At 60.0% G+C, this 57671-nt stretch carries 47 protein-coding genes (2 of these 47 cut by a window edge); 34 read left to right on the forward strand and 13 right to left on the reverse strand.

Annotation, left to right across the window (positions count from 1 at the left end; translation table 11 throughout):
• The 5 genes in view from HUU46_17150 to HUU46_17170 are tightly spaced (at most 56 nt apart) and all read left to right on the forward strand, a layout consistent with a single transcriptional unit that may run on beyond the window.
• Positions 1–623 carry the 3' portion of a hypothetical protein gene (locus tag HUU46_17150; protein ID NUM55377.1) on the forward strand. 388 nt of this gene lie to the left of the window's left edge, so the window shows 623 of its 1011 coding nt (coding positions 389–1011); its start codon lies off the left edge, out of view; it ends in the stop codon at positions 621–623.
• Between the two features lie 5 nt (positions 624–628).
• A complete protein-coding gene (locus HUU46_17155) occupies positions 629–1882 on the forward strand; it encodes a DUF1573 domain-containing protein (GenBank protein ID NUM55378.1) in 1254 nt (417 codons plus the stop codon).
• A gap of 11 nt (positions 1883–1893) precedes the next feature.
• Entirely contained in the window at positions 1894–2256 is a 363-nt protein-coding gene (locus HUU46_17160) for a hypothetical protein (protein NUM55379.1), read from the forward strand.
• A 6-nt stretch (positions 2257–2262) separates the two neighbouring features.
• A complete protein-coding gene (locus HUU46_17165; GenBank protein ID NUM55380.1) occupies positions 2263–3690 on the forward strand; it encodes a UDPGP type 1 family protein in 1428 nt (475 codons plus the stop codon).
• Positions 3691–3746: 56 nt separating this feature from the next.
• Positions 3747–4310, forward strand: a complete 564-nt coding sequence (locus HUU46_17170; GenBank protein NUM55381.1) for a GNAT family N-acetyltransferase — start codon at positions 3747–3749, stop codon at positions 4308–4310.
• 1 nt (position 4311) lies between these two features.
• On the opposite strand, the gene HUU46_17175 is transcribed toward HUU46_17170, so the two are convergent.
• Both HUU46_17175 and HUU46_17180 read right to left on the reverse strand, forming a co-directional pair.
• Entirely contained in the window at positions 4312–5052 is a 741-nt protein-coding gene (locus tag HUU46_17175; protein NUM55382.1) for a hypothetical protein, read from the reverse strand.
• Entirely contained in the window at positions 5049–6125 is a 1077-nt protein-coding gene (locus tag HUU46_17180) for a hypothetical protein (GenBank protein NUM55383.1), read from the reverse strand. The genes HUU46_17175 and HUU46_17180 overlap by 4 nt, the downstream gene beginning before the upstream one ends.
• Before the next feature lie 115 nt (positions 6126–6240).
• Between HUU46_17180 and HUU46_17185 the strand changes: the two genes are divergently transcribed.
• The 9 genes from HUU46_17185 to HUU46_17225 all read left to right on the forward strand — a co-directional run bounded on the left by HUU46_17185 (position 6241) and on the right by HUU46_17225 (position 21336).
• Positions 6241–8814, forward strand: coding sequence for a DEAD/DEAH box helicase (locus tag HUU46_17185; protein NUM55384.1), 2574 nt, complete (start codon positions 6241–6243; stop codon positions 8812–8814).
• Between the two features lie 23 nt (positions 8815–8837).
• Positions 8838–10205: a glucose-6-phosphate isomerase gene (locus HUU46_17190; protein ID NUM55385.1), complete on the forward strand. Its 1368-nt coding sequence runs from the start codon at positions 8838–8840 to the stop codon at positions 10203–10205.
• The gene (locus HUU46_17195; protein ID NUM55386.1) at positions 10202–11794 is read left to right on the forward strand and encodes a hypothetical protein; all 1593 of its coding nucleotides are present in this window, start codon (positions 10202–10204) and stop codon (positions 11792–11794) included. The genes HUU46_17190 and HUU46_17195 overlap by 4 nt, the downstream gene beginning before the upstream one ends.
• 6 nt (positions 11795–11800) lie before the next feature.
• Positions 11801–12394, forward strand: coding sequence for an RNA polymerase sigma factor (locus HUU46_17200; GenBank protein NUM55387.1), 594 nt, complete (start codon positions 11801–11803; stop codon positions 12392–12394).
• Entirely contained in the window at positions 12391–13197 is an 807-nt protein-coding gene (locus tag HUU46_17205) for a hypothetical protein (protein ID NUM55388.1), read from the forward strand. The genes HUU46_17200 and HUU46_17205 overlap by 4 nt, the downstream gene beginning before the upstream one ends.
• A 168-nt stretch (positions 13198–13365) precedes the next feature.
• Positions 13366–13950, forward strand: coding sequence for a response regulator (locus HUU46_17210; GenBank protein NUM55389.1), 585 nt, complete (start codon positions 13366–13368; stop codon positions 13948–13950).
• A 23-nt stretch (positions 13951–13973) separates the two neighbouring features.
• A complete protein-coding gene (locus HUU46_17215; protein NUM55390.1) occupies positions 13974–17615 on the forward strand; it encodes a response regulator in 3642 nt (1213 codons plus the stop codon).
• 5 nt (positions 17616–17620) lie between these two features.
• A complete protein-coding gene (locus tag HUU46_17220) occupies positions 17621–19447 on the forward strand; it encodes an ABC transporter ATP-binding protein (GenBank protein ID NUM55391.1) in 1827 nt (608 codons plus the stop codon).
• Positions 19444–21336 (forward strand): ABC transporter ATP-binding protein, encoded by a 1893-nt coding sequence (locus tag HUU46_17225; protein ID NUM55392.1) that lies wholly within the window; start codon positions 19444–19446, stop codon positions 21334–21336. Before HUU46_17220 ends, HUU46_17225 begins: the two co-directional genes overlap by 4 nt.
• A gap of 1 nt (position 21337) precedes the next feature.
• Here HUU46_17225 and HUU46_17230 read toward each other — a convergent pair whose 3' ends face one another.
• From HUU46_17230 to HUU46_17240, 3 genes are all read right to left on the reverse strand, one after another.
• Positions 21338–22087, reverse strand: coding sequence for a glycosyltransferase family 2 protein (locus tag HUU46_17230; GenBank protein ID NUM55393.1), 750 nt, complete (start codon positions 22085–22087; stop codon positions 21338–21340).
• Positions 22088–22096: 9 nt separating this feature from the next.
• On the reverse strand, positions 22097–23713 hold the full coding sequence (locus HUU46_17235) for a glycosyltransferase family 39 protein (GenBank protein ID NUM55394.1): 1617 nt from the start codon (positions 23711–23713) through the stop codon (positions 22097–22099).
• A gap of 184 nt (positions 23714–23897) precedes the next feature.
• Entirely contained in the window at positions 23898–27470 is a 3573-nt protein-coding gene (locus HUU46_17240; protein ID NUM55395.1) for a carboxypeptidase regulatory-like domain-containing protein, read from the reverse strand.
• Positions 27471–27923: 453 nt separating this feature from the next.
• Between HUU46_17240 and HUU46_17245 the strand changes: the two genes are divergently transcribed.
• The 4 genes from HUU46_17245 (at position 27924) to HUU46_17260 (ending at position 32899) form a co-directional block, all read left to right on the forward strand.
• Positions 27924–28832, forward strand: a complete 909-nt coding sequence (locus HUU46_17245) for a TonB C-terminal domain-containing protein (GenBank protein ID NUM55396.1) — start codon at positions 27924–27926, stop codon at positions 28830–28832.
• Between the two features lie 42 nt (positions 28833–28874).
• Entirely contained in the window at positions 28875–30185 is a 1311-nt protein-coding gene (tolB, locus tag HUU46_17250; GenBank protein ID NUM55397.1) for a Tol-Pal system beta propeller repeat protein TolB, read from the forward strand.
• A 196-nt stretch (positions 30186–30381) separates the two neighbouring features.
• Positions 30382–30843 carry an SsrA-binding protein SmpB gene (gene smpB, locus HUU46_17255; protein ID NUM55398.1) on the forward strand — a complete coding sequence of 154 codons (462 nt, stop codon included), beginning with the start codon at positions 30382–30384 and terminating at the stop codon, positions 30841–30843.
• Positions 30844–31144: 301 nt separating this feature from the next.
• Positions 31145–32899, forward strand: coding sequence for a glycoside hydrolase family 31 protein (locus tag HUU46_17260; protein ID NUM55399.1), 1755 nt, complete (start codon positions 31145–31147; stop codon positions 32897–32899).
• On the opposite strand, the gene hflC is transcribed toward HUU46_17260, so the two are convergent.
• Genes hflC through HUU46_17275 form a run of 3 tightly spaced genes read right to left on the reverse strand, consistent with a single transcriptional unit; the run spans position 32896 to position 35465 of the window.
• Positions 32896–33969, reverse strand: coding sequence for a protease modulator HflC (hflC, locus tag HUU46_17265; protein NUM55400.1), 1074 nt, complete (start codon positions 33967–33969; stop codon positions 32896–32898). The genes HUU46_17260 and hflC overlap by 4 nt on opposite strands.
• Positions 33966–35063, reverse strand: a complete 1098-nt coding sequence (hflK, locus tag HUU46_17270; protein NUM55401.1) for an FtsH protease activity modulator HflK — start codon at positions 35061–35063, stop codon at positions 33966–33968. The genes hflC and hflK overlap by 4 nt, the downstream gene beginning before the upstream one ends.
• 21 nt (positions 35064–35084) lie before the next feature.
• Positions 35085–35465 carry a CoA-binding protein gene (locus tag HUU46_17275; protein NUM55402.1) on the reverse strand — a complete coding sequence of 127 codons (381 nt, stop codon included), beginning with the start codon at positions 35463–35465 and terminating at the stop codon, positions 35085–35087.
• A 134-nt stretch (positions 35466–35599) separates the two neighbouring features.
• On the opposite strand from HUU46_17275, the gene HUU46_17280 reads away from it, so the two are divergent.
• Positions 35600–37609: a hypothetical protein gene (locus HUU46_17280; protein NUM55403.1), complete on the forward strand. Its 2010-nt coding sequence runs from the start codon at positions 35600–35602 to the stop codon at positions 37607–37609.
• A 116-nt stretch (positions 37610–37725) separates the two neighbouring features.
• On the opposite strand, the gene HUU46_17285 is transcribed toward HUU46_17280, so the two are convergent.
• A complete protein-coding gene (locus tag HUU46_17285) occupies positions 37726–38154 on the reverse strand; it encodes a heme-binding protein (protein NUM55404.1) in 429 nt (142 codons plus the stop codon).
• 167 nt (positions 38155–38321) lie between these two features.
• Between HUU46_17285 and HUU46_17290 the strand changes: the two genes are divergently transcribed.
• The 3 genes from HUU46_17290 to HUU46_17300 are packed head-to-tail and all read left to right on the forward strand — an operon-like array spanning position 38322 to position 41941.
• Positions 38322–39188 (forward strand): SDR family oxidoreductase, encoded by an 867-nt coding sequence (locus tag HUU46_17290; GenBank protein NUM55405.1) that lies wholly within the window; start codon positions 38322–38324, stop codon positions 39186–39188.
• A 39-nt stretch (positions 39189–39227) separates the two neighbouring features.
• Entirely contained in the window at positions 39228–40631 is a 1404-nt protein-coding gene (locus HUU46_17295; protein ID NUM55406.1) for a sulfatase, read from the forward strand.
• Positions 40632–40633: 2 nt separating this feature from the next.
• Positions 40634–41941: a SpoIIE family protein phosphatase gene (locus tag HUU46_17300; protein ID NUM55407.1), complete on the forward strand. Its 1308-nt coding sequence runs from the start codon at positions 40634–40636 to the stop codon at positions 41939–41941.
• A 77-nt stretch (positions 41942–42018) separates the two neighbouring features.
• Here HUU46_17300 and HUU46_17305 read toward each other — a convergent pair whose 3' ends face one another.
• The 4 genes from HUU46_17305 to HUU46_17320 form a co-directional block, all read right to left on the reverse strand.
• Positions 42019–43344 carry an alpha-L-fucosidase gene (locus tag HUU46_17305; GenBank protein ID NUM55408.1) on the reverse strand — a complete coding sequence of 442 codons (1326 nt, stop codon included), beginning with the start codon at positions 43342–43344 and terminating at the stop codon, positions 42019–42021.
• 220 nt (positions 43345–43564) lie between these two features.
• Positions 43565–44137, reverse strand: a complete 573-nt coding sequence (locus HUU46_17310) for a hypothetical protein (GenBank protein ID NUM55409.1) — start codon at positions 44135–44137, stop codon at positions 43565–43567.
• The gene (locus tag HUU46_17315; GenBank protein NUM55410.1) at positions 44134–46521 is read right to left on the reverse strand and encodes an ATP-dependent Clp protease ATP-binding subunit; all 2388 of its coding nucleotides are present in this window, start codon (positions 46519–46521) and stop codon (positions 44134–44136) included. Before HUU46_17315 ends, HUU46_17310 begins: the two co-directional genes overlap by 4 nt.
• Positions 46522–46701: 180 nt before the next feature.
• Positions 46702–46980 carry a hypothetical protein gene (locus tag HUU46_17320; GenBank protein ID NUM55411.1) on the reverse strand — a complete coding sequence of 93 codons (279 nt, stop codon included), beginning with the start codon at positions 46978–46980 and terminating at the stop codon, positions 46702–46704.
• A 463-nt stretch (positions 46981–47443) separates the two neighbouring features.
• Here HUU46_17320 and HUU46_17325 point away from each other — a divergent pair, with 463 nt between their 5' ends.
• From HUU46_17325 to HUU46_17380, 12 genes are all read left to right on the forward strand, one after another.
• Positions 47444–47809, forward strand: coding sequence for a hypothetical protein (locus HUU46_17325; protein ID NUM55412.1), 366 nt, complete (start codon positions 47444–47446; stop codon positions 47807–47809).
• A gap of 106 nt (positions 47810–47915) precedes the next feature.
• Positions 47916–48482 (forward strand): GNAT family N-acetyltransferase, encoded by a 567-nt coding sequence (locus HUU46_17330; GenBank protein ID NUM55413.1) that lies wholly within the window; start codon positions 47916–47918, stop codon positions 48480–48482.
• A 210-nt stretch (positions 48483–48692) separates the two neighbouring features.
• Positions 48693–49664, forward strand: coding sequence for a DNRLRE domain-containing protein (locus HUU46_17335; protein NUM55414.1), 972 nt, complete (start codon positions 48693–48695; stop codon positions 49662–49664).
• A gap of 13 nt (positions 49665–49677) precedes the next feature.
• Entirely contained in the window at positions 49678–51372 is a 1695-nt protein-coding gene (locus HUU46_17340) for a DUF1800 family protein (protein NUM55415.1), read from the forward strand.
• A gap of 25 nt (positions 51373–51397) precedes the next feature.
• Positions 51398–52861 (forward strand): DUF1501 domain-containing protein, encoded by a 1464-nt coding sequence (locus HUU46_17345; GenBank protein ID NUM55416.1) that lies wholly within the window; start codon positions 51398–51400, stop codon positions 52859–52861.
• A 620-nt stretch (positions 52862–53481) separates the two neighbouring features.
• On the forward strand, positions 53482–54039 hold the full coding sequence (locus tag HUU46_17350; GenBank protein NUM55417.1) for a BMC domain-containing protein: 558 nt from the start codon (positions 53482–53484) through the stop codon (positions 54037–54039).
• 31 nt (positions 54040–54070) lie between these two features.
• Entirely contained in the window at positions 54071–54334 is a 264-nt protein-coding gene (locus HUU46_17355; GenBank protein NUM55418.1) for a EutN/CcmL family microcompartment protein, read from the forward strand.
• Between the two features lie 35 nt (positions 54335–54369).
• Positions 54370–54651, forward strand: a complete 282-nt coding sequence (locus HUU46_17360; protein NUM55419.1) for a EutN/CcmL family microcompartment protein — start codon at positions 54370–54372, stop codon at positions 54649–54651.
• Positions 54648–55403, forward strand: coding sequence for a class II aldolase/adducin family protein (locus HUU46_17365; protein ID NUM55420.1), 756 nt, complete (start codon positions 54648–54650; stop codon positions 55401–55403). The genes HUU46_17360 and HUU46_17365 overlap by 4 nt, the downstream gene beginning before the upstream one ends.
• A gap of 294 nt (positions 55404–55697) precedes the next feature.
• The gene (locus HUU46_17370) at positions 55698–56687 is read left to right on the forward strand and encodes a hypothetical protein (GenBank protein NUM55421.1); all 990 of its coding nucleotides are present in this window, start codon (positions 55698–55700) and stop codon (positions 56685–56687) included.
• Positions 56688–56822: 135 nt separating this feature from the next.
• Positions 56823–57449 (forward strand): hypothetical protein, encoded by a 627-nt coding sequence (locus HUU46_17375; GenBank protein ID NUM55422.1) that lies wholly within the window; start codon positions 56823–56825, stop codon positions 57447–57449.
• 19 nt (positions 57450–57468) lie between these two features.
• On the forward strand, positions 57469–57671 hold the 5' end (the start) of the coding sequence (locus tag HUU46_17380) for a hypothetical protein (protein ID NUM55423.1). Its footprint extends 1117 nt past the window's final position; 203 of the gene's 1320 nt are visible here — the first part of the coding sequence; the start codon lies at positions 57469–57471; the stop codon falls past the right edge of the window.

A 57671-nucleotide genomic window follows, 5' to 3' on the forward strand; every position in this document is an offset into this window, starting at 1 on the left:
CTGGGAAGAACCGCGCGGGCGACCATGCGCGGGCAGGAGGTCTCGGAGAGGAATTTGGGGACGAATGCACCGGCTCCCAAATCGGCCGTGACGGGTTGCAGCGCGTGTGGCAAGCGCGTGACGGCATCATCCCGCCGACGTTGTTGACGCAAGAATTCATCGACCGCGCGGGCGCGAAGGGCGTCGAGGACCTGTTTCTAAGACTGTACCGCCGGCAGATTGCGTACGCGGACCTTCAGCCCATGGCCAAACTGGTGTTCGATGCCGCGTCGAAAGGCGATGACGCCGCGTCGAAAATCTTGCGCAAGGGCGGGCGCTACCTCGCCGCCATGGTGATTGCCGTCGCGCGGAGGTTGGACATGACCGGCGATGCGTTCGACGTGGTCATGGCGGGCAGCGTGTTCAAGGGAAGCAGCCCTATACTGAAGGAAACGATGCGCGCCGAAATTGAAACCGTTTGCCCAAAGGCGCGAACGGTGATGCCGGCGTTTGAGCCCGTCGTCGGAGCGTTGCTAATGGGAATGGAACTGCGCCTTGAAATTACGCCGGAAATCTACGAAAATCTGTCAAACCAGCTTCTGAAGGCTGAAGCGCGGTACCACACCCGGTTCAAGGCTGAGTAGTACGTATGAAGGTTCGTTCATCCCACCTTGTCGTCGCGATTATAGCTGTGGTTGGCGTAATCGTTGTCCTGGCGCTCGTGAAACCGTCCGGAGAGGGGCCTGGCAAAAAGACGCTCAGTACGACCGACGAGTTCCTCAGTCAGGTCAACGAAATCAGAGAGTCGGGACGTGGCTCGACAATCACGGACGGGCTTGTCCCGAGTACCGAAGTCGATCTGTCGCAGCACAAACCGCTCGAATTCAGCGAGCAGCCGGTCTCGATGGGTACCATTGCGCGCGACCGCAAGGCAGAGAAGCGTATTACGGTCAAAAACCCCGGCGGCCTCCCGATCGACGTCATGGATATAACGACGAGCTGCAATTGTACGTTGGGCCACTTCGAGCGGGCGGCGGTCCGTTCGGATGGAAGGCGTATTACGACAATCGAGGCCGGTCAGCAGGAGACGCTTGTTGTAACCGTCGATCCAAAACTCATTCACGGGTTTCATTCGAGCAAAGTGCTCACGATTATGACGAACGATCCTGTCCAGGCCAACTACACGCTCGTCGTTTCCGCGGACGTCGATCCCGAGTTCAGCCAGGATCCGGAGTTCATCGATTTTGGCACGGTGCAGCGCGGAAAGGGCGCAGAGGCGCGCATGCGCATCGTCCAATTGACAGACGATCCTTTCGATATCACGGCCGCGCAATTGGAGCCATCATCGAGCGGGAGCGGTCCCGATGCCCCGGCGAAGGAATCTCCCATCGAGTTGGAACTCGTGAAGTTGCCCGAAGCGGAATGGAAGTCGCCGCAACGCGCCGAGTGGGAACTCGTCGTCAGGCTGCTTCCGACGGCGGCGCCCGGCGCTATTGACGTTAGCGCGTGGCTGGTAACGACCGCGGCGCGCGTGCGAGATTTCGGAATCGCCATTGTCGGCTCCGTATCGACGTTTTATGAGGTCGTGCCTGCCTCGCTTGGCGCTCGCGACGTGGTGACGCCGGGTCAAAAGCAGGTCGCCAAGGCGACCGTGACCGGCATTGTGCCAATTACCTTAGCCGATGCGACGGTTACCGGCGAAGGCTTGACGCTTGAGGTGGCGCCGCGACCCGATGATCCGAAGAGTGTCGATTTATACATAAACGTGGCGCCCGATGCGGCCCCGGGTCTGAAGAACGAAACGGTAATGTTTACGGTTACGGGTGACAATCAGTCCGTGCCGCATGCAATGCGCGCCTTCGTGTCCGTTCAGGGCCAGGCGCCCGCGCCGCCCGCGCAATAAGGGAGCGTTGATTGCTTTTCTTTGGCAAGAAGAATAAGCCCGAGAACAAGTCGATGCCCTTGGTGGCGCGTACTGCGTTCTGCACCGTGTGCAACTGCGATCAGATGTTTTCGAAATGTTGGCGGCGCGCGTCGATGGTGCGCGACTGTACGGCATGCGGGACGCCGTTTCCGAGCGCGGGCGAACTGTACCGCGGATTTCAACCGAAGTGCCCGGAGTGCGGCGAGTTCCTCGAGCACCCGGGGTTCGATTACGGAATCTGCGATACCTGCGGATCGAAATTCGAACTGCCCGATGGCGCCAAGCCCACGCTGCTTCCGAACAAGGAGCAACGGCACCGCATGGGCTACTTCGCACCACCCAAAGGCAAATAGCTCCGAATGACCTATCACGAAGCCTCCCGCGCGCTTGCGCAGTACGGGCAGGACCACGTCCTGCGGTTCTGGGATTCAATCACCGGCCCACAGCGCGATGCTTTACTTGCGCAAATAGAGACGATCGATTTCGATCTGATGCGACGCCTTGCAGCGGAGTGGATTTTTAACGAACCTCCTCCGGAACACTTCGCCACGATCGAGCCGGTACCGACTATTCCGTGCGCCGACGCAACGCGCGCCGACGCACGTGAGGCATGGGACGCGGGGGAGGAAGCGTTGCGCGCAGGCCGTGTCGGCTTGTTGCTGGTCGCGGGCGGCCAGGGAACGCGTCTCGGGTTCGATGGCCCGAAGGGGTCCTACCCAATCGGGCCCATTTCGAAGCGTTCGCTGTTCGCGTTTCACGCTGAGAAGATTGTCAACATTCAGAATCGCTATGGTTGCGTCCTGCCGTGGTACATCATGGTCAGCGACGCGAACGAAGCGGCGACGCGCCAGTTCTTTCACGCGCACAACTACTTCGGATTGCGCGAGCGCGACGTTACGTTCTTCACGCAGCGCATGGTGCCGTGCATGGACGCCGATGGAAAGTTCATGTTGGAGGAGCGCCACGCGCTGGCGATGAACCCCAACGGGCACGGCGGGACCATCCCCGCGATTGTCGAGAAGGGCATTGCGCGCGACGCACACGGGCGTGGCGTTGACACCCTGAGCTACTTTCAGGTCGACAACTGGGCGCTCAAGGTGGCCGACCCGTATTTCATCGGATATCACGTGCTCCGCGGCGGGGAGATGTCCTCGAAGATTCACCGTAAGACCGAGCCGCGCGAGTCGGTCGGCGTGCATTGTATCTGTGACGGACAGTACCGAACGATCGAATACAGCGAGCTGGACATCTATCCGCAGTTACTTAATGTCGACGCAGACGGAAAGCCGGTGTATTACGCGGGCAACCCCGCGATTCATATTCTGTCGGTCGGCTTTGTCGAACGGGTTTATGCCAATTTCCGCGAGTTCCCCTGGCACCGCGCGCACAAAAGGATTCCGTTCGTCGATGCGTCGGGAGTGCTGGTAAAGCCGGATATACCGAACGGCTACAAATTCGAGACCTTTGTGTTCGACGCCCTGCGCTTCACCAGGCACGCTCCAATCGCGCTCGAAATCGAGCGGGCCGGTGAATACACACCCATAAAGCAGTTCAGCGGCGACAACAGCGTGGAAGAAGCATGGCGTGCGATGCGTGACTATTGGGCCGGCTGGATCGAGGCAGCGGGCCATCGCATCACGCGCGACGCAAAAGGTCATGTCGCCGTCGCTATCGAGATCAGCCCGCAATTCGCGTTGTCGAAAGAGGAATTTGTCGAAAAGGCGCGTGGCGCGACGCTGCCGGCAGGCTCGGACATCTGCATTTTGCCAGACGGGTCCCTGCAATAACTGCTATCCCGAATGATTCGATCCGTCCCGGCCGGGCGTGTATCGTCACTGCCCCAATGCATTCTATCGAGACACCGCGGCTCCGGCTTCAGCTTGTCACGCTCGAGTTGTTCGACCTCTGCATCGAGGGGAATCAACGCGATGCAGAGCGCTGCGCAGGCGTGTTCATGTGCGACGATTGGATGCGCGATGTCGCGTACCTGAAGCGGCGCCGTGACCAGTTGGCAGCCGATCCGTCCTACATGCCGTGGTGTGTGCGCATGATCGTGCTCAAGGAAACGAATTCGGTCATTGGACAAATAGGCTTTCACACGCCTCCCGCCCCGCCGGAACTGCGTGCGATCGCCCCCGGCGGCATCGAGTTTGGGTATCGCATATACGTTCCCCATCGTCGGAACGGATACGCAAGGGAAGCCGCGGTGGGTATGATGCGGTGGGCTTCGATGGAACGGGGAATCGACTCGTTTGTTGTGTCCATCTCTCCAGACAATGCCGCATCGCAAGCGCTGGCACGATCCCTCGCGTTTGTGAAGGTAGGTCAACAATTGGATGACGTGGACGGCATCGAAGATGTACTGGTACTCAATGGCCCGGCGCTGCGCAGGGCCATCGCTTCCTGAACTACCTGGTTTCTGTCGCCCGCGGATCGCCAGCCGCTGAAACGACGGATTCGGACAATGGGAATGGCCCTGGGAATGTCGCTCGCTCGAACTTCCAACTCAAATACATGACCCATGCGAACCCGTCGTGAGGGCGTTCCATAAGCACGGGGATGCGCGACAGCGCCGCCGGGTCTACGCTCGGGATTACGCCGTCCGCCACCAACGTCTCGCCCAGTTTATTGTGCAGGCGGTAGAGCTTTGACGATCCCAGCGTGCCTTTCCCCTTGTCGACCGGAATGTTTCCCTCGAGCGAAACCCCGCGCCGCACTGCATCCACCAAAGTCTGAAACTCAACTTCGTTCGTGACGGCATACCCGAAGTAGATGTACGTCGAAGCTATTGGGTCTACAGGCGCGAGCGTGTAGGCGGCATTGTTATTAATGTTACTCAGCACCATCGCGGCTATCGGTTCGGTTGTATCGGACCTGTACGGCGGGGCGATCGTATATCCACGCGGTATTTCGCCGAGCGGCAGCGCGAACGCGCGGGTCTGCGCGTCCAACTGCGGCCAGACGCCGTCGTGGGTTTGGGCGTAGGCACGCGGCAGGAGAGAGATTCGATGGAACCGGCTGCCGGCGTCTTGAAGCGGTTTGGTCGCGAGGCGCTGCCGGTGCGCAAAATGGAACGCAACCGCAAACGCGGCAAGCAATGCAACACACAGGGCGACTCGGGCGGTGGGGCGTTGCGGCGTGTCGCTCATGCGCGCACCATCACGCCACGCTTTTCGAGGAACTTCGCGAAAACCCCCAACGCAGCAATCGGTAGAATGCCTACCAGGAACAAAGCGATCAGCGGTTCCGCAATCAAGAGTTCTTTGGGTAGGAAGTTCCAGTAAATGCTGACGCCAAAGCCCCCCACCGCGAACATAAGAAGCAAGTTCTTGCCGAAACTGCTCAGAAGCGGGAAGCGGAACCCCGCGCGTCCAAACGTATAAAAGATCTCCAGCATAAATCCGCCCATATAGATCGCCTGCAATTGCAGCGACGCGGTCACGTCGTGGTGCTCGGCGGGTTGAAGCCAGTCCATGCAGTACGCGGCGATGACGGCGGCCGTGCTTACGGGCACCATACGTTGCTTAAATCCCGCCAGCGGTTCATCAGGGTCTATCACATACCATTGGCCAAAGGACGACCCGAAAATCGCAACGATGGCAAGCCCCGCCGCGCCGAAGGGGAACTTCGGCAGACCCAGGACGTCGTCGTACCACGTGTAGCGATCGAATATTGGGAACTCGAAAAGGAGCGCGTGCAGCAGGACGAGTGCGGCCGCGAACGCGGCCCGGCGGTCCGCGTTTGGAATGATCACAATAGACACGAACGCGACCAACGAGCCGAGTGCGATGGCGGAGAATGTGCCGCCGTAGAAGAAGACGGCCCACTCGGGGCTTCCGCGCTCGAGCGTGCTCAATAGAATGGAGTCCAGCCCAGCAAGCGCATACAAGACAAGTACCCGGCGGGCGGCGTAGAGAAAGGCGGACCGAGGGCCGCGCTTCGTTAATCGGCTGGTGAACGCCGCGTATCCAACGAATCCCATCACAAACACGAACAGCGCCTGCCCAACGTCGACGAACGTGATGATCGCGGGCGCGCCGTGGTAATAGTCGTATCCATGATTGAGCATCGGCGGACCGATCACCGGCTCACCGAGCACCATGTCGCCTGCAAACTCAGCCGTGCCCATCGACACAATAAGCATGATCACGACCAGGCCGCGCGCCTGATCCAGCCAGTCGTGACGCGGGTGCAATTCGCTCGACGTTGATTCTTCCACCATGGTGCACGGCCCCGTAACCCTGGCGGCATGGTATCACGCCGGGACCGAAACGCATACGCACAGACCAATCACGCATTTTTGTTCCGCGGCTTCGGAGCGGTACGATACTTCGCTTATGCCTAATCCGTCACAGAAGTATGAAAACCTCGGGCAACTGGCCGCGTCGCGCATCACGGTGGAAGCGTCGCGCGCGATGGCCGCTGCCATCCAGGAGACCGGCGGGCGCGAAGTGTTCTTCGCGGGGGTCCTCAACGCGGACCACCGCGTCGCGCAGGTCCGTGTGCTGGCCCGTGGACACGAAAGCGCGGTGCCCGCGGTATTCGACGGACTCAAGACCGGAGAGGTCGTGATACACAACCACCCGTCGGGGAATATCGCACCATCCGAAGCGGACCTGCAGCTATCGAGTATCTACGGATTTCATGGGCACGGCGTGTATATCGTCGATAACAATGCGTCGCGGGTCTACGTCGTTGTCGAGCCGTTCATTGAAGACGCGCGGCAGAAAGTGGACGTCTCCGATCTTGCGCGCGACCTCGCTCCGGGAGGGCCGCTATCCCGAGAAGTGCCGCTGTTCGAGGTGCGCCCACAGCAGGAGCGGATGATGGAAGCCGTGGCCGAGGCGTTCAACACCGACGGGATTGCCGTCGTCGAAGCGCCCACGGGAGTCGGGAAGACGTTTGCCTATTTGTTGCCCGCGATCCAATGGGCCGTGCGCAACAAGGAACGCGTTGTCGTATCGACGAAGACTATCAACCTGCAGGAACAAATCATCCACAAAGACATCCCCGTGTTGCGGCGGGCGCTTGGAGCGGAATTTAGCGCCGTGCTGGTCAAAGGGCGGAACAACTATCTTTGCTGGCGAAGATTGCAGCGTGCGCTATCCGAAGCGACTCTGTTTAGCGATGCCGATGAACAAAATGCGTTGCGCGCGATTGCGGACTGGGCGGAGAGGACGACCGACGGAAGCCTGTCCGATCTGCCATTCGTGCCTCCAAAGGACGTCTGGGGCAATGTATGCTCCGAGGCGGATTCGTGCCGGTTGTCAAATTGTCCCAATCCGAAGAAATGTTTTCTGGGCAGGGCGCGGCGCGAAGTCGCCAAGGCGGACATTCTCGTCGTCAACCACCACATGTTGTTCTCCGATCTGGCGATCAAACGCGAGGTCGGAAACTTCTCCGCGTTGGCCGTGCTGCCGTCCTACCGCCGCGCCATCATTGACGAAGCGCACAGCGTCGAAGATTCCGCGACAGAGTATTTCGGCGCGGAAGCGACGCGGGCAGGGTCGCTTGCGCTGATCGCGCGGTTCATTCGCACGGACCGCGGCCGCGAGCGAGGGCTGTTGCCGTTCCTCGCTCTCAAGCTGGTCAAGGACAAGAGCAACCTCACCATGCCTGAAATCGAGAAGATTCTCGATGTCATCGAAAACCAGTTGCAGCCCGCGCTGGCCGCGTCGCGCGACGCGTTGATTGCGGCGTTCGACGCCATCCGGCACCTGACCGCGGAACGCTGTGGGCAGATGGGCCGCGAAATCAAGTGGCGTCTGACGCAGGACGTGCTGCACGACGAGGACCTGCGCGAAATTCACGCCGTATACGTGTTGCCCGCCGTCGAGGAGGTAGCGCGATGCGCGGAGTGCGCGACGGGGCTTGCAGACTTGTTGAAGCACGCGAAGGCAGAGGACCACGTCAGCGAGCCGCCTTTCGTAACGGAACTGTATCAACTCGAAGCCTACCGGGACCGGTTGCTCAAGCTGGCCAATACGCTGGCGGAAGGTACGAGCGAAACCCTTGCGCCGAATTCGGTACGTTGGATTGAGATCGAGACAGGAAACACCAATGTCGTTCGGATCGTTCGATGCCCACTCGAGATTGCAGAGCCGCTGGCCGATTGGGTGTACGGCAATCTGCATTCGCTCGTGATGACCTCCGCGACCCTAAGTGTGCGCAGGCGGTTCGATTACTTTAACGCGCGTGTCGGGCTGGACCGCGTGCCCGAACGGACTCCGGTGGGCGTAGCCATCGATTCGCCGTTCGACTTTCAGACGCAGGCGCTGCTCTGTGTGCCCACGGATCTCGCTGCGCCGGACGAACGCGCGTTCCACGATGACACCGTCGAAAGCGTGCGCCAAATTCTAAAGATTACGAAAGGCCACGCGTTCATTCTGTTCACCTCGTTTTATGCGTTGGACTACGCCCACGGGCGCCTGGAGAAGGAGCTCAAAGCCGCGGGCATCACCGCGCTGAAACAAGGCGCCGCTGCGCGCACGCGGCTGCTCGACCGGTTTCGCAGCGACACGTCGAGCGTCCTCTTTGCGACCGACAGCTTCTGGGAAGGCGTAGACGTGCCAGGCGACGCCCTGCAGTGCGTCGTACTGACCAAGCTGCCGTTTCGGGTGCCGACCGAGCCGATTCTTCAGGCGCGGTCCGAGGCAATCGAGGAGGCCGGCGGCAATGCGTTCATGGATTTCACGGTCCCGCAAGCGGTCATAAAATTTCGTCAAGGCTTCGGCCGCCTCATTCGCCGCAAGACCGATCGCGGCGCAATCGTCGTTCTTGATCGCCGGGTGACGACAAAGCACTATGGAAAGGTATTTCTGGAGTCGCTTCCAGGAATCCGCGTCGTTTCAGGGCCAAGCGAAGGAGTGTACTTGGCCTTACGGAAATTCTTCGACGCGAAGAGCGTGTGACGACCACGGAAGGGGATTTCTGAATGAATCTCGATATCAAGATCGATATTTCCCGCGCGATGGCCGATGCCGTCGGCGAAGAACATGGCGTAACCAAAGCGGAATTGAAGGAGATCGAGCCTCGTATTGCAGAGGCGCATGCGATCCTGCGCAAGGAGCGCAACGACGGCGTTTACGGTTTCTGGGGTCTGCACGAAGACACGCCGACGCTGGCCGATGTGAAATCCACTGCGGCGGATTTCTTGAAGCGCGGGTACGAGAATTTCGTAGTGCTCGGCATCGGTGGGTCCGCGCTGGGGACAACCGCGCTTGTGACCGCGCTGCGCTCGAAGTTCTACAACCTGCTTTCAAAGCGGGCGCGCGGCAATCATCCCCGCATTTTCGTAATGGACAACATCGATCCCGACACGTTCAAGAGATTAATGAAGTTGTGCCCGCCACAAAAAACGCTCTACAACGTCATCTCGAAATCCGGCAACACCGCGGAAACCATGAGCCAACTCATGATCGCCGTCGAGGCGATCGAGAAGAAGCTCGGCAAGGGCGCGGTTAAAGACCATGTCGTGGTTACATCCAATCCACGAGGGCAGGGCGCGTCGAAAAGCCTGCTGCACCCGGTTGCGGACGAATACGATCTGAAATGCTTTGCGATGCCGCTGAACGTCGGAGGCCGTTTTTCCGTATTCTCAACAGTGGGACTGTTCCCCGCGGCGATGCTGGGCATGGACCTCGACGGCCTGTTCGAGGGCTGCGCCGCGATGGACGTCCGCTGCGCAAGGGCCGAGTTGCGCGAAAACCCGGCCTACCTCCGCGCGGCCATCCAGTACTTGTCCGATACAAAGAAGGGCAAGGTCATGTCGGTAATGATGCCGTATTCCGACGCGTTGCGCGACGTTGCGGATTGGTATTGCCAGTTGTGGGCCGAAAGCCTCGGAAAGAAGAACAGTCTCGACGGCCGCGAGGTCTACATAGGGCAGACGCCCATTAAGGCACTCGGCGCGACCGATCAGCACAGCCAGATTCAGCTTTATCGTGAAGGGCCCAACAACAAGTTGATCAACGTAATCGAAGTGGCGAAGTTCGATTCGTCCTTGAAAATCCCGAACACGCTCGCCAGCCTGGCCGAGTTGGAGTACCTGCGCGGCAAAACCATGAACAAGCTCATGGCCGCGGAACTGCACGGGACAATCGACGCGTTGACACTGAGCAAGCGGCCTGTCTCGCGCATCACGCTCCCGCGTGTCAACGAGCATACGGTCGCGCAACTTCTGTATATGCTCGAGGCCGAGACGGCGATGGCAGGCCGTTTGTACAACGTAAACACATTTGACCAGCCGGGTGTTGAAGAGGGCAAACAGATCGCGCGAAAACTAATGGGAGGGAAGGGGTGAACGACGCTCCCCTGCATCTTCCCGAATACGGCGACAGCGGAGACCTCATTGGCGCGCGCCGCATGCGCCGCGCGTTCCGCTGGGGCGTCGCGCTCGCGGTGTTCTTCACGGTGCTCATGTGGGTCACCGAAAGCTTTTGGCGCTATTCGCCTGCCGAACAGAAGTATCGCAGCGCGCTCACGCTTCTGCCGAACCAGGGCAGAAACTTGTTGCGGCAATCCGTGAAGTACGACGCCGAAGCCGTGACGCAGTCGTCGAAGTATTACGAAGCCCTCGCGGAGCGAGAGGAAGACGACCTCGTCATCTCCGCGTACGAGAACGCGAGCAAACTCGATCCGCAAAACGCCGACTTGGCGATTAAGTTCGGGTGCCAGTTGTACAAGTCACAACTGTTTGCGCGTGCGCGCGAACAATTTCGCTTGGCCGCGGAAGGCGGTACGCACAACGCCCTTGCGGTGTATCTCGAAGCGGCCGTGCTTCCCACGCTGACCCCGGACGATTTCGACGCGGAAGTAGCGCTGTCGCTTGTGAAGCAGGCGAACAGCACGGGGGACCCAGTCGCATTTCCCCGTCCGATGTGGTTTCCAGATCTTCCTCGACAGGGCCATTGGTTTGCGTTGCTTCGCCGCCAAATGACGCAGTTCTGTTCGGCGCCGTTAGAAAAATTTGCGGAGTTTGTGCTTGAGGCCTCGGAAAAAGAGTTGGCCGCGGGTCGGACCGCCAATTCTATTGCGAACCTCCAAGTCATGGAGACAATGGGCCGACGCATCGCCATGGGCGCGATCGATCAAACCACAACGGAGACCGAACTCGCCGGTGGATCGTTGCAGCTCTACCTTGGGATCCGCGTGATGTCCCTCGCGGTCGAGCAGCAAAAGCGCGTGATGACCGTGACGAGCGGCGCGCCGGACGAGAGCGCCGTTTCGCTCGCGGCGAAGCTCGAGCCGGCATTGCGAACTATCGACGAGTTCGAACGTAGCCGCCAATCGGTCATCGACGCCGAACGTAACAAATACCGGTTTCCGTGGACGCTCCTCGAATTGGCGATGGCGGTCACGTTTGCGTGTTTTGCGATCGCGTACGGAATCGGCAAAGTGCTCCGTGTCCAGGGGCCGGCGCATAGCGTGTCACATTCCACGTTCGCTCGGACAACGTGGATCGTCTGCTTCCTCGTCGAAGTGGGAATGCTGCTGCTTGTCTCTGCGCTTCAGCGCAGCTCCCACGGCGACCTGCCCGCGCAAGGCATGATTACCGTCGTATGGTACCTTGTACTTCTGGCCGGTATTCTTGTCGGCGTCGTCACGCCCGCCGTTCATGTTCCAAGCCCGGAGTCCATGCTTAAACGCATTCCCCCCGAGCAACGGCATGACTTAACCGCTGTCCGCAAACGTTACCGCGCCGTATACGCATCGCTTGTAAAGCGCTATCTCGGCGTCCAGTTCGGACTCACGCTGTGCGCGGCATGCATCTGGATCATCGCGTATCGCGTATTCGTTGGGACTTACCCGTGGATGATGCCCTTGCTGGTGACCGGCACGGAATCGGAAGAGATCGCGATGATCCGCGCCGTCCTTGCGACGCTCGGATGAGCTGAGATGTCCGCTCCGACTCCGGCCGACCTATTGGCACGGTGCGTGTCCGGTGATGATTCGGCGCGCGCGCAATTCTACGGCGACTACGTGGATGTCATTCGCAAAGCCGTCGCGCGAACGCTTCACCGTTATGGCGTGCTGGCCGATTCCGGCGATGAAATGGAAGACCTCGCAAACGAGGTGTTCGCAAAGCTCCTCGCAGACAACTGCGCGCTACTTGATCGCGTTCGTTCAGGCCGGTCGATCCAGGCGTGGCTCATTGTAATCGCGAGAAACCACGTCATCGACCATCTACGCCGCGCATCGCTACGCAATCGCGCAGCGACCACACTGATTCGCGACGTCGAGCCGGCGTATGTGCCGTCCCACGCGGTTACGGCCATTGCGGGCGAACGTATCGAAGCGGTGCGCGCCGGCGTTGCCGGCCTCGAGACCCGGGACCGACTTGCGCTCGAACTGTATTTCCTGCAGGGGCTTACTTACGCGCAGATGGCTGATATACTGCGCGAGAATGTAAATACCGTGAGCGCGCGCGTCCGGCGCGCAAAAGGCAAGTTGCGCCAAATTCTCGAACGCCAGGGAATTATCGAGCCATGATCGGTCCAATCGACGACAATACCGAACACCTGTTGGAAGCGTACGCCCGCAATCGGCTCCAAGGCGATGCGACTGCGCGAGTCGAGGCTATGATACGCGCGCAGCCGGCGCTGCTCGCCCGCGTGAACGAATTACGCGATGAAGCCAGGCAACTGTCGGGCGCGCTGCTGCATTGTGCGCGCGAAAATGCGGAGCCAATCGAGGATACGACCCTGGCGCTTCTTATCGACGACGCCCTCGACGAAATGGATCGCGCGAGTTTGGAGGCTTCGCTCGCAGGCGATCTTGCCGCGCAGGCGCGACTAGCGGCACTGTATCGCGAGGTCGCCGCAATCCGGAACGACGAGCCGCTTCCCGACGTCCAGGACATCAGCAAGCCAACCGATACCGTGCACCCATTTGAGCCGAAGCCGCAAGTGGTGACGAGGCACATCGAAGTAAACGGTCTCCTGATATCCGTTGGTCTCGTGGTGCTTTCGCTGATCGCGCCGGCTTCCATCGGTGTGCCTGTGCTCTTTGTCGCCTTGGGCATTTTCGCATGGTGGACGATGCAATCGGCCGGCACTCGCGCTTCGACGCCCGTCGCCCGCCGGAGGTCGTACGCGGGGCTGTTGCCCGCCCTGCTCGTCTTTGCCGCAGGTTTGCTTGCCGGCCCCTTGTCGTTGTGGTGTTATGTATGCAGCGCTGCGTGGTATTGGTATTGGCTCGTCCAGCGGTGGGCCCCACGAGTGTCGGATTCGTTGGCGCTTGACGTGGCTCCTGACGAGATTGACCAACAGCGAATCGGTGGCGGCAAAGGTTAACTCTTTACAACACTTCGCGCGTAACCTCTTGCCTAGACTGTGTTTGCCGCTCAAATTTGACAAAATGCGAAAACGAGCGGTATACTTATCGCAAGAAGGTGCTCATTCTGCGTAATTTGGGGTGGCTTGGGTTACGGCTTGTCTGGCAACTGGCCGGAGGTAATGCACGTGAGTGATCGCGAGCAAAAAGCGTTTACGACATTCGAAGCGGCGAAGATTTGTCACGTCACACATCACAGCATCAAGAACTGGATCAAGCAGGGCCTGATCAAAGCGTCGCGTACACCGGGCGGTCATTACCGGATTCTCGAACATGACCTCGACGCGTTTCGCGAACAGTACGACATGTTCCCGCGCGACAAAGGTGCGAACCGCAGGCGCGTGATGATCGTCGATGACGATCCCGATGCGTTGGCGCTCATGGAAAAGATTCTCACCGATGAGGGCTTCGAGCTGATCAAAGTGAGCAACGCGACCGAAGTGGGGTTAAAGGCCGCGCAGTTGTCGCCCGACTTAATTCTGCTAGACTTCCTGATGCCGGAGATTAACGGTTTCGAGGTGTGCAAGGCGCTGCGCGAGAACGAACTCACGCGCGGCACGCCAATCATGGCGGTCACCTGCCTCTCGAAGGAACAGGACATCGAACGCATCTTTTCCTGCGGTGCGGACGAGTACCTGGCGAAGCCGTTTAAGGTCGACCAGATGTTGGAGAAAGTGCGCGAGCTTCTCGGGCGCGGCCGCATCGTAGAATAGCGTACCGGCACGAAGGAGGCATCATGCCTGCCGGCACACCCCGCGGTGGCATCGAGTGGAGAATCCTGAAGTCGATTCTCCTGATCGGCGCGCTGCCGCTCATCGTCGCCATCGTCGGCCTGCTTATCGCCGCCCGAGGGCAGACGTCGGCTGTCAAAGAGAATCTGTCCATCGCGGCCGACACGACATCGTACGGCCTTCGCAACGCGGCGAGCATCCGCCTGGAAGCGCTGGACCGTCTTGCCCGGAACCCGCGAATCGTCGGCGCTTTGATTCCAAGCGGTCCGGATGGCAAACCCTCCATACTGAGTTCGAGCCAGGCGAAGTTCGACGTCCGCGATTTCCTGGGCCGGCGAACGGACATTGATTACCCCGAGAGTTCGATGTCGGTATATGCCCTGTACGACGCAAAGGGGGACTTTGTTGATGGCACGGACGTAATAAACGATGGCGATCGCCCGTCGCACCCGGCATGGGTGTGGAGCGTACAGACGCCGCGATTCATGGACCTGGAATTCGTGCCCGACCAAGACCGCTATCTGGCGCAGGCGGTTGCGCCCGTGTTCTCCCCGACCAAATCGGAACGCATCGGTTTCGTAGCGGAAACGTTCGACATCACGCCGCTGCTCATGTACGGGCTGGGCTACGATCCGCGGCGTGACTCGACTCCGCCGGTGGGAGATCACTACCGGCTCGTCTCGCCGAACGAAACCGGCGAAGTCGTCGCCTGGCGGCTCGAACCGACGGCCAATGCCGAATCGCCGAAATTCGTTCGCGAATCCCTCGAGGCGGACTTCGGGACATACATGCTCGATCCGGCGCGCGGGGCCAGTGGCACCGCCGTCGTGTCCCGAATGCTCGCCGACGCCCCGGCGCTCGCAACGTTCATCGCGTACAACCGAATTTTCGACGACTACCCGCTCTTCGTGCTCGTCAGCCGGCCCGCTTCCATGGTCTACGCGCCGATTTGGTTCTGGTCGATCTTGGCCATCGCGGCATGCGCGCTGTCGATTGGCTTCTTTTACCTCAATGCGTACCGCAATGTGCACAACAACATAGTGCGCCCCGTGCTCCTGCTTAACGAGGGCGCGCAGATCATCGAGCGCGGCGACCTCGAACTCAAGCTCAAAATCGGCACCGGTGACGAAATCGAAGAGCTCGCAATGTCGTTCAACAAAATGGCGCTCGCGCTCAAGCGAAATATTCGGCAATTGGAGGAATCCGAGGAAAAGTATCGCGGCCTCGTCGATTCAATGCGCGACGGAATCTTCCAGGCCGATCTCGATGGTGTCATCGGTTTCGTGAACCCGGCGGCGGCGGAAATCCTCGGCTTCGAGTCGCAGGACGACGCAATCGGCACGAACATTCGCACGTTGTTCCGGGAAGTGGACGAGGTCGCCAGCTTCTTCTCCGAGCTCAAGGAGAAGGGATTCGTCGAGCGGTCGCGCATTTGGATGCAACGTTCCGACGAACGCGCCACCTGCGTCGAACTTTCCGGTAACCTGCTCCACGACGAAGACCGGAAGCCCAACGGCATCGAGGGCATCTTCCGTGACGTCACGAAGAACATTCGTCTCGAACGCGATGCGCGCGACCGCGCCGAGCGCCTCAGCGTCATCAGTCAGATTGCGAACGTGATTAATTCGAGCCTGGAAGCGGGACGCCTCTACGAGAGCCTAGTCGTCGAAGTGAAGAAGTTGATCGACTTCGATTACGCGGAATTGGCGCTGCTGGACGACGAAGGCGACCGCTTTGAGGCGCAGGCGCTTTGGCCCGAACATTCCGCGCCCGCGCGCGAATACACCGTGAGCCACGATGACAGTGTTTCCGCGCGCGTCTTGAAGACCGGCGAATGCCTCATCATGGCCGATCTGAACGCCTCGGGCTCCCCGGTAAACGGCCATTTTGCGCCGGGCCTGCGCAGTTGCGTGAGCGTTCCGCTCTTCGCAACGGGCCGGATTATCGGTACCCTGAACCTCGGCGCGCAACGGATTGACGCGTTCACGCAGCACGACGTTGACGTGCTCCAGCAAATGGCCCCTCACATCGCCGTCGCCATCCGCAATGCCCAGTTGCTCGAAAACCTCCAGCAATCGCTCGAAGAAGTGACGCTGGCGCGGGAGAAGTTGCACGAAGCCAACGAAGAACTTAAGACCTTGGATGAGATGAAAACCAACCTGCTCTCCAACGTGTCGCATGAACTGCGGACGCCGCTCGTTTCCGTCATGGGCTATACGGACATGATCATCAACGGCAAGGCGGGCCCTGTGAACGCGGAACAGAAGGAGTATCTCGGAATAAGCCTGCGCAATATCGAAAAACTGGTCACCTTGATCGAGAACCTGCTCGACTTTTCGCGGCTGCATCGAGGAACGGAGACCATTGTCTTCGACGAATTCGACCTGCGCGATTGCGCGAAGGCGAGCATGCAGGTCATTCAGCCCGTGGCCGACAGCCGCGGGATTAAGCTCGAACTGAAAGCGCCGGCCGAACCCGTCCTGGTGGAAGGCGACAAGAGCAAGCTCGGCCAGGTGTTTACGAACCTGTTGTCCAATGCCGTGAAATTCAACAAGGCGGACGGGAGCATCGTCGTCGAATTCACAATAAAAGACGACTGTGTCCATGCGGCGGTCCACGATACAGGAATCGGAATTCCGCAGGAAGCGCTGGACAAGGTATTCACGCGTTTCTACCAATATGACAGCTCTTCCACGCGCAAGTACGGCGGCACGGGCATTGGTCTCTCCATTTCGCAGGACATAGCGCGACTCCACGGAACCCGCATTACCGTCTCGAGCGAGGTAGGGAAGGGGAGTACGTTCCGGTTCGTGCTGCCGCTCGCGGGAGTCCGTCGCGCGGATATGCGGGACACCGGCGGCGAAGGCGAAGCGCCGGGTACGCGTCTGCTCGTCGAGCTCGTGACGCTGGACCGCGCGTTGAGCGCGCAAGTGCGCACGTTGTTGCAGTCCGAAGGCATGGATGTAATCCACGCCCTTGATGCGCAACATGGCATCAACCTCGCCCAGCGTCACAGCCCCGACTGCTTGCTCGTCGACTGCGCGACGGAGGACGATGCGGCCTCGTCTCCGCTCTTGGACGCGCTGCTGGCCGACAAGTCGGCGGGCGATATTCCGATTATCATGATGACCGGCGACGAAGAACTCTACGCGCGGTATCGGTCGCTTGTCGCGTCCCGCGTCAAGCGCAGTTTCAGAAAAAGTTCGCTTCTCAGCGGAATTCAATACGCCATCGGCCAAAGCCTGTCGACCGGTGAACCGCTCGGGCATAAGGTGTTGTGCGTCGACGACGATCCCGAAGTCCTTCGGTTCATCGAGCGTTGCCTCGAGGCCGAGGGCTTCGACGTTGTCACCTGCGTCTCGGGTGAACAGGCCCTACGGCTCGCACTCACCCGCGAATTCGGCGTAGTACTCATGGACATCGCCATGCCCGGCATGGATGGGTGGGAGGCATGCAGGCGGCTTAAACGCGATCATACGTTGACGGGCATCAAAGTGTTCATGGTGACTGCAAAACCCGTGGACAGCACTTCGTCGCGATACCGTGACTACGGGGCGGACGGGTATTTGCTCAAGCCGTTCCACGCCGAAGACCTGCTCGAACTTGTCCAGTCGGTTGCCACGCCGCGGATGGTGCGCGAGGTCTGATCGAAGTGATGTCCCATGTTCCCCCCGGCAAGATCGGCCGGCCGTTCCCGACCCTGCTGCGCTACAACCGCAAGTACTGGCGCGCATACGTCGCGGGTCTCGTTCTGGCGATGTTCTTCTCGCTGGTGGGCCTTGCCATGCCGATGGTGCTGGGCCATATGGTCGATCGGTTCACCGTACAGGCGCTTACGCGGCCGATGCTGGTGGTGTATTGCGGTGCCCTGATCGGATTGGGGATCGTCACCGGTGTCGCCCGCTACTTCGAGCGAACGCTCATAATTGGCGCGTCGCGCCGGTTCGAATTCGATCTGCGCAACGACTATTTCCTCGCCGTTCAATCGCAGGCGCGCGAGTTTTTCACTAGAACTCCAACGGGCGAGATTCTGGCCCGCGCGTCGAACGACATCGCCTACGTACGCGAACTGATTGGCCCGGGCGTAATGGGCACCGTAGACATGCTGCGCCTTCCGTTCACGCTCGCCGTGATGGTGTATTACAGCGCAACCTTGACCTTGGTCGCGTGTATACCGCTCCCGGTCGTTTCGCTGCTGGTCTATCTGTTTATCACCTACATGCACAAGCAGTCGCAAATCGTACAGGACCAGTTCGGCGTGGTGACGACGAAGGTGCAGGAGAACCTCGCGGGGGCGCGCGTCGTCCAGGCGTACGGCACCGGGGATATCGAAATCGCCGCGTTTGGAAAGGAATCCGGCAAATACATGCGGGAGAGCATCAAGCTCTCGGTCGTAATGTCGTTCGCCTGGCCCGTGATCGGGATGATGGTGGGCGCGGTCATGCTGCTCGTTATTTGGTGGGGCGGAGGCATGGTGCTTGACGGCGCAATCGTGTCGCGGCCCGCGTGTACTGACGCGGGAATTGCGCTCGATCGTGTGCCGTTCACGCTCGGCGATTTCACGGCGTTCATGGCCTGCCTGCTGCTGCTGGCGTGGCCCCTGGCGGAGTTTGGGTGGGTGATGACCCTGTACCAGCGCGGGGCCGTAAGCATGAAGCGAATTTCGGAGTACATGGCAAGAACTCCCGCCATCCGCGATACGGCAATGACGGACCACTCTATTACTTCGATTCGCGGGGCAATCGAGTTCGACGGTGTGCGGCTCGATTACGATGGGCGCACGGCGCTGCGAGACGTTTCGTTCGCCGTGCAACCGGGTCAAACGGTGGCATTTGTCGGCCCGACGGGATCCGGCAAAACGTCCATCGTCTCGCTGCTGACGCGAGAGTACGAACCGGCTGGCGGTATCGTGCGCGTGGATGGAGTGGATATTCGAACCCTCCCGCTGCAGACGCTGCGATCGGGAATTGCATATGTGCCGCAAGACACCTTTCTCTTCTCCGACACGATCCGCGCGAACCTTACCTTCGGGCGGCCGGATGCGGAGCAGGACGAGGTCGACTACGCTGCCGACGTCGCACAACTCACCGAGACCGTCAATTCGTTTCCGAACCGGTACGAAACGCTGCTTGGCGAACGCGGGGTCAATCTCTCGGGCGGTCAGAAGCAGCGCCTCGCCATTGCACGGGCAGTTGTTATGGATGCCCCCATCTTGATTCTCGACGATGCGCTGTCGAGCGTGGACACGCACACGGAAGAACAAATTCTGCAGCGCCTCATGGATGTCCTCACTCAACGCACCAGCATCATCATCTCGCATCGTGTTTCGACCGTGCAGCACGCGGACCTCATTCTCGTGCTGCGCGACGGACGCATCGCCGAGCGCGGCACGCACGAACAACTCCTCGCGCTGGGAGGTCAATACGCGGAGATGCACGAGCGGCAACTGTTGGAAGAAGAACTGGAGACGACCGCGTGAGCGCAGGATTCCACACAGAAGACGAGGCTCACGAACGCGCTTACGACGCGCGCCTGATGCGGCGTCTGTTGGGATACGTCAGGCCATTTGCCGGCTGGTTTGCCGTGGCCGTCGTGTTGCTTTTCGTTGCATCGGTGCTCGGCAACTTTACGCCGCTCATCATGATGAACGCGATTGACACCTACGTGAACAATCCCGAACGTATGCAGGCACAGCAAGCGCTTGCCGTTTCGGCAACGCCGGATGCCGCGGCGGTTGCGCAACTCGAACAACTGAAACTGGAAGACCGCCGCGGATTGTCCCGGCTTATGCTGCTCATTGGCGGGCTGTTCCTGGCCGAGTCGGCGTTTCGATACGCCCAAATGGTCATCGTCGCGTGGATTGGCCAGAAAACGATGTTCGAGATGCGTATGCGCATCTTCGCGCACCTCCAGAACATGTCCTTGCGGTTCTTGGATAAGAACCCGCTCGGCCGCCTGATGACGCGCGTGACCAACGACGTGGAAAAGGTGCAAGCGACAATCGTCGCCGGAGTCGAACAAACCATCAGCGACATGTTCACCATTGTCGTCGTTGTCGTCTTTATGGTGTGGACCAACTGGCAGATCGCAGCGATCGTCCTTTCGACGATTCCGTTCGTCTTCGTTACGGGCATGGTTTTTCGCAGGTATGCGCGGCGGTCTTATCTTGAAGTGCGGCGTAAGGTGGCGAAGCTGAACGCGTACATGCAGGAAATCGTCAGCGGCATGCGGGTGGTCCAGGTGTTCCGTCAGGAGGCGCGCTGTTACGAGCAGTTCCGCGTCATCAACGCCGAGCACCGCGACGAATGGTTCCGGCAGATTCGAAACTTCGCAATCTACTATCCCGTGATCGATTTTCTGGGCACATTGGCGCTTGCGCTGATCATCCTGTATCACGGATGGGAAGTGCTCGGACTTCAGGCGACGGGGCAAGACGTTGTGCAGGTGGGACTTTTCTTCGCGTACCTGCAATGGGCGGAACGCCTGTACGGCCCAATCCGGGCGCTGACCGATCGGTACAATGTACTGCTTGAGGCGATGGCGTCGTCCGAGCGCATCTTCACGCTGCTCGATACACCGGAGGACATCCCAAACAAACCCAATGCGATCAGGCCCTCGATGTTTCAGGGCCGCGTCGAGTTCCGCGACGTATGGTTCGGATACGACCCCGAGCTTCCCGTATTGAAAGGGATCAATCTGACGATCGAGCCGGGCCAGCGCGTCGCCATCGTCGGTCATACTGGCGCGGGGAAGACGACATTTATCAATCTGCTGAGCCGGTTCTACGATATTCAACGCGGAAGCATATTGATTGACGGCAAGGATGTGCGCGACTACGACAAGACCGAACTACGCAAACGAATCGGCATCGTGTTGCAGGATGTGTTCCTTTTTTCGGGGACCATCCGGGACAACATCACCTTGGGCAGTCCGGGAATCAGCGATGACGCAGTCCGCGGGTGCGCGGCACACGTAAACGCGGCGTCGTTCATCGAATCGCTGCCGGGCCAGTACGACTTCGCAGTCGGCGAGCGCGGCTGCAATCTGTCCACGGGCCAGCGCCAACTGCTGGCTTTCGCGCGCGCACTCGCGCACGACCCGCAGATTCTCGTGCTGGACGAGGCGACCTCGAGCGTGGATACGGCGACCGAGGCCTTGATTCAGGACGCGATTGTGAAACTGATGGACGAGCGCACCTCAATCGTCATTGCGCACCGCCTTTCGACGGTGCAACACGCGGACCGGATCGTGGTAATGCACCACGGCGAAATCCGTGAGGTGGGCACCCATCAGGAACTGCTGGCGCATCGCGGCCTCTACTATACGCTCTATCGGTTGCAGTATAAGGATCAGCCGGAAGCGGCCTAAGCTACGGCGAGTATGGATTTGCTCCGCGCGCGGGGCGCCACCCGAACCACGAGAGGAACCGGTAACGCAGAATCATTCCGATCATCGACATGCCGAGGAAGAAAGCCTTCACCTTACTGCCGGTAACGGAGGACTCGCCGACGCGCCGCTTGTAGTTGACCGGTATCTCGATAAAATGGATTCCGTTCAGGATGACGATGAGCAGCATCTGCGGGCCGAACGCAGACCCGCCGATGGAGAAGTAGGGCGCGATCTTTTCGTACGCGTCACGGCGAAAGAGCCGCATCGAACAACCGACGTCGGTGAGCAACGTCGTGTTGAACAGAAACTCGACCAACTTGCCAACGGCCCAATTGCCCCATTTAAGGAAGATGCCCATGTTCGCGCCTTCCCACACGAATTCGCGTTGCGTGCGCGTGCCAAAAACGACGGGCACGTCGTCGGAGTACGCGAGCATCTTGATGACGTCGTGCCCGGAGAAGGTGCCGTCCGGCTCGGCGATAATCAGTATCTCGCCGGTGGCTTCGGCAAGGCCTTTCCAGATCGCGTGGCCATAGCCCTGCCGCTTTTCGTACACGAGGCGGGCCCTCGTCTGTTTCACCTCGTCGTCCGTGCCCTCCGCCGCGTTGTTGTTCACGACGACGACCTCGTCGACATGGCCGGTCGCGAAGAAATCCTCGATCGCGGTGCGGATCGAGTCCCTTTCGTTATACGTGGGGAAAATGACGGAGACGGACTTGTAATGCCACATGCGCGAATTCTACCAGAACGTGTAAAGATAGGATTCCATCAGCCATGTTTGAAACAAAAGGAACGCAAAGGTCATGGCCAATGGTTGGAGCGAGCGAGCCTTGACGCCGAGTTCGTCCAACAGGTGCGCTGCGGGAATCACGATAAATGGGAAAACATACATTGCAGAGCGTTCGCCTTCGCCGCGCGCGAGATAAAGCGGCGATAGGACGAAGAGCGTAAGCAAGAACACGATGAATAACGGCTTGCTGGCGGACGATGGCTTCCAAACACGCCACAGGAACAAAAGCGACGTCGGTATGCCGGCGTAGAAGATCCAACACAGCGGGTTGAAAAACTTGAACGCCCAGGAGGGGTACCGCGGCTGTGTCTTGTCTACGTTGACCTGGTCTTCGAGAAACTGCGCGTGACTCAGGCGGAAGCATTCAATGACGTCGAAGCCGGTGAGCAGGCGTACGGCGCCGTGAAAAAGTAGGAACGAGGCGAGCATCACAACTGCGGTCTTGATTACGCTTGCCCGCGTGGTCGAGGCCGATAACCGCCAGAGACCGACAAACGCGAAGAAAGAGCCGAGCGTCAACAGCGAGAAGGACGATAACGAGAGCAACGCGTACATAATCCCCGCGCCGATAGCGTAGCGCGGGGAGTTTCGGTGGACCGCGCGCCAGAAGTAGAGAAGCGTCAGGAATACCATCGGCATGAACAAGATGTCCGCGCTGGTCGCGGTGAACATGACAATGGACGGCACGAGTGCGTAGAACGCGCAACAAGTCAATGCAACACGCTGATTTGTCATGTCCCGCACCCACGCGAATAGGGGAAGCACCGCGAGACTGCCCACGGCCATTGTGCCAATGGATAACACGAGCGCGTCGCGCGTAAGCAAAAACGAGGACATAACCCACAGGATGACGACCGGCCCCGGTGGATGCACCTTGGCGTGCATCGATAGCATCGGATGAATTTCGTTGTACGTTCGCAGGAGTCCAAGGATCGAAACGCCTTTGCCGATATCGTCCACATACTCATAACTGCCGCGACTGTAGGCCTCGGCTATGCCGTCGAACCCGCCACGAATCATCGCCACGCTGCCGGCGAGCGCGAACGCAAAAATCGACAGTGCGATGGCCACGCGCCACGCGGTCTTGTTCGACAGTTCGTCTTCCCACCAGTTCACGCGGCGGAGCCAGCGAACGGCGGCGGTCGCCGCCGCTGTCACGACAATCAGCATCGGCAGGTGCCAGCGGAAATCGGCCCAGAATTCACCGAGTGTGGTCTCGGTGCGGGCCAGTACGGCAACCAACTGGAGCGCCAGCAGCATCGTCACCGCGACCACGAGCATGCCGAAGCGGATGTGTCGCGAAATGGGTGCGCCGCCCGCGCGTCGAAGCACGGCGAATAGAATCAGGCCAAGCAGAAACGCCGCAGTCGTCACACCTCCGATGCGCGACGCGGGGAAGAGATTGGCATAAAACGGGGTCAACTGCATGTACAGCGGCTCGACTCCGAGCGTTTGCAGCAGTATGATCGCGAACACGTACCACGCAAAACATATTGTGTAGAGCGAGAACAATCGGCTCGCGGAGCGCGGCCCATATTCGTCTACAAACTGATCCGGCGATCGCATGTGGATACCCGTCTTTCCGTCAACGCAGTGGGGGATTGTATCGGCGGGATTGCTCGATTTCCAAACGCTCCGTCGCGGCGCGCGGACCGTTGGCCGCGACTACTTCTGACGACCGGCACGGCAGACGCGGTCCACAAGTCCGGGCTGTAACGTACGCGCGATGGTCGGCGCAGTATGGTTTCGCCTATCGCGGCAGTGTTAATGATACGGTCGCGGTTTCGCCTTCGGAGACGCTTACCGATGCGGTGGCGCAGCGAACCGCACCGGATTCGTCGGCGGCTGTAGCGCAGACCGTATACTGCCCAGGTTCAATGCCATTCATGGTGAACGCGCCAGTGGCGCGATCGACGGCCGCACCGCTCACGATGACATCATCCCTGTGGAGTTGGCTGAACTCTTCCTGCGTGGTGCGCGCGGGCAGCGTGATGTTGCCGCGCGCGAGCGCGACGCCTACGTAGCCTTCCGCGGGGAAGCCGGACACGATGCCGCTGACGGTACCGCCGCCGCCGAGTTCGAAGGTAACCTCCGTCGCGCGCCCGTCAACGAGTTCCACAGTTTGTTGCCGGCTCACCGGGTTCGTCTCGCCGATCATTCCGTTCACGCGCAGGCGGGCTTGTCCCGCAGGCAGATTTTCGATCCGAAACTGGCCGTTCGCATCGGTTTCGGCGTGACGGCCCTCTTCGCCAGAACTCTCGCCTCCCGTAAGCGTCACCTGGACCCAGCCACGCGTCGGCGGTTGGCCGTTAAACGCCATGACGCCGACTACGGACGCGGTGCCCGATGCAAAATCGAGGGTAACTTCAGTGACGCCTCCGTCCGTAACAACGATCTCCTTCCCCTGGTTACGGCTGGGAGTTCCAGGGCCGCTGGGATCGCGCAGGCCAGCGTAGGCGCGGTAATTGCCGGCAGGCACCGAGGTAAACTCGGCCACACCGTTCGCATCGGGTTCTTTGGCAGTCGAGTCGGATGCGACTTTGTCTTGCAGTCCCGCGTAGGCCCCTGCTGCCGGTTGTCCATTCTCCGTCACGCGAATGCGAACCGTACCGCCCGTGCCCAGCACGATGTCCGCCTGCGTCGTCCTGCCCGGCGCGACCTCGACCTGGACGTTTGCGCCGGCGTACGCGGGATGGTACGCAGAAATAGTGACAGTGCCGTCGGGCAGGCCGTCGAGCTGGAACGCGCCGTCAGCCCCCGAGGTGGTGCGCGCGGCACGATCACGCCGGTACTCGTCCATGGGCGCGGCGGTATCGAAGACCTTTGCGCCGGGCACCGGATTGCCTCCTGTGTCGAGCACGCGGCCCACGACAACGCCACCCGTCTCCAATTCGATTACGACACCGGACCTCGTTTCACCCGGAACAATATCCATCACTTGCTGTATTTTCGGAGCGTATCCCTGGGCTTTCACCAATAGCGCGGCTTGGCCCGCTTCCGCACTCTCGATGTGGAATTCGCCATTCTCGCTGCGCGTGCGCGCACCGGGGCCCATATGCTGAAAATTCCGCATGCTAGCCCCGGCGTTCGCTCCGTATACAATCTCGAAATCGGCGACAGGCTTGCCGGTCGCGGCGTCAACGACTTTGCCGTCGATCTTGCCGGTCCCTTTCAGCACGATATCGACATCCTCACTGCCGGCAGGAATGTCATTGAGGTTGCCTCGCGAGTAACCTGAGGCTTGGACACTGACGTAGAAGTTGCCCTCTTTGAGCCCGGCAATCTTGTAGCGCCCGTCCTCCCCGGTCCTCCCACTGGAATGGCTGCCCGGACCGGATGCCCAGATGTTTGCATTGCGGACCGGCTTTCCGTCCTCGTCCGTGACGCGCCCCGCGATGGATAGACCGCCCGCTTCCTTGACCACAACCCGCACGCCAGTCTTCTCCTCGCCGGAAGCCACACGGATTATTTCTTCATTCGGGTTGCGCATCCAGCTTCCGTCGCCAATGACGGCCTGGAGTTGGTACTCGCCCTCGGCCAGTCGCCCGAGCTTGAACTCGCCTTTCTCGTTCGAGCGCTCGACAGGCGAACCGAATCCTTGATTCTCCTTTTCCACCCGATACGGAATGACTTGTGCTTTGGGGATAGGCTTTCCGCTTTCGTCAACTACGACGCCGGAAATGGTCGCTTCCTTTACCACGGTGATGGTGACATCGCCGACGGGGCCGGAGGACGTATCGAACGGGCCGACCGGCTTCGAGACGAGTCCCTTCTTCTCCGCGCGGACAAAGAGCTCTGACGCGACCGTCACTCCCATGACCGTGAACAGTCCGTTTACGTCGCTTTCGGCGTTTGCGTAACGCCCTCCGCGCTTCGCAGCCACACTCACGCGTGCTTGCGGGACCGGCTCGCCCGCCTCGTCGACCACGCGCCCGGCAATGGACGTTCCGGATTCAAGCGTGAAATCGACGTCCTCGATGGATTGTCCCGCGGTGACACTGATGATCTGGCGCTTGTTGTAGTCGTCGGCGACGTAACCCTCCGCCTCGGTCACATAGATCGTGTAGCTGCCGGACGGAAGGCCGGTGATCGTGTAAAGTCCGTCTTCTTCGGTCGTCGCGTCCTTGGAGGTGCGAATAGTCCCGCCGCCGCGCGATTCGGTGTACAGTTGGATGCGCGCGTTTCGGACACCCTTGCTGGTTGCTGCGTCGCGTACAAATCCACTGACGACGCCGCCTTTGTCGATTTCGATTTCAATTCCGTCCAGACTCTGCGTGGGCGCGAGCGTAATCTTCTCCGGCTCCTTTGTCAGCGTCAGCGTTTCGCTTTCTATCGCGAGTCGGTACTCCGCGTCGCGCAGGTTGGAAAATACGAACGATCCGTCCGTGGCGGATTCCTGACGTTGCCCTTCACGTGATAAGTTTGTGTTCGCGATAACGTTCACCTTGCCTGCGGGTTCGCGTGTACCCGCGTACACCACGCGTCCTGCAATCGTTCCGCCATTGCGCAAGCTGAATTTCGCATCGTCCGTTCCCGACACGACCCAGTCGGTGAGCAACGGCGCGTAGGCGTCGGACTTGACGAGAAACTGGAAACTGCCGGTGGGCACGTGTGGGAAGCGGAATGCGCCGGACTCGTCCGTCACTTGGCGCGTGATTTCTGTTTCGATCCGTGGGAGGTTTTCTTCCCCGGCTTGTTCTTTCCATCGCGCCGCGTAAAGCGCCGCCCCGGCAACGGGTTCGCCCTCGGGACTAACGACGGTGCCGGCGATGTGGGCCGATTGCTCCAGCGTAAGTTCGATCTCGGCAGTCTTCGTGCGTTCCCCGACGTAGGTGCTGTCTACTGCGTAGAGCGGGCCGAGCTCCGCCTCGATCCCAATCGATGTCTTGAGCGGTACCTTCGAGAACGAGAATTTGCCGTCGTTGTCCGTCTGGGTTTCGAACGTAGAGGCGTCACTGGGTCGGGCCTCGTAATTCTTCCAGCCAACGGGAAGAATGCGAACTGTTGCGCCCGCGACCATATCGCCGGCGGCGTCTTTGGCAACGCCGGTAATCGTGCCGTCGCCAGCGACTGAGGATGCGGACGCCGTGCGGTTCGCCGCGAGTTCGCCGACCGGTTCGGAACGATCCTGCTTCCGCACCGCCGGTTTCTCGTCCACCTCCGCTGATGGTTCTGGCTGTTCAGACTTCTTCGCCGTGATTTGAACTGGTTTCGAGGCGTCGTCATCCGCTGCTTTGTTCCCACCGAAAAGGATGAACCAGAAGCCAACGACTGCGACGAGCACGACGATTACGATGACGTAAAAGCGGGTGTTCGATTGCATGAAAGCCACCCCCTGGTATTAGCGCACAGTGGACAGTTAATGTCCAACGTGGACACTTTCGATCATTGTGAGCGTAGCACACGAGTCGGCGACACCGGAATACTGAACTAGCAGGAAGGTTTTGGATCGGCCGGCGCCCGAATAGCGACCCGCTGTCCCGCGCGTAGACGGCGTTTGCCGCCGATGTCAGGAACCATCGACCGGTTTTGAGGATTGATCCGACGTTGGCCCAATTTCTACTACAGCTAGTAGTCAAGATACGGCTGCGCCGCAGATATAGTAGGCATGTGGGCCATTCTGCGCAGTTTTCTTTGACTTCAATCGGTCGGATATGCCATAGTGGTCAACACGAAGAATGGTCCCCAGTCGGCGGGATTGCGTCCATTTCGTTCTAGCTTCAAGTGCTTGTCTCAACGTGCTTTAGCACAAAGGTAACCGCCGGTCTCGTTCACCATGAGGAGCTTTTACGCACAGTTCTGGCCGTGGCAGTCCTCGGCCTCGCTTCGCAAGGCAATCATTGTTTCAGTGGTCTTGCATGTCGCCCTTGTGTGCGCGCTGACGATTCGGTTGCCACGGACGCTTAAGCTCACGCAGGCAGGCATGTATTCGGTCGAACTGATCAATCCGAACTTGCCTCCGGCCGATGCGCCGCCCCTGGGTACACCGACCGCCGCGCCCCCGGTACAGCCGCAGCCGACGCCACCCGCGCCACCGCCTCCGCCAAAGAAGGAAGAGCCGAAACCGAAGGCTCCCGAGCCGAAGAAGGAAGAGCCGAAGCTGGCTAAGGAAGAAAAGCCCAAACCGGACAAGCCGAAAGAAGAGAAGCCGAAAAAAGAAGCCGCGAAGGAAGAGCCGAAGAAGGAACCGAAGAAAGAACCGGAGAAGAAACCGGCGGAAGACAAACGCGTCAAGATCGCGAAGGCGGACAATCCGCTGGCAGACGTGACAGACAACCCCTTGGACGATCTCGATTCGTCATCCCGGCCTGCGCGGCCTACGAAACGGCAGACGACGCCCGTGCCGGGTGTCGCGACGGGCAAGCCTGGACTTCAAATGGCCGGCGGCGTGCCAAGCGTGCTCGGGATGTGGGGCGGTCTGGTCCAGCGCAAAGTCGAGAAGGAATGGGTCATCCCGCAAGGCATTCAATTAGGGCCGCCGGATGACGGCGCGCTTATTTCGTTTTGGGTGAACCGGGAAGGCAAACTTGTCGGCGAGCCGGAAGTCGTGAAGCATGCGGTGGACCCGGCGGTCGCGGAGAGCGCGATTCGCGCGATCAAATCGGCGGTGCCGTATCCGGCGCTGCCCGACAGTTTTGCCGACGCCCGGGTACAGGTGTACTACACGTTCATACCGACAACGTAATGCGCACGGTTTGGGTGCGCGTATCACGATAGGAGCAGCAGCGTGCGATTTTTTGGCCCAGCGATTCTGTTTTTTTGCGTGGCGTTTGTGTCGGGGGCGCAGGACCCGGCGGCGGCCGACGGTCAACGGGTCGAGATTCGATCGAGCGGAGGGACGGATGCGCGCATAGGCGTCGCCGTTCCGACGTTTGCGACGCCTCCCGGCCAGGATGCACTTGCGAGCCAAATGACGGAAGTCATGCGGTATGACCTCGACTTCACCGGTCTCATTCGTCTGTTGCGGCCGGAAGAATTCCCCGCGGCCTTCTCCGGCCTCACCAGCGATCCCACCAAGCTGAACTTCGACGCGTGGCGCAGCGCGCGCGCAGAGTATGTCGTGCATGTCTATGCCGTGTCCGAAGGCGGTAATGTGACGCTCGAGTGCCGGTTGTTCGACGCGGCAACGGGACAGCAAGTCGTCGGTAAGCGGTTGTCAAGCCAACAGTCGTGGTGGCGCCAGGTGGTCCACCAGTTCTCGGACGAGATTGTGAAGTACCTCGACGGCGAGCCGGGGATCGCGACGTCGCAGTATTGCTTCAGCGGCGGCGCCACGGGTAAGAAGGAAATCTATATCGCGGACTACGACGGCGCGAATATGAAACAGTTGACGCAGCACAACTCGATTTCGATTCTGCCTACGTTTTCCCCGGACGGATCAAAGATCGCCTACGTGTCGTTCAAAGACCGCTACCAGTTCCTGTATTCGTTCGAGCTTTCGTCGGGCAAGTCCATGGCGTTGTCAAAGGAAGTCGGTATGAACAGCGCGCCGGCGTGGGCGCCAAACGGCCAGCGGCTCGCAATGGTGTTGAGTAAGGACGCGAACTCGGAAATCTATCTGGTGAATGCCGACGGCACGGGCAAACAGCGGCTCACAAACGATCCGGGCACTGACACATCGCCGTGTTTCAGCCCGGACGGCAACAGTATCGCATTCGTCAGCGATCGCGGGGGCAGCCCACAGATATACGTGATGGACACGACCGGCGGAAACGTGCGGCGCTTGTCGTTGCAGGGCGGCAAGTCCTATGACCCGTCGTGGTCGCCCGATGGAAAACAAATAGCCTATGTCGTCGAGCAGGGCGGCTTCGAAGTCTATGTGATGGACGCAAACGGCGCGAACCCTCGGGCGCTCACGGCGAGCGGCGGCTCAAATGAATCGCCAAGCTGGTCGCGTGACTCGCGGTACGTTGTGTTTACCTCTACGCGCGAAGGCAAACCGCAATTGTGGGCGGCGAACGCCGCCACCGGCGAAAACCGGAAGATCCCGGGGATCGGTGTCAGCGCACAGGGACCGGATTGGGGGCCGCGGAGATAAACTTGGCGAATAGAATGGGTTGGGTGTACGCACATGAAAGTTGAATTGTCAAAGTCTCAAAATGCCCGTGGTAGCGTATTTCGAAACCCGAAACCCGAATTCTGAAATCTCAAATTTGAGATCTGCAATTTGATCTTGAACTCGAAAAGCGACGCCCTCGCGATACGTTCGCAATACATAGGTAAAGTCCCGATTCATGGGAGAAAAAATAGTCATTCAGAACCGGCGTGCGCGGCACGATTATCACGTGCTGGAAAAGCACGAGGCGGGCATCGAGCTGCGCGGCACGGAAGTGAAATCGCTGCGCGCGGGGCACATCGTGTTGAAAGATGCATACGCCGACGTGACTGATGGCGAGATGTTTCTTGTCGGTGTTCATATCAATCCGTATGAGCAAGGCACCGTGTGGAATCACGACCCCGAGCGCAAACGAAAGCTGCTCATGCACAAGCGCGAGATTGCGAAACTCGGCGCGCAGGTGGCGGAAAAAGGGTACACGCTCGTGCCATTAAGTGTGTACTTCAAGGAAGGCCGCGCAAAGGTCGAGATCGGGCTGTGCAAGGGAAAGCAGACGTTCGACAAACGGGACACCATCCGCGATCGCGAGGTAAAACGCGAGATCGACCGGGCGATGAAGGACACGCGGCGCGCGAAGTAACGCCGCGGAGCGGGCGCGGCGCGCACCGGTTTTATCGAGTTCAAAGTACACCTCAATGCATTAGGGGACACACAGGTTCAAGCACAGCGTCGGCAGGGGCGGAACAACACGGACGACATGACTTCTCTGCGGAACCCGGGACCCGAAACCCGGAACCCAATTACGACATTTGGCGTGTTGAGACGTTAAGCCCTGGCATAATTGTGTAACCTCGATTGGGTTGAGACGTGACAATGATTCTGGGCCGGCACGCACGCAATGGGGGGCCATGAGCAAGAAACGCGGTTGCGGTTTCCGCCTGATGCAGCTTTTTGCGTTCGTCCTGCTTCTGCTCTGCGTCGGCACGTACTTCTATTTCGTCTTTCCGTTTTGGGGATACCCGTTGCATGGAGGCTTGAAGGGACCCGTTCCCCTAACGCCCGCGTGGGCGCTCGAACCATGGCTGTGGGAAGACGATGGGAACACGTCCCAGGCCATTCTTGGCTTGTTGAAGGAATACGAAGAGCGCGACTTCCCCGTGCGCACGGTCTTGATCGACAGTCCCTGGTCGACCCGCTACAACGATTTCGCCGTCGACGAGGAACGCTATCCCAAACCGGCCGAGTTCTTTGGCGACCTCGAAAAACGTGGGTACCGCGTTGTGCTTTGGATGACTTCGATGGTCAACAGCCAAAATGACGACACGCGTTTCAAAGATTCGACCGATTGGTACGAAGACGCCAGGAGAAAGGGTTACTTGACCGGCGACGGATGGCAAATTGGATGGTGGAAGGGGAGAGGCGGGTTCATCGATTACACGAACCCCGCCGCGATGAAGTGGTGGCGCGGCCTGCAAGAGCCGCTCTTCGACTGGGGCATCGACGGATGGAAGCTGGACGGGACCGGCACACTGTTTCGGTCGCAGTATCGCAATGCGCCGTTGTTTTACATGAACGTGTTCAATGGTCCGATGACGACGCGCCAGTACATGGACCGCTACTACCGCGACGAGTACGCGCACGGCCTCAGCAAGAACCCCGAATTCATTACACTTTCGCGGTCAACCGATCGCCTCGGCCTGCTGAACAGGAAGCCGCGCGGCGAATTCTTCGAGTGGCTCGACACCCTCGCCCACCCGGAGGGATTTGCGCCGCTCGACGCGTCACCCGTGAATTGGGTCGGCGATCAAGACCACGCGTGGACGCTCGAGAACGAAGGAATTGAGGAAGCGATTACGGACATTCTGCGCAGCGCGTCCATGGGCTACAACGTCATTGGCTCGGACATCCCGGGCTACTCCGGCAGCGACATACCCCCGAACCTGTACGCGCGCTGGGCGCAATTCTCGTGTTTCTGCGGGTTGTTCATGAACGGCGGGCACGCCGACCGGCGGTTGTGGTTGTCGAACGAGCGCGAGTGGGAGATCGTCCGCAAATTCGCATGGCTCCATACAGAGTTGGTCCCGTATATCTACACGCACGTTGCGGAATGCCACGAAGGTGGTAAGCCACTCATGCGTCCGCTCGAATCCAAATACCACTATCTGTTCGGGAACGACTTCCTGGTTGCGCCGATCTACGAGGACAATCTGATGCGATCGGTCACCATTCCTGCGGGCAAGTGGCGGTATATGTTCAACGATTTGGAGGTGTTGGAGGGACCGTCTACGACGCGACGCACGTACCCGCTGGAGGAAGCCCCCGTGTATATTCGCGACGGCGCGATCATTCCGCTGAACGTTTCACGCAGTTACACGGGTTACGGCGATGCGGAATCGAAGGGGTTCGTCACCTGGCTCGTGTATCCGGCGGGCAACACCGAATTCGAAATGGTGCACGCGGACGGTTCCGGCAAGACGAGGCTCGAGTCGCGCATGTCGAGCCAGCTTACGCTCCAAATCTCCGGCGTGCACAAACCCCACATTCTGCGCGTCCACATGATTTTCCCGCCGTTGAAAGTGCAGTTGGATATGAAGGCGCTGGAGGAAGGCCTCGACTGGACCTACGACCGCGACCGCGCAAAATTGATCATACGCACAAAGGACTACGCGGAAGGCAAGTACGTCGTCGATTATTAATCGGCTCTCGCCGCGCCTTCCTTAAGCAGTCGAAAGAGTCCGGAATCCGCGCTGAGAATCGCCTCGGTCCCCGGAGGCGTCGATTCTTCAAGCACCTCCAACGAACGCACGAAGCTGTACAGCTCCGGGTTCGAGCTGAACGCTTCGGCAAAAATGCGGATGGCTTCCGCGTCCGCTTCGCCGCGCATCATCGCCGCCTCGCGCTCGGCGTTCGCGCGGATGACCTGCACCTGGCGGTCCGTGCCGCCCATAATAATCTCCGCCTGTTTCTGGCCTTCGCTGCGATACCCGCGCGAAATGCGGGATCGTTCCGCAGACATGCGGCCGAACACGGCCTGGAAGTTTTCCGGTAGCAGGTCGGCGCGCCGGATGCGCACGTCGACCACGCGAATGCCGTACTGCGTGAGCGTGCGATCGTTGGCGCGTTTCGTCACGGAGTTCATAATCTTTTCGCGCCCCAACGTGATCTCGTCGCTCATCGTGTTGAGCGCTTCAAGATCTTCCGGAGCGTCCGTCGTGGCCGGTACGTCCGTGCCCACGTGCTTGTTTGTCGTTCGGATCACTTCCGTCAGATCGTTTCGGCCCAGTTCCTCGCGCACCGCGGAGTAAATCACGTCGTCCAGCGCGCCGTTGGCCCCGGTAATCGTGCGCACGCTGATGCGGAAAAGCAGAGGGTTCTCGATTCTCCAACGCGCAAAGTTGTCGACCACGAGCGTCTTCTTGTCCGCAAGCACGACGGCCTCTTCCTCGACCCCGTACGTCATCAAGACATCCGGAAAGCGTTCGACCGTGTCGGCAAACGGCGCCTTGAAATAGATGCCCGCGCCCATGCTGATCTTGAGCTTTTCCGCGCCCTCGCCCGTACGCCGGGCAGCATGCAGGATTTCTGTCTTTAGCGGCTCGAATTGTTCGGGCGCGCGGTCGCCGACGATCACGTGGACGGGTTTGTTCAGGCGTGTGACAACGACTTGGTCGCGTTCATGTACGACGAACATGCACGTGTTCGCTACGAGGAGCGCAATGAGAACGCAGACGGCGGCGGCGCCCGCCACAAATCGAAACGTCTTCATGGTGTGTTCGCTCCCGAGTAGGTCTGCTGTTGGTACTGTTGCTGAATCTGTTGTGGGTCCACCGGAATCGCCTGCCTGTCCAAATTCTTGAGATTGAGCACTCCGGCGGATTCGTCCACGAGGGTAAGTCTCAGATTCGGCAACAGGCGCGACATGGTCTCGAGATACAGGCGCGACCGCGTGATCTCGGGCGACTGCCGGTACTGCTCCGCGATGGCGTTGAACCGCGCCACGGCGCCTTGCGCTTCGGCAATCGTCGCCTCCTTATACCCCTCGGCGGCCAGCTTGACGCGCTCGCCTTCACCTTCCGCTTTGGGAATCTCGCCGCTCTGGTACGCGTGCGCTTCGTTGATGATGCGCTCGCGTTCCTCTCGCGCGCTCGCAACGTCGCGAAACGCTTCGGCCACTTCGTGGGGCGGTTGCACGTCCTGCAAAAACACGTCCTCGATCGTGACGCCGGCCCCCGTCAGGTCGGCGAGTTCCTGCATCTTCAGTTTGATCTCGCCCATGATTTCGAACTTGCCGGTCGTCAAAACGTCGTTGATCGGATGGTCGCCGACAGCCTGGCGCAGCGCGGCTTCCGCCACGGCGCGCAGCATGCTCTCGACCTCGCCGGGATCGAAATTGAAAAGGTATTCGCGCGAGTTCTTTACGCGGAACTGTACGGACATCGAGCAATTGACGACGTTTTCGTCGCCGGTGAGCATCTGAGATTCGTTGAGGAGCGACGGGTCGTTCTGGAACGTGGCGTAGGTCGTCGTGCCCCCGGAGCTATTCGAGCGAAATCCGATCTCGAGCCGCTTCACTTCGCCGATGTCCGCAAATTCGACGGTCTGAATCGGCCACGGCAGCTTGAAGTGAAAGCCCGGCTCGGTCGTGCGTGTGTATTTGCCAAACGTCAACACGATGCCTTCCTCCCCTGGCGCGACCGTATAGGCCGGCCCGCCGCGCAGCAGCCAGAACAAAAAAAGCACAATGAGGATTGGCCACAGCACCTTCGCAAGGTTTGGCCGGAACTTCGACAAATCGAATCCGCCGCCGCCACTTCCGGGGCCGCGGATGATTTCCGGTCTGAATGGCTTTCGTTCGCTCATTGGGTTGCGCTCCTGTGCATTCTACTCGTCCGGGTACATGTCCGGCCGGAGGCCGATATTTACAATACTGCACGCAGTAATAGTGTTAAGTCCGATCTCTTCCGCTTTTGCGATCAGTTCTGCGCTCTCCGAACCGGGATTGAGAAAGAACTCGGCCGGTTTGCGCGCGGCGATCTCGTGAAGCATGGTTATGCCCACGGCAGGCGGCACGTACATCGAAACGCGATCCAGCGGTCCCGGCACTTCCCCAATCGAAGCGTAGGCCTTCAGTCCTTCAATCTCGCGGGCGTTCGCATTCACTGGATAAACCGTCCAGCCGCCATCGCGAAACGCGCGCACGGCCTTGTTGCCATACTTCCTCCTGTCCGCGGAAGCGCCGACGATTGCGATGGTCTTTGGCATGTATCGGTATTTCCCTGGCCGGAACTATTGATTCCCGCTCTCGCGCCGGAACTGGCGCGCTTGTCGAAGCGCCAGTATACTTTCTCTTTGCCTCGTGAGGCATCTTTATCCAATCGTCTGTTGAGGGGTCCGGCGTGAAATCCAGTCTGCATTACATCGCGGGGGCGCTGCTGTTTGCCGGCCTTGCGGCCGCACTTACGTTTCCCTCGCTGAACAACGGCTTTGTCAACGACGACAATTATATGCGCGCATTACACAAGGGGTTTCCCGGTCTCGACGCGCTCAGCAGAAGTTGGGTCGACGCATTCGCGTTTTCGAAGGGAAATGTGCAGGAGAACGAGTGGCTGCGCGATCGCGGCGTGTTTCCGTGGTGGGCCGTGACCGAAGCGAAACTGTGGTTCTTTCGCCCGCTTGCGGCGGCAACGCACTGGTTCGATTATACGACGTTTCGTGACAACGCGCGGCCCATGCACCTTCAAAACGTGCTGTGGTTCGCATTGATGTGCGGGCTGGCGTTTGTGCTTTTCCGTGAATTCGCCTCTGCGCCATGGATCGCGTGGCTTGCAGCATTCATGTTTGCGACGGACGAGGCCCACGGGTATGCCGTCGGGTGGATTTCGAGCCGCAACACGTTAATGGTCGCGTGCTCGTCGATAGCCGTCCTGATTGCGCATCACCGCTGGCGCACAACGAAACGCGACGTGTGGGCGGTTGCCGCCTTCGCGATGTACGGGATCGGCCTCATCTGCGGCGAGGGCGCGATTAGCGTCTGCGCCTATCTCTTTGCGTATGCGCTGGTCATGGGATTCGATTCGTGGCGAAGCCGGCTGCTTTCGTTGGCGCCCTATGCGGCGATTAGCGCGATGTACCTTGCACTGTACCGTGTGCGCGGTTTCGGGTCTGCAGGCTCCGCATGGTACGCGGACCCGGGGAGCGATTTTCCGGCATGGCTCGCGCGGATCGGCTCAAACATACCGATCCTGCTCTTCACCGAATGGTTCAAGTGGCCCTCCGAATTCTTGCGCGGCGGCGACACGCAGCGGGCGACTGGCTTTGCAGTAGTTGTACTGTTGCTGTGTGCCGCGTTGTGGATCATGCGCCCAATGCTGCGCGCAAACGCGCGCGCCCGGTTCTGGCTCATTGGCGCGGTGATTGCCCTGCTGCCGGTGAGCGCGGTCGTCGCGCAACCGCGCGTGCTCACCATTTCGGCAATTGGTGGCATGGCCCTCATCGCCGAATACCTCTCAGGCTGGTTCAATGCGCGCCAGTTTGCCAGGCTGATTGGATCCATTGTCGGGCTGACGGCAATTGTGCGGATCGCAGATTCGATTTTTCGGCTTGGCACAATTGTCTACTACATCGTCGGCGCCTTGCTCATCGTTGTACTCGTCATTCTTGTTCGACGGGGCGATAAGTCGGCGGAATGGATTCCAAAAGCGGGACTCCGCCGCGCAAACGCGACGGCGTTGTTCTGCATTTTCGTTGTCGCGCACTTAATCGTCGCGCCGAACACGCTGACGGTACAATCGATGGTGCATGGCGCGACCGCACGTAAGTTCGACGCGGCCTACGCGTCGCTTCCATTTGACGCGTCGGTCGTGAACCGCGACTTGATCCTGCTCCAGGGTGCGAACGACTTCACCTGCTATTACTTTATGCTGAAGCGGTCCGCCGACGTGCAGCTCATGCCGGGGCACATGCGCATGCTCTCATCCGGCCTTCGCGCGCTGACGGTTGAACGACCGGATGGATCCACATTGTTGATTCGCAGCGATGACGGCTTGATTGCGGACCGCGGATTGAGCGTCTACCGGAGCGCCAAGTATCCGATGACGCAGGGAGACACGGTTCAATTGGCGGGCTTGACGGTGACGGTCCTCAAGACTGACGCCAACGGTTGGCCGATGGACGCAGCCTTCGTCTTCGACAAACCGTTGGACGACGACCTGTACCTGTGGTACACGGGGGCGATGGTCGAAGAACGCAGTCCGCGTACCGGCCGGCTCCTGACCGTCGAACGCTACTTTCCGATCGCGCCGCCCGCCGTGGGCGAAACGATAACCGTTCGAGAGCTGCTCGAACGCAGTCCCAAGTACCAGGCAGTGCTGGCAGACGCACGAGACGCCAAGGCGCCAGATTCATAATCGTCCGCTCGTCTCAATAATTGGTGTTCGACCGCAGGTAAGCGTTCCCAGGGCAGAAACCAAAAGGTGCGCCGGCGGTACAAACCGGCACACCGCAATCCACTCTCAATCTGCGCTTACAGCGCCGCGGCGCCCGCCGACGCGCAGGCGTGGTCGTTTTCGACGATCGATCCCGACACGCCAATTCCGCCAATGACGACACCGTTGGCGTTCGTCAGGGGCACGCCGCCGGGAAACGTAATCAGACCTCCGTTCGAATGCTCAATGTTATACAGCGACCCGCCCGGCTGGCTGAGGTTGCCGATCGCGCCGGTCGGCATGTCGAAGAAACGCGCTGTACGCGCCTTCTTAATCGAGATGTCGATGCTGCCGAGCCACGCGCCTTCCATCCGCGCGAAGGCTTTCAGGTTCGCACCGGCGTCCACGACCGCAATATTCATCTTGCAGCCCAGTTCCTCGGCCTTCTTGATGGCCGCCGCGACGGCCCGCTGCGCGGCCTCGAGATCGATGTCGTGCGCGCTAAGTCCCGTATATTTGCCCGGCATGACGCAGTCTCCTTGTTCGTGTGAGTGACAGTGTTGGGGCAGCTACCGCGCAAAACGTACCAGCCCGTCCACACGCGGATCAAGGCGGCAACTTGTCTGCCGAGACCAATTCCGGCAAGCTGATGGTGCAAGGAGTGAGGTGTCCGATGAACGGCGATGCGTGGTTCATCAATGGCAAGACCGTACTCGTCACGGGCGCGAGCAGCGGAATTGGCAGGGCGACGGCGCAAGGGCTTGCCGAGTTGCGTGCGCAGGTCATCCTCGTGTGCCGCGACCGCCGCAAAGGCGAGGAGACCATCGCCGGCATCGCGCGCACGGTGCCGGGCGCATCGCTCGATCTAGTAATCGCGGATTTTGCGTCGCTCGACGACGTGCGCCGCGCGGCGGACGACGTATTATCGCGCTTCCGCGACCTGCACGTTCTGATTAACAATGCCGCGACGATTCCCGGTGCGCGGACACTGTCACGCGACGGCATCGAGATGCAGTTCGCTGTCAACCATCTTGCCCCATTCCTGTTGACGAACCTGCTGCTTTCGCGGCTGAAGGCCTGCGCGCCGGCGCGGATTGTATTCGTGTCGTCCGACATGCACTTCGGCGCGAAGCTCGACTTCGACGATCTGCAGAGCGAACGCTCCTACGCCGCCATGCGGGTTTATGGCAAGACAAAACTCGCGAACGTGCTTGTCACAAACGAGCTCGCCCGAAGGCTCGAGGGCACTGGTGTGACGGTAAACGCGCTGCATCCAGGCGTGGTCGCGACTGGCATTGCCAACAATCTCGCTTTCCCGCTCAATCGTCTCGCGAAAGTGGCCGGGCTGTTTTGGCTGAGCCCGCGGGATGGCGCGCGAACCCCGATTTATTTGGCGAGTTCGCAGGAGGTAAGCGGCGTAAGTGGAAAATACTTCGAGAAGTGCAGAGAACGGGCGCCGTCGCCCGCATCGCACGACGTCGAGACAGCCAGAAGGTTATGGCGCGTTAGCGCGGCGATGTCTGGTTTGGAAACGGTTGACGCGGCCGCCTGCGCGCCGTAGCATTTTCTTGGTGGCTCTTCCGTAGAACGGAGAACTTCGATGACCACTTCTGCACTTAATGACATCACCCGGCGCGCGTTCCTCGTTTCCGCGGGTGCGGGCGTTGTCTCCGCGGCGGCGCACGCCAAAACAGTCGCGGCGCCCAAGCGGCAACCCAATGTCGTGTATGTGTTCAGCGACGAGCACCGCTGGCAGTCGATGTCGTTCACCGAATTGCCGCAGGTGATCACACCGAACATGGCGCAGCTCGCGGAGGAGTCGGCGGAGTTCACGAACTGCATCAGCAACTACCCTGTATGCTCGCCGTACCGCGGCATCCTTTTGACCGGGCGCTGGCCTCAGGAGACCGGCGTGGTGGACAACAACATCCCGCTGTCGCCAAACGAGCAAACGGTCGGGAAATCGTTTCGCAATGGCGGGTGGCGCACAGGGTATATCGGCAAGTGGCACCTCGGCGGTACGCGCGCGGAACCGTTCGGCTTCGACCATTCACTCATCTGGGAAAAGACGAACATTCACTGGGACACGTCGGAGTATTATCCCTCAGGTAGTGCGCCCGTCACGCCGAAGGGATACAACGCGACGCTGATGACGGACCAGGCGCTGGAATTCATGGAGGGCAACACGGCCAACCCGTTCTGCCTTTTTGTGTCGCTCAATCCGCCGCACGCGAATTTCACCGATGCGCCGGAAGGGAAGAAAGCGCTGTACCCCGAGGGTGCGCTGCCGCGCCGCCCGAACTGGCAAGACGGCCGGCCGGCGGATGCGTCGCCGGAGGCGAAGTTCTTCAGCAACAACGGCTGGCCATACTACGAAGGCTACCATGCGCACATCAGCGCGATTGACGATGAACTGGGCCGGATCATGAAGAAACTCGAAGAGCTGGGAATTGAAGAGAACACCATTCTCGTTTACACGAGTGATCACGGTTCCATGTTCGGCTCGCACGGCGTGGGAGGGAAGCGGCAGCCCTTCGAAGAATCGATCCGTGTCCCGTTCCTCGTGCGGTGGCCGGGGCGAATCGAAGCGAAGAAAAAAGTTGACAGCCTGTTTGGAACTATAGACATAGTCCCGACATTGTGCGCCCTCGCGGGCGCGAAGGCGCCGCGCAGGTGTAGCGGCCAGGATTATTCGGATCACCTTGTCGGCGGCGGTGGGCCGGACCCGAAGTCGCAGTTTATCATGCACATTGCCAAGGGAAACGCGTCCGGCAAAGAGACGCATCCTGCGCCGCTGTTCCGCGGGATCAGGACGAAGAAGCACACATACTTCATGACCAGCAAAGGCAAGGGTTCGTTGTTCGACAATGCCAAGGACCCCTATCAGTTGGCCGATCTGTTCGGCACCGCCGATTCGCGATCGGTCCGCGAAAAGTGCGAGAAAGTGACGCGCGCATGGCTCAAGTCAGTGAACGACTCGTTCTCACTCGAGGTAAAAAACTAGTCATGGCCCCGCGCAAAGACGAAGCCGGCCGATTTAAGCAACTCATCGACATGATGCGCGACCTTAGCATCGACCCGGACCCGGGCACGTCGGCGAAACTGTACCGCGACACGATGCGCAAACTATACGGCGACCTCGGGCTTATCTCCATTTCCCGCCGGGGCGTCGGACCGAACCAATACCGCGTGATTCGAATTTTCCATGACAAGCAGATTGAGTCGGATGCGTTTCCAAACCGGGAGGACGAAAGTAGGGTCGCTCCAATCGAGAGCGGCGGCATTATTGGTCAGATTATTTCCGAAGAACGCGTCACCGTCATTCGGGACTTGAACGTTCCCACGGACCCGGTGTTGGGCACGGACCTGTCGCCGTACCGCTCGATGATCGCTACGCCCGTGTTCGACGGCGGGCGCGCCCTGAACTGGGTTATTTTCCTGTCGACGAAGGCGGACGCGTTTACGTCGCGCGAGGTCGAATCGCAGATTCTGCAAGCCAATCTGCTGGGCGGCATGTCCAACAGCAAACGCGCCGCCAAGGAACTGCTCGAAGCGACCGCGTTCATCCATCACGAAGTCGACGAAATCGCAAGCATCCAGCGCGGGCTGTTGCCTGCGCCGTTGCCCGCGGTGCCCGGCCTCGAACTCGCCGCGATCCACGAAAGCTTCGATCGCGCGGGCGGCGACTACTACGACGTGTTTCCCATCGGCCCCATTGACGAGCAGAGTTCCAACGATCACGAGGGGTGGTGGGGCATTCTCATCGCGGACGCGTCGGGCCACGGGCCGTCCGCGGCCGTGGTTGTCACCATGTTGTCGACGCTCATTTACACGCGCGTGCACAAGGCGCAAGGTCCCGGCGCGATGCTCGAATACTTGAACCGCCACATCGCCACAAAACCGATCCACAGCTCGTTCGTGACGGCGTTTCTGATGTACTACTGTCCCGAAAGCCGCCTCGTCCGATACGCCTGCGCCGGGCACAATCCGCCGCTACTGCGCTCGAACGGGGAAGCGCGCTGGCTCGACGCGGTTGGAAGCTTTCCGCTCGGTATCGATCGCGGTGCGTGGTACGAAGAGGCCGAAGTACAGCTTCAGCCGGGCGACACGTTGCTCCTCTACACCGACGGCATTACCGAAGCCAAGGCGCTCTCCGGCGAGTTCTTCGGCGAAGAACGCCTCGAACACGCCATCCTCAACGGCCACGCGAGCGCTCCAGACCTCATCGACACCATCCGCGGCCACGTCCGCACCCACCTCCTCGGTCAACGCCCCACCGACGACCAGACGATGGTGGCCATGCGGGTGCTGTAAGGACGCACCCAAGCACGCGGAACAATCCAATGTCGAGACGCGTGCTGCGGCCGTCGTTCGAGTAGTGCGCGACCCCATTACTCGGCGGACAACTTCAACACAATGATCGTGTCCAATGGATTACGTCGATCATTGGGAACCACGCACCGTATGCCATTTGCGTCCTGCTCGAACTGTACAAGCGAGCCATCAACCAACGCAGCGGATTGGATCGTCGCGTCGAGCTTGGGCAACTGCAACTCCTTCTCCGGCCAGTCGAGTACGTGAACGTAAATCGTGTTTTCCTTGTGCGTGCTGCATCCCCACTTGTCCGGCCGGAACGGTCCACCGCGTGTGCCGTAGATGCTCTCGCCGTTGGCTTTCAGCCATGCCCCGATTTCCATCAGGCGATCCACCTGGCGCGGTTCGATGCGGCCGTCCGGCATGGGGCCGACGTTGAGCAATAAATTCCCGTCGCCACCCGCGGTCTGCACCAAGATGTCGATGCACTCTTTCAGCGATTTCAGTTTGTCGTCGGGTTTCCAGGCCCATTGGGAACAGATCGTCATGCAGGTTTCCCACGGGCGCTCGCTGTTGAATGCGCCGACTTGTTGCTCGGGGGTGTCGTAGTCGCCCGGCGCAAAGCCGGATTTGGTTACCCCCTCCATTCCTTCGCGGCCTTTACCGACGCGGTTATTCACAAGCATCTTCGGGTCCAATTCGCGGCAGTATCGCAGTAGGTCCCACCCGCGCTCGACGGTCCACGGTTTTTCCCATTCGCCATCGAACCACATCGTGTGCAACGGCCCGTATTTGGTCACGATCTCACGCAACTGGTCCCGCATGTACTCGACATATCGATCCATGTTCGGGTCCCGGCCTGCGGGAAGTGCGTACCCGGGCCCGCCCTGCGCGTCGATGGTGTTGTAGTCAGGCTGATACCGGTCGAGGATCGAGTGGTAGGTGCCAAAGGCAAGGCCGGCGTTTCTGCACGCCAACGACAGTTCCTCGAGTACGTCACGCTTGAACGGTGTGGACATGATGTCGTAGCCGGTAAATTGCGAGTCCCATATACAGAAGCCGTCGTGATGCTTGGACGTGATGATGACGTACTTCATCCCGGCGCCCTTCGCGATACGTGCCCACTCCGCCGCGTTGAACTCGGTCGGATTGAATTCCTCGTAGAGCCCGTCGTACTCCTCGCGGGGCACCTCCTTGCCGCGCGACCAGCCAATCTCGGTGCCTTTCAACGAGACGGGGCCCCAATGGATGAACATGCCAAACCGCATCGCCTGCCATCGTGCGACGGAATCGGGATCGGCGGGCGGTGGGGAAGTCTCGACAGGCGGATTGGCGTGTGCGAACAAGCTATAAAGTGTAATGGCGCACGCAAATGCCGAAAAAGTGTACGACGTGCGTTTCATGGCAGAATCCCCCGATCCCCCAAAGGCGTATTGTACCAAATCCGGCAAGTGTCATCAGTCTGAGATTCGCATTAATTGTCGTGCTCGTGCTCGTGCTCGTAATCGTAATCGAGCATTCGAGCTTATGCACAACTCCGAAGGGCGTTCGACTTTTCGAACGCGTTTGGGATTCATGACACTGGCGAACGTGAATCGCCGAAAGCGCGCACAAATCGAATCGCTAAAGCACGTTCGTCACGCGCACCCACACCCAAACGACCGCCCATTGAATCCACCAGCGGAACTGTGGCCAGGCGATATACAGGACGACGGCAATCGCCAGCATCGCCATCCAGCTCGTGACGATACGGCGGACGAGGCGATAGACGGATGTAGCGATATTCCTCACGAACGACCAGAGATGTTTTGCGCCTTCGCGCACGGCCCAGACGACGTCGCTGTCGGTCGGGAGGCCGCGCGTGCGGCGGGCGAGCCCGTCCGGGGAGCAATCGAGAATGAGCAGCGTCTGGCCGATCTGCACCATGCCTCCATCGCGGACGATCCGCGAACGCAGCGCGCCCGCGGGGTACCCGTTCACGTAGATGGCCTTGTCGCGCGCTTTGCGGATGCGGTACCCGTCGGACACGACGGACACAAGCGCGTGAAAGTCTTCGATGCCTTTGTCGAGCCGTAGCGTGACAGTGCACCCGCTGTCGTGGCCAATGTGGAACGGCGCGCGTACGATCGGAAACTCGGTGCCGTCTTCCGGTCCGTTCACGACGACAAAACAGTCGGCCTGCCCACCCGCCCTCATGCGGTGGCCACTCCACGTTGGATAAGCGTTTCGCCTTTGCGGAAGGTCAGTTCGTCATTCTCGACGAGTACCTCGACGGTGTCGCCGTTGACGAAGCGCCCTTCAAGCACCATCGCACTGATGGGATTCATGACGAGCCGCTCGACGGTGCGGCGCAACTCGCGCGCGCCAAACTCGGCGTTGTAGCCCTCGCGCGCAAGATACTCGTACGCGCCCTGAAACACGCGCAGCCGCATACCACGCTCCTTCAGGCGCTCGTTCATCTCGCCGAGATTTATCTTCAGCATGAGGCGGATATCCTCGAACAGTAGCGGATAGAAAGGGACAATCTCGTCTATGCGGTTGATGAACTCGGGGCGAAAGCTCTTGCGCAAGCTCGCCATCAGTGCGTCGTCGTCCACTGCGTCCACTCCGCGATGCAGGTGCTCCGAACCGACGTTGGACGTGAAGATTATTATCGAGTTGCGGAAGCTCAGGTCGCGCCCGCGCGAGTCTTTCAGACGCCCTTCGTCCAGAATGGGGAGGAAGATATCGAAGATACGGCGGTGCGCCTTCTCGATTTCGTCGAACAGCAGAATCGAAAACGGCGCGTTGTGTATGGCCTGCGACAGCCGGCCCTCTTCCTCGCTGCCCACGTATCCCGGCGGCGCGCCGAGCAGGCGCGACACCGAATGCTCCTCGACATACTCGGACATGTCGAAAGTGATTAGATGCTTTGACGAACCGTACAACATGTCCGCAAGACTCTTCGCGAGTTGTGTCTTGCCGACCCCCGTCGGACCTAGAAACAACATTACCGCCTCGGGACGGCTCGGATCGGCCAGACCCGCGCGCGCCTTTTTCACCGCCGCGACGGCACGCGACACGGCATCGTCCTGTCCAATGATGCGCTTGCGCAGCTTGCGGTCAAGATCGGTCAGCCGCACGCGCTCTTCCTGCGTGATTTCCTCAATCGGAATTCCCGTCATTCGGCTGACCACCTTGCGCACGTCGTGCGGAGTCACTTTTTCGGCCAGTGGTTGCCCCATGTCGCTGTCGAACGCCTTCGGCATGCTCTTCGCCGCAACGGCCTTCAACCGGTACCGCGCACAGGCCTGATCGAGCACGTCGATCGCCTTGTCCGGCAGTTGCCGGTTCGGCATGTACCGCTGCGACAATGCGATCGCCGCGTGCATCGCCTTGCCGCTGATATGCACGCCATGGTGCTTTTGCAGGCCGGGGCGAAGATGCCCCAAAACCTCCCACGTCGCCGCCGCGGACAATTCCTCGATGCGCAACATCTGGAACCGGCGCTCGATCGCCGGGTCTTTCTCGATGAACTTGCGGTACTCGTGCAACGTCGTCGCGCCAATGCAGCGCAGTTCGCCCCGAGCGAGGGCGGGCTTCAGAAGATTCGCCAAGTCCGTCGTTCCACCCTCGACCGTGCCCGCGCCCATGATGAGATGTATCTCGTCGATGAACAGCACGCTCTTGGGTTCGCGGCGCAACTCTTCGAGCAGACCCAGCAGCCTTTCCTCGAACGCGCCGCGGTACGCCGTGCCCGCCATGAGCGCCGCCATGTTTAATTCGAGGAATCGATACCCCGCCAGCACGCCCGCGCCGCGCCCGCGAAACGCGGAGTACGCCAGGCCTTCGACGATCCGCGTCTTGCCCACGCCCGCTTCGCCAACCAGGATCACATTGTTCTTCGTCTTGCGCGAGAGAATCTCCGCGATGGATACGATGTCTCTGTCGCGGCCTATGGCGGGTTCGAGCGAGCCCAGCGCCGCGGCCTGCGTAAGGTCGCGCGTCAGCGTCGCGAGCACCGCCGTGCTCGTCGGTTGAGCGGCGTTGTCCTCTCCCATCACAAGCTCTGGCAAGTCGCGCGCGTCAGCGCCTTGCTGTGGCATGGCGGCGGCCTTTACGCTCGTCTTCTGGGCTTCCCTCACGAGGGGACGCGCCTGGCTGCCGCGCATCAATTCGTGACGAAGCAACTTAATCATCTCGCCGCGCGGGAGTTGGAGGCGATCCATCGCCCTGCTGGGCGCGGAGTATGCGTCCGCGATCAGAGCGAGCAACAGGTGCCCCGCCCCAGCGTTGCCCTGACTCAGGCGCTGGCCGAAGCGCGCGGCCTCGTTCGCGACCCCCGCGCAACGCGGCGTGTAGAACACTTCCGGTCCCGCGATGGGCATGTGGCCTTTCCACGCTTCCCGCGTCATCTCGTGGGACGCCGCGCGCAGTTGGTCTGCGTATTGTTTAAGGAATGTAAGGGGGAGGAGATCGGACTTGACGAGGATCGCTTCGTACAGGTGCTCGACTCCGACATACATCTGCCCGCGGCGCAGGCTGATTGCCGTAGCGTCGTCAAGCAGGGCATTGACTTCTTGCGAGACCGGAACCTGCACGAATGTGGCGCTTCCTACTGCGTGGTCCAAATACGTTGTCAGACGCCCCGCTGGACCCCGTACCCCCACGCGGGCGGTCCGCAGAGGCATAGTAATACACGGGCAGGATCAATTCCGCAAGAAAATTACACAGCGGTCAGATTTCAGAGATTGGGGCGGCCAACAATAGTCGGCGTTCGGCTAACGGACCGCCTCTTCGCGGGTCTCGTACCAACTGCGCCACGCCGCGGCGTTCTTTGTGATCCAGTCCAAAACGGCGTCGCGTCCAAGATCGCGTCCGGCCTTCTCGGACTCGATCCACTTGTGCCGTTCGATCTCGGCCCGCTGTTCGGCAAGAAACCGGCGTTGACGTTCCTCGCGCCAACGGACCGCGTGGGAAGCGTTCCAGTCGGCAAGCGCCTCGTCAAACGTTACATCACAGCCCCGCTCGCAGCACATCTTCGTTTGGTGCGACTCCACAGCCAAACGTTCTGCGCGGGAAAGTCTACAGTCCATCGCTACTAACCCTCGGCCCTTGGTACCAAGATGATGAACCCACACCGCAGGCATTGCCCGCGCCCTCCCCGAAGAGACTTGTGATAATACTCAGATTTGACATCCATGTCCAGCCTTCTTTTTTTACTATTGGCAAAATCTGTCGCCTGTTAAATTATACCAACGACGGTCGGCTGCCTTACGGCAGCGCGTACTCGGTGGGGTCATTCCACTTCCGAAGTCGGTTCGTTGCCTGGCGATATGAACGCCAAACAACTGTACATTCTGTAATCATAGACGACTTTACGTAGTCTTTATTCAGGACTCTTCCGCTTATTTCATAATCGTGATTTTTTTCTCAATAGTTGGATTGTCGTGCACTCCATGATATACTTACCGGTAGGGAATTGTTCCCGTCCGTATATAAACCCGTGGGGGGAATCGCACCATGAAGAAAAACTCCAAGCAAACCGTCCAGCAGCGCGCCGCCAAAGTCGCGCTCCGCGTCATCGAACTGGAAAAGAAGACTTTCGACCGCGTCGCCAAACGGGTCGGCTCGATGCAGGACCGCATGGACAAGATGGTCCAGAAGCGCGTCGACGCCGCGAAGTGGATGCCGAAAGAAGGCAAGCAACTCGTCGCGGAGTGGGTCCACACGATGAAAAAGGGACGCGGCGATCTGCGTAAGGCCGTGGATACGACATTCGATCTGTCGAGCGAATTCGTCAAGCGCGTGAGCGAGCCGGCGGTTAAGGCGAAAAAAAAGGCCCCAGTCGTCAAAAAGAGAATGGCCCATCAGCCTGCGGCAGCGTAAGTAACCTTTCCGCGGCCTTTCGTAAGAAGCCGCGCCGTTAAGCCATACCATTGCAATGGGGCAGCGTTGCGCGTAATATGACGCCAATGCAACGGAGGAGTGTTTTGTGTCCCAAGCGACCCAACTGACGCGCGCCTATCCTTGGTCCGATGTCATCGACGGCAACGAGATCACATTCCGGTTGATGACCCACGCGGACCGCGGAGACATGCTTTCGTTTGCCCAGGCGCTCCGCCCCGAAGACCTGATGTTCCTTCGGCTCGACATTACTCGGCCCGAGGTCATCGATCATTGGATTGAACACATCGAAGCGGGCAATACGGTCACCGTGCTCGCCTGCGAAAACGGCAAGATCGTCGGCTACGGCACCCTGCATTTCAACGAAACCTGGTGGACCCACCACCTCGGTCAGGTCCGCATCCTGGTCCAAAGCGACCGGCGTAAACTCGGGCTGGGCCGACGACTCGCCGTCGAAATCTTTCAGCTCGCCCGCGAGAAAAAACTCACCCGAATCTTCGTGCAAATGGCCGCCGACCAACCCTACGTTCGCCAACTCTTCGAGGACCTCGGCTTCCGTGCCGAAGCCCTCCTTACCGACTGGGTCATGGACCGCAACGAGCGCACCCACGACCTACTCATCATGTCGCATTACGTGGACGATTTCGGAAGCTAATCTCCAGATTCAGCCGCCCTCCGCTGCGGCTCCTGCATTGATTCCACCGGTGTCGCCGCAAACCGCCCTATGTGATCACGACCCGACAGGAACCAATCCAAGCTTTGCGTGTTAAAATCGTTGACGAGACGCAAGGTCTATGGGGTCTGTGTAAGGCGTCGCAGGGTAGAGGGTTAACACATTCGCACGCACCCGACATCTGTCGCTGTTTTGGCAGTATTCGCGGCAATTCTGCCCTTCGCCGCGATCGCCGCGCCGCTCCACACCTACGTCTTCCAGCAAGGCCTTAACGGTTACAGCGGGTTCGACGATACGTCAATCTTCAGTGAAAGCACGAACTCGGGCGGCGGTACGGACGGCGTTTTCTCAGGAACCAACAATCAGATTCAGGATCGTCGGGCATTGATCCGCGCCGATCCCGCTCAGATTCCTCCAGGGGCGATAGTAATGGACGTCCAACTTCGTATGGTGGTGGAGTCCTCCGGCGGCAACTTTGGCGACGTCGTTTTCAACCTTCACCGGCTCACAAACGATTGGGGGGAGGGGACGGCAGTCGGGACGTTCGAGGGAGGGCTTGGGGCGCCGCCTACCGATGGTGACGCGACATGGGAGTCCAACCATCACAATGTATCGCTGTGGGGCGCCGAAGGCGGCGATTTCGCTACGACTCCAAGCGCAACGCAGGCGGCCGGTCAAGCGGGCGATGTGGTTGTGTGGAGCGACGCCGGAATGATCGCGGATGTGCAGGGCTGGGTGGATGGTTCTTTGCCGAACAACGGTTGGGTCATTGTAAGCGCCATCGAAGGCACGAGGCAGCGCGTGAAAAAGTTTCACTCCTCGGAGGCGGCCGCCAATCGTCCGATGCTTACCATTACCGTGGACCTGGCTGCCGCCGTTCCATCTCTTGACCCGTCGGGCATATCCATACTCTTATTGTTCATCATCGCCGCAGGGGTGTGGCGAATGCGCATGGAGCGGCGCGCTGTTCTTGCGGTCCCGAATCAAGATGCACCGCGCCGGCTCTATGCGTCCCGTCTCCTATTGTGGCCGGGTGGGGCGAGGCTCCGTCCGAGCCGCGTTTTCGTGACGGAACAGAACGGCACGGGCAGAGCCATTCCTCGCCCGCGTTTGCACGATGCGTGTTCGCGGGGCAACGTAGCACGAAACCGGTCGCTGGAATAAAGGGCGTACATCCATGGCATTACTGGACGAATACATCGTTGGTGTCGACGGGCCGTGGTCCGACGAGGAGGCCGCGCACCTCTGGCGGCGCGCCGGATTTGGGGCCACTCCATCCGAGCGGACAACCGCGGTAGGCGCGGGCGACCAAGTGGCGTTTCAAGCCGCCGTCGACGCGCTTGTGAACACCCAGCCTCAAGACCCCTACCTCGATCAGCCCGCCGGTACGGGTACCGGCGCTATCGGCGACCCGCTCGCTGACCTTCCGAACGACACGAGCGATCTCGGTCTCGTCAAGACACCCATCTCGAAGCGCTCGATGCAGGCCCACTGGATTTACCGCATGCGCTACACGTCGCAGCCGTTGCAGGAACAACTTACCCTGTTTCTGCACGACCATATGGTGTCTGAATGGGTAAAAGTTACCAGCGGCATCACCTCGCAAGTGAACCAGGGCAACGACGGGGTCCCACCGCCTACCGGCTTCCAATCCTGCACGACCGGCACGCTCCCCTACGATCCGTTGCGCCGCACGCTCTTCGCGATCGATCTCTTGATGACGCAGAACTATCTGTTCCGCGCGACGGGCATCGACGATTTCCGCCAATTGCTCATCAATATCACGCGCGACCCGTGCATGCTGCTCTATCTCGACAACGTGCTCAACCGAAAGGGACGTGCCCAGGAGAACTACGCGCGCGAAGTGATGGAGCTTTTCTCGATGGGCGTCGGAAACTACAGCGAGAACGACGTACAGGAAGTGGCCAAGTGCTTCACCGGCGAAACGCTCCCGCTGCGCGGATGCTCGAACGATTATCAATATGACGTCTACGGCTTCGACCCCGCGCTGCACGAACCGGGCAACAAGACCGTCTTCGGGCAGACGATCACCTTCGACGGGACCGGCCAGGAGACCGTCGACGTTATCGACAAGATTCTGGCGAAGGTCTCGGTGAACCCCGACGTCTCGGGACTTACCCCTCCGTATAACACGCTCCCCGCGGCGGCAGTCTACATGGCGTGGAAACTGCTGCAATGGTTCGTGGGCCGTGACTTCCAGTTGTCGCCGACTCCCGACCTCGCAGTGCTCGAACTCGCCGACTACATGCGCGGTACGGACGCAGGCGTCTATCCGCAGCGCCGCTATCCTTACGACGTGCGCGCCGTGCTTCGAAAACTGTTTCTCTCGAAGCTGTTCGTCGATTCGGCGTATCGCTACAACCTTGTGAAGACGCCCGCGGACTACGTTGTCATGGCGCTGCGCATGATCGGAATCGGCGAAGGATTCGCCCAGTTCAACGGTCCCGCCGATCGCATGGCCGACATGGGCATGTCGCTGTTCGAGCCGCCAAACGTCGCGGGCTGGAACCACGGCAATACATGGATCACGTCCGGCAACGTCATTCAGCGATTCAACTACGCGAACCGAATCGGACAGGCCGTGCTGAACGGCACGGCGGGCGACGCGTGGCTCGACAACTTGCTGACCACGAACGGGTGGTTGCCCGCCGACCCCGCGGACCATCCGGCCATCATCGACTACTTCGCCACGCGTCTGATCCAAATCCCGCTGACGCTCGAGGAACAGACGGCGTTAACCGCGTTTCTCGACACCTATCCGCTGGTGGGCAGCGGTAACGAGCCCATGCGCAACAAAATCCGTGGCATCATTCACATGCTGATGGCCATGCCCCGGTTTCAATTGAAATGATCCGCAACACTCTGGGAGAACGCAGGTGAGCATCAGCCGACGCAGTTTCTTGAAAGCGGGCCTGTCGAGCATGACGTATTTTTCGACCGCAGCGACCGTACCCATGTGGATCGCGCAAACCGCGAAGGCGTTCACCGGCCTCGGCCACCCGGATCGCGTGCTGGTGATTATTCAGCAGGCCGGCGGCAATGACGGGCTCAACACCGTCATCCCATACACCGACCCAATCTATACCGGTTCCGTCTTGATTGGCGGACAGGAACAGCGCCCCAACCTCAAAATCCTGGAACCGAACCTTGGCCTGACGCTCCTGGGCGATGGTCTCAATGCGTTCCATCCGAAACTGATCCGGCTGAAGGATTGGTACACGAACGGAAATGTCAGCGTCATTCAAAACGTCGGTTATCCAAACCCGAACCTCTCGCACTTTGTCGCGACCGATCTCTGGGAGTACGGCACGTCGCCCGGCGCGCAACTGAGCACCTTGCAGGGGTGGATTTCGCGCTTCTTCGACAATCAGTGCGCGGGGATTCCACCGGAAAACATCGATCCCCTCACCATGCTCGGCGCGGGAAAGGATATCGTGCCGTTGACGCTGAACGGCAGCCTCGGCTACACGCCGCCCGCCGTATTGAACTTTACGTCCTATAAATTCGATGCGCCTGCAAACGCCTCGCTCAACGCGCATCACAAACAGGGACTCGCGGACGTAAATGCATTCACTACAGCCGATCCCACGATAGATTTCTTGCAGCGGTCCGCAAACATTGCCCAAGCTTCTGTGGACGACGTCGCCACGGCCAACCTGCAGCCGACGCTGAATCCCTATCCGACCGGCACGCTGGGCACAGGACTGGACATCGTCTCGAAGATTATCCGTGCCGGATTCACAACGAAGATTTTCTACGTGTCGCAAGGCGGCTACGACACGCACGCGAACCAACTCGCCGGCGGCGACCCCATCAATGGCGGCGATCACCCACAGTTGTTGAACGAATTCGATCTTGCGGTCGATGCGTTCCTGAAGGACATGGAGCAGAGCGGCTACCTCGACAATGTCATGATCATGACATTCTCCGAATTCGGACGCCGCGTGAAGGAGAACGGCAGCTTCGGCACCGATCACGGCGCGGGTAATTCGCTGTTCCTGATGGGCGGTAACGTCAACGGCGGTGTTTACGGCGGCCAACCCGACCTCGCCGACCAGCTCAACGGAAACCTGCGCCACACGATCGATTTCCGCGCCGTATATTCCACGATCATCCAGGACTGGTTCGGCGCGGACCCCGAGCCCATCTTCGGTTCCGCGGACTTCAACGACCCCATCTTCAACATCCAGGGCGGGATGGCCCTCCTTCCGGTCATCAACAACGCCCTGCCGATTCCAGTTGCGTCTACCATCGGGAACCTTGTCGGCGCGGCGCTGACCCTCGCGGCCGGCGCATATGCGGTTAGACGAATCGACCGAGCTTTCACCGCGCAGGATTGAAACGCCCCCGCAATTATGTGGCCGCCACAATCGCGCTCGTAACCGTCCTGTTCCGAAAATAGTCCTTTAAGACATCCTGCTCGTGTTGGTTTGAAATATGAGATTTCAAATCTGAAATTGCGTTCTCACAGTTTCTGGGTGCCCGAAAGGGGTATGGCAAATTCTCCGAAAATGCACAATTCGTCCCACGCGCCAAAGGCGCAACGAAACCCTCGCCAGGGGCATTGCCCCTGGAAAATATCAATGCCCTTATCACCGCGCGCTGAAAGCGCACCGCTCAAGTTTTCATAATCTTCGGGGGGAACTCTGTTCGTGACGACTCGTAATCGTATTCGAAAATTTGGCTTCAAGACCGAGCAATGCCGGCGCCGGTAGCGACGAAAACCCTTGAATCGCTCCAAACCTCGGCATTATTGGTCACCGGTATGCGATTCGCTCCTTCTTTGCGCTCTTTGTGTTCTTTTGTGGCTGAACGGTGCCCGGAATTGGACGCGCAATGACGCGCCGAATCGGCTGCCCGGATTCCTCGGATCGAGTGAATTCACTCGGCGTGAAGCGCACGGAACTTGCACGGCGCGACTCAGTGCTCTAGCCTTTCGGATTAGGTTTGGGGAGTCCGTATGTCCGTCCTAGGCATGGTGGAGTTTTCGGCAATCGCCGTAGGGATTCGCGGGAGCGACGCGATGGTAAAGGCCGCGCCCGTCGAGTTGATCGAGTCGCGCCCGATTACGCCGGGGAAATACATTTCGTTGGTAACGGGCGACGTGGCGTCGGTCGATGCATCCGTGCGCGCGGGAATCGAAGCCGCCAGGGACGCCGGCGTGGTCGAGAGCTTTGTCCTGGCGAACCTGCACGATCTCGTGATGCCCGCGATCCGCGGGAAAACCGCCCCGACGGAAATTCACGCTATTGGCGTGCTCGAGACCTCGTCCGCTGCCGCAATCGTCGAGGCGGCCGACGCGGCGTGCAAGGCCGCGCCGGTTGCTCTGCTCCAACTGCACCTGGCGAACCATATCGGCGGAAAGGGCTACACCACGTTCACAGGGTCGGTTGCGGACGTCGAGGCCAGCGTAGCGGCGGGTGCCCTCGTGGCGGGCGCGCGATTGGTCGAGCGAGTGGTGATACCAAACCCGTACCCGGAACTGAACGCGTACTTGACGCGCCGGCATTCGTGGTGATCGGCCGCGAACGAACGCAGGGAACGCAAAGATGATACCCGGCAAAGTAATCGGCAGGTTGGTGGCAAGCCAGGCGCTGTCCGCATTCGACGGGGTAAAATTCCTGTTGGTCCAGCCTATCGACGATACCCACGCGGATTCGGGGAACCCGGTTGTTGCGTGCGACGCGATTGGCGCAAACGTCGGCGAGTTCGTCTACATGGCGCAGGGCCGCGAAGCCACGTTTCCATTGCCGGACAAATTCAATCCCGCCGACCTGACGATTGTTGCTATCATTGATATCCAGATGCCGTAACTGACTCTGTCTCGAAATATAGGCCGTCTGCTGCAATGAAACTTGCCCGAGTAATGTCGAGCGTCGTCGCGACGCAGAAGCATCCATTTTACAGGGGTCGCAAGACTTTCATGGTCAAGCCGCTCAAACTGGATGGCTCAACGGACGGCACGAACTTCGTGGCGGTGGACCGTGTCCAAGCAGGCGTCGGCGATCTGGTGCTGCTGATGCAGGAGGGCAGCTCGGCCCGGTTCATGTTCGGCGAGGCCGAAGCGCCCGTCCGTAGTGTCATCGTTGGAATTGTCGATCACGTTGATCTGCACGTGGAGGGGAAATGACCGAACTCGATCTCCGGAAAGCCATTTGCGAGGTGGGCCGCCGCCTCTATGCGAAGAACCTCGTTGCCGCGACGGACGGAAATATCAGCGTGCGGCTTGGCGCGGGTCGGTTTCTGTGCACCCCCAGCGGCGTCTCAAAAGGCTTCATGGCGGTAAACGACCTGATTGTTGCGGACGCAAAAGGCCACAAAATCTCGGGAGATGGCAGGGTCACCTCCGAATTCACGACGCACCTCGCCGCATACGAGGAGCGGCCCGACATGAACGCCGTCGTTCACGCGCATCCGCCCAAGGCCTTGGGGTTCACAATCGCGGGCGTGAGCCTTTCCGACTGCGTGCTGCCCGAGGTGATATATACGATCGGCGGAATTCCGACCGCGGACTACGCGACCCCGGCCACCCCAGAAGGCGCCGTCGCGATTCGCGATCTGATCCGAAAGTGCGACGCGCTCATGATGGATCGGCACGGCGCACTGACCGTCGGCGTGAACGTGTTCGACGCATTGTTCAAGATGGAGAAAATCGAGCACGCCGCCGAGTCGCTGCTGACGGCCCGCGTCCTTGGGAACGTGCGGAGGCTGGAAGGGCCGGAGATCGAGAAACTGTACAAAGTGCGCGAGGCGTATGGTGTTTCCGGCTTGGCGTATCAGTGCGCATCGGATTCGTGCGGGTGTGGACCGGCCGAGCAGCCAAACGACCCGGAATTGGATAAAGTAGTCGAAGAGACGTTAAAGGTCTTGGGTCGAGGGTGAGGTCGACGAATTGTATCGTTTCCCAAGCTCTTACGTGCCTTTGGGTTACGCAATGCGCGGCGGATTTTCGCCCTCCGCTTGTAAATTGATGCCCTCTCCGATACCATGCGGTTTGCGCGGATTGCGGCTTGGCCGCGGGCGGCCTTCAGGGAGCCGCCAATATGACAGTTGTGAGTTAACTACTAATGTTAACGCGAACCTCGGGGCAGGTTCCGTAACGGGACTCGGGAGAATTAAGTAGTGGGACAACCCGGTGGAACGAGTGAAAAGACTCGTCTTTGCCCCAGTTGCCGCATGGAGATTAGCGTCCTCGCGACGAAGTGCCGGTTCTGCGGCGAATCCGTGGGCCGTCCGCGCGACGAAACGCGCAGCCTCAGCATCGATGATCTTGGGGGCGAAACCATCCGCCATTACGCGCCATCAAGCAGCGTAATGGAGGCGATGGAAGCGTTCCGATCCGAGCATGACTTCAAGAGCAATCCGCCCGAAGACGCCCAGCCCGAACGAAAATCTCTGTTCGGGATGTCGAGCAAGAAGAAGGGCGGCGCCGGCCCCGCAACGGGCGCCGATGGCTTGCCGCAACTCGACGAGCGGAGCCAGGCCCTGGCATCGCTCGCAATGCCTGCGACAAAGCCGACGACGTTCAAGAAGCCAAAAGGCCCAAGCATGGCTACGCGCGCCATGCAGATCGGCGGCATCCTTGTTGGAGTCATTGTCCTGTTGTTCGTCGCGAATTTTGCGTACAAGTACTACACGCGGCCGCCGATCGAGCCGAGCCGCGGCAAGGTCAATCCCGCCGAGGCAATCATCAAGCGTGGCGGAGACCCCAAGGAAGCCGCCGTTGAAGCGGCCAAGGCATTGCGTGCCGAACCGCACAGCAAGAATGAAGCGATCCTGAAGGAAGCCCAGGGCCTGTTCATCAAGAAGGTCCATGGCCTCCTCGACGCGTCGCCGTGGACGCACCAGAACCTGAAGGATGCCGCGCGCGAGGTGGACGAGGTGTTCAAAGTCCACAGCAGCGCCGAGATTCGCAAACTCAAAGAAGAAGTTGACGCGGAGACGTTTGCATACCAAATGTCGTTGCTCAGTATCGCCGATGGGGGGGACAGCGCGACCTTCGGGTTGAGTTCCGGCGCGAGGCAGGACGCGGAGGAAGGTGAGGTTGTCGGCGACCGTTTCAAGGTGACCGCCATCAAACGGGACAAAGTCCAGGTGCAAGACACCCGGCGCAACAATCGCCTGCTGACGTACAGCCTCACCGACACGCGGATTACGTCGCCGTAGCGGAATGTGTCGCGTTATGTGATGGAGTCCGCGTCGTGGTACCATTGCGTCATTCCAATGGTTTCGCGGCGTTCCTTTTCGCGGGGGAATCCGCAGGCAAGTCGGATTGGGAATAAACAGGAGCAAACGAAATCCATGTCCGTTCGCGGAAATGTCCTACAGTTCGCCGTCGCAGCGGCCGTTCTTCTGGCTTCGACGTCGTGCGGCACATTCGGCGGTGGCAGCAGCGATCCTGCCGTCGCCGCGGCGCCCAGCGCCCCGGTTTCAGGCGAGGCGGACCGCGAAGCGCGCCTGCGCGAAGCGGTCGACAGTTACATTCAATCCACCGGCCAGGCCTCAAGCGATGCGACCGGAAAGTTGCAGCACAAGAAGCCGTATTACTTCAAAGAATACTATCTCTATCCGAGCGGCTCCGCGCAGGCGGGAATCGACATTCAGGAAACGGAATCACGAACGGTGCCGTACCGCGCGTCGGTGAAGGTCGATAAGCAGCGCTTTTCGACGAAACTCCATCGCAAGCGCGACGAAGCTGTCGCGGACTCGAACTATGCGCGCGACACGGGTAAGGAAACATTGACCTTCGAGATGCGCAACGGCCGCTGGTACCGTGCCGGCAGCATGTTCGTCGCCGAAAAGACCGAAGAATATGTCAACGGCGAATGGGTCCCCGCGCAGGAAGAAGTCGAACGCACCGTCGCCGCGGAAGAGGAATCGTCGGAAAGCTGGTGGCGCCGCGCCTGGTCGACCATGACCGGACGTTAGCGCGCGCCGTGCGCCGGGTGTGACGCCGAAAGCCGCATACGCAATTGCCGTCGTCGCGTTCGGCCTTTCGTGTTTCGGAGCATTTCGAAGTTCGCAGGGCGATCTCGCCAGCAGCCGTCTTGCGACCGTCTATAGCCTGACCCAACACGGTACTTGGTACATAGACCAACCCGATAATCCGTTTACACCGGATACGATCGACAAAGTCGTCGTGCGCGGCGA

The organism is Candidatus Hydrogenedentota bacterium (assembly GCA_013359265.1).
Taxonomy (GTDB): domain Bacteria; phylum Hydrogenedentota; class Hydrogenedentia; order Hydrogenedentales; family SLHB01; genus JABWCD01.

Coding starts and splice junctions, on each gene's coding strand:
- HUU46_17155 (NUM55378.1), top strand. CDS start 629: ATGAAGGTTCGTTCATCCCACCTTGTCGTCGCGATTATAGCTGTGGTT.
- HUU46_17165 (NUM55380.1), top strand. CDS start 2,263: ATGACCTATCACGAAGCCTCCCGCGCGCTTGCGCAGTACGGGCAGGAC.
- HUU46_17170 (NUM55381.1), top strand. CDS start 3,747: ATGCATTCTATCGAGACACCGCGGCTCCGGCTTCAGCTTGTCACGCTC.
- HUU46_17175 (NUM55382.1), bottom strand. CDS start 5,052: ATGAGCGACACGCCGCAACGCCCCACCGCCCGAGTCGCCCTGTGTGTT.
- HUU46_17180 (NUM55383.1), bottom strand. CDS start 6,125: ATGGTGGAAGAATCAACGTCGAGCGAATTGCACCCGCGTCACGACTGG.
- HUU46_17185 (NUM55384.1), top strand. CDS start 6,241: ATGCCTAATCCGTCACAGAAGTATGAAAACCTCGGGCAACTGGCCGCG.
- HUU46_17190 (NUM55385.1), top strand. CDS start 8,838: ATGAATCTCGATATCAAGATCGATATTTCCCGCGCGATGGCCGATGCC.
- HUU46_17200 (NUM55387.1), top strand. CDS start 11,801: ATGTCCGCTCCGACTCCGGCCGACCTATTGGCACGGTGCGTGTCCGGT.
- HUU46_17205 (NUM55388.1), top strand. CDS start 12,391: ATGATCGGTCCAATCGACGACAATACCGAACACCTGTTGGAAGCGTAC.
- HUU46_17215 (NUM55390.1), top strand. CDS start 13,974: ATGCCTGCCGGCACACCCCGCGGTGGCATCGAGTGGAGAATCCTGAAG.
- HUU46_17230 (NUM55393.1), bottom strand. CDS start 22,087: ATGTGGCATTACAAGTCCGTCTCCGTCATTTTCCCCACGTATAACGAA.
- HUU46_17235 (NUM55394.1), bottom strand. CDS start 23,713: ATGCGATCGCCGGATCAGTTTGTAGACGAATATGGGCCGCGCTCCGCG.
- HUU46_17240 (NUM55395.1), bottom strand. CDS start 27,470: ATGCAATCGAACACCCGCTTTTACGTCATCGTAATCGTCGTGCTCGTC.
- HUU46_17245 (NUM55396.1), top strand. CDS start 27,924: ATGAGGAGCTTTTACGCACAGTTCTGGCCGTGGCAGTCCTCGGCCTCG.
- smpB (NUM55398.1), top strand. CDS start 30,382: ATGGGAGAAAAAATAGTCATTCAGAACCGGCGTGCGCGGCACGATTAT.
- HUU46_17260 (NUM55399.1), top strand. CDS start 31,145: ATGCAGCTTTTTGCGTTCGTCCTGCTTCTGCTCTGCGTCGGCACGTAC.
- hflC (NUM55400.1), bottom strand. CDS start 33,969: ATGAAGACGTTTCGATTTGTGGCGGGCGCCGCCGCCGTCTGCGTTCTC.
- hflK (NUM55401.1), bottom strand. CDS start 35,063: ATGAGCGAACGAAAGCCATTCAGACCGGAAATCATCCGCGGCCCCGGA.
- HUU46_17275 (NUM55402.1), bottom strand. CDS start 35,465: ATGCCAAAGACCATCGCAATCGTCGGCGCTTCCGCGGACAGGAGGAAG.
- HUU46_17285 (NUM55404.1), bottom strand. CDS start 38,154: ATGCCGGGCAAATATACGGGACTTAGCGCGCACGACATCGATCTCGAG.
- HUU46_17295 (NUM55406.1), top strand. CDS start 39,228: ATGACCACTTCTGCACTTAATGACATCACCCGGCGCGCGTTCCTCGTT.
- HUU46_17300 (NUM55407.1), top strand. CDS start 40,634: ATGGCCCCGCGCAAAGACGAAGCCGGCCGATTTAAGCAACTCATCGAC.
- HUU46_17305 (NUM55408.1), bottom strand. CDS start 43,344: ATGAAACGCACGTCGTACACTTTTTCGGCATTTGCGTGCGCCATTACA.
- HUU46_17310 (NUM55409.1), bottom strand. CDS start 44,137: ATGAGGGCGGGTGGGCAGGCCGACTGTTTTGTCGTCGTGAACGGACCG.
- HUU46_17325 (NUM55412.1), top strand. CDS start 47,444: ATGAAGAAAAACTCCAAGCAAACCGTCCAGCAGCGCGCCGCCAAAGTC.
- HUU46_17340 (NUM55415.1), top strand. CDS start 49,678: ATGGCATTACTGGACGAATACATCGTTGGTGTCGACGGGCCGTGGTCC.
- HUU46_17350 (NUM55417.1), top strand. CDS start 53,482: ATGTCCGTCCTAGGCATGGTGGAGTTTTCGGCAATCGCCGTAGGGATT.
- HUU46_17355 (NUM55418.1), top strand. CDS start 54,071: ATGATACCCGGCAAAGTAATCGGCAGGTTGGTGGCAAGCCAGGCGCTG.
- HUU46_17360 (NUM55419.1), top strand. CDS start 54,370: ATGAAACTTGCCCGAGTAATGTCGAGCGTCGTCGCGACGCAGAAGCAT.
- HUU46_17365 (NUM55420.1), top strand. CDS start 54,648: ATGACCGAACTCGATCTCCGGAAAGCCATTTGCGAGGTGGGCCGCCGC.
- HUU46_17370 (NUM55421.1), top strand. CDS start 55,698: ATGGAGATTAGCGTCCTCGCGACGAAGTGCCGGTTCTGCGGCGAATCC.
- HUU46_17375 (NUM55422.1), top strand. CDS start 56,823: ATGTCCGTTCGCGGAAATGTCCTACAGTTCGCCGTCGCAGCGGCCGTT.